This window comes from Haemophilus sp. THUN1692 (assembly GCF_059704395.1).
This window is the reverse complement of record NZ_AP046579.1, coordinates 2,122,762-2,173,791: the sequence shown is the minus strand read 5'-3', so window position 1 is coordinate 2,173,791 and position 51,030 is coordinate 2,122,762. Positions and strand designations below refer to the sequence as shown.

Annotated in this window: 39 protein-coding genes and 4 pseudogenes (1 of these 43 only partly in view); 18 read left to right on the top strand and 25 right to left on the bottom strand. The window is 38.1% G+C overall.

Annotation, left to right across the window (positions count from 1 at the left end; genetic code table 11):
* Window positions 1-97: 97 nt before the first annotated feature.
* From AC6H0A_RS11140 to AC6H0A_RS11115, 6 genes are all read left to right on the top strand, one after another.
* Entirely contained in the window at window positions 98-1,975 is a 1,878-nt protein-coding gene (locus tag AC6H0A_RS11140; protein ID WP_497512652.1) for a transferrin-binding protein-like solute binding protein, read from the top strand.
* Between the two features lie 13 nt (window positions 1,976-1,988).
* On the top strand, window positions 1,989-4,673 hold the full coding sequence (locus tag AC6H0A_RS11135) for a lactoferrin/transferrin family TonB-dependent receptor (RefSeq protein WP_497512651.1): 2,685 nt from the start codon (window positions 1,989-1,991) through the stop codon (window positions 4,671-4,673).
* 191 nt (window positions 4,674-4,864) lie between these two features.
* On the top strand, window positions 4,865-6,229 hold the full coding sequence (gene dnaA, locus AC6H0A_RS11130) for a chromosomal replication initiator protein DnaA (RefSeq protein WP_005640004.1): 1,365 nt from the start codon (window positions 4,865-4,867) through the stop codon (window positions 6,227-6,229).
* 12 nt (window positions 6,230-6,241) lie between these two features.
* On the top strand, window positions 6,242-7,342 hold the full coding sequence (dnaN, locus tag AC6H0A_RS11125; protein ID WP_005640006.1) for a DNA polymerase III subunit beta: 1,101 nt from the start codon (window positions 6,242-6,244) through the stop codon (window positions 7,340-7,342).
* Between the two features lies 1 nt (window position 7,343).
* Window positions 7,344-8,423 (top strand): DNA replication/repair protein RecF, encoded by a 1,080-nt coding sequence (gene recF / locus AC6H0A_RS11120; RefSeq protein ID WP_005640009.1) that lies wholly within the window; start codon window positions 7,344-7,346, stop codon window positions 8,421-8,423.
* A gap of 241 nt (window positions 8,424-8,664) precedes the next feature.
* Entirely contained in the window at window positions 8,665-13,644 is a 4,980-nt protein-coding gene (locus AC6H0A_RS11115) for a S6 family peptidase (protein ID WP_497512650.1), read from the top strand.
* Window positions 13,645-13,929: 285 nt separating this feature from the next.
* Here AC6H0A_RS11115 and mtr read toward each other — a convergent pair whose 3' ends face one another.
* Window positions 13,930-15,186: a tryptophan permease gene (mtr, locus tag AC6H0A_RS11110; RefSeq protein ID WP_005640016.1), complete on the bottom strand. Its 1,257-nt coding sequence runs from the start codon at window positions 15,184-15,186 to the stop codon at window positions 13,930-13,932.
* Window positions 15,187-15,306: 120 nt separating this feature from the next.
* Between mtr and AC6H0A_RS11105 the strand changes: the two genes are divergently transcribed.
* On the top strand, window positions 15,307-16,086 hold the full coding sequence (locus AC6H0A_RS11105) for a M48 family metallopeptidase (protein ID WP_005640018.1): 780 nt from the start codon (window positions 15,307-15,309) through the stop codon (window positions 16,084-16,086).
* Window positions 16,087-16,130: 44 nt separating this feature from the next.
* On the opposite strand, the pseudogene AC6H0A_RS11100 reads toward AC6H0A_RS11105, so the two are convergent.
* The 6 genes and pseudogenes from AC6H0A_RS11100 to AC6H0A_RS11075 all read right to left on the bottom strand — a co-directional run.
* A pseudogene (locus tag AC6H0A_RS11100) lies at window positions 16,131-16,271 on the bottom strand (IS3 family transposase); the annotation flags it as partial.
* Between the two features lie 847 nt (window positions 16,272-17,118).
* Complete coding sequence (locus AC6H0A_RS11095) at window positions 17,119-17,208, bottom strand: helix-turn-helix domain-containing protein (RefSeq protein WP_167351472.1); 90 nt, start codon at window positions 17,206-17,208, stop codon at window positions 17,119-17,121.
* A gap of 149 nt (window positions 17,209-17,357) precedes the next feature.
* A complete protein-coding gene (locus tag AC6H0A_RS11090; protein WP_005640020.1) occupies window positions 17,358-18,674 on the bottom strand; it encodes an MFS transporter in 1,317 nt (438 codons plus the stop codon).
* Window positions 18,675-18,729: 55 nt separating this feature from the next.
* Complete coding sequence (gene menH / locus AC6H0A_RS11085; RefSeq protein ID WP_005640022.1) at window positions 18,730-19,473, bottom strand: 2-succinyl-6-hydroxy-2,4-cyclohexadiene-1-carboxylate synthase; 744 nt, start codon at window positions 19,471-19,473, stop codon at window positions 18,730-18,732.
* A 61-nt stretch (window positions 19,474-19,534) separates the two neighbouring features.
* Window positions 19,535-21,241: a 2-succinyl-5-enolpyruvyl-6-hydroxy-3-cyclohexene-1-carboxylic-acid synthase gene (gene menD / locus AC6H0A_RS11080; RefSeq protein ID WP_179230807.1), complete on the bottom strand. Its 1,707-nt coding sequence runs from the start codon at window positions 21,239-21,241 to the stop codon at window positions 19,535-19,537.
* Window positions 21,242-21,255: 14 nt separating this feature from the next.
* Window positions 21,256-22,527: an isochorismate synthase gene (locus tag AC6H0A_RS11075; protein ID WP_179230806.1), complete on the bottom strand. Its 1,272-nt coding sequence runs from the start codon at window positions 22,525-22,527 to the stop codon at window positions 21,256-21,258.
* Between the two features lie 156 nt (window positions 22,528-22,683).
* Here AC6H0A_RS11075 and AC6H0A_RS11070 point away from each other — a divergent pair, with 156 nt between their 5' ends.
* Together AC6H0A_RS11070 and AC6H0A_RS11065 are read left to right on the top strand one after the other, a co-directional pair.
* Window positions 22,684-23,898 (top strand): pyridoxal phosphate-dependent aminotransferase, encoded by a 1,215-nt coding sequence (locus AC6H0A_RS11070; protein ID WP_179230805.1) that lies wholly within the window; start codon window positions 22,684-22,686, stop codon window positions 23,896-23,898.
* A gap of 484 nt (window positions 23,899-24,382) precedes the next feature.
* Window positions 24,383-24,646: pseudogene (locus AC6H0A_RS11065) on the top strand (transposase); the annotation flags it as partial.
* Window positions 24,647-24,694: 48 nt separating this feature from the next.
* On the opposite strand, the gene leuD reads toward AC6H0A_RS11065, so the two are convergent.
* From leuD to leuA, 4 genes are all read right to left on the bottom strand, one after another.
* The gene (leuD, locus tag AC6H0A_RS11060) at window positions 24,695-25,297 is read right to left on the bottom strand and encodes a 3-isopropylmalate dehydratase small subunit (RefSeq protein ID WP_005640032.1); all 603 of its coding nucleotides are present in this window, start codon (window positions 25,295-25,297) and stop codon (window positions 24,695-24,697) included.
* 10 nt (window positions 25,298-25,307) lie between these two features.
* Window positions 25,308-26,717 (bottom strand): 3-isopropylmalate dehydratase large subunit, encoded by a 1,410-nt coding sequence (gene leuC, locus AC6H0A_RS11055; RefSeq protein ID WP_179230804.1) that lies wholly within the window; start codon window positions 26,715-26,717, stop codon window positions 25,308-25,310.
* Window positions 26,718-26,805: 88 nt separating this feature from the next.
* Window positions 26,806-27,882: a 3-isopropylmalate dehydrogenase gene (leuB, locus tag AC6H0A_RS11050; protein WP_179230803.1), complete on the bottom strand. Its 1,077-nt coding sequence runs from the start codon at window positions 27,880-27,882 to the stop codon at window positions 26,806-26,808.
* A 179-nt stretch (window positions 27,883-28,061) separates the two neighbouring features.
* On the bottom strand, window positions 28,062-29,609 hold the full coding sequence (gene leuA, locus AC6H0A_RS11045) for a 2-isopropylmalate synthase (protein ID WP_179230802.1): 1,548 nt from the start codon (window positions 29,607-29,609) through the stop codon (window positions 28,062-28,064).
* A gap of 542 nt (window positions 29,610-30,151) precedes the next feature.
* Here leuA and dprA point away from each other — a divergent pair.
* The 5 genes from dprA (at window position 30,152) to smpB (ending at window position 34,477) form a co-directional block, all read left to right on the top strand.
* Window positions 30,152-31,273 (top strand): DNA-processing protein DprA, encoded by a 1,122-nt coding sequence (dprA, locus tag AC6H0A_RS11040; RefSeq protein WP_497512649.1) that lies wholly within the window; start codon window positions 30,152-30,154, stop codon window positions 31,271-31,273.
* Between the two features lie 52 nt (window positions 31,274-31,325).
* Entirely contained in the window at window positions 31,326-32,102 is a 777-nt protein-coding gene (yaaA, locus tag AC6H0A_RS11035) for a peroxide stress protein YaaA (protein ID WP_044232177.1), read from the top strand.
* A complete protein-coding gene (locus AC6H0A_RS11030) occupies window positions 32,095-32,676 on the top strand; it encodes an HI_0983 family protein (RefSeq protein WP_005640045.1) in 582 nt (193 codons plus the stop codon). Before yaaA ends, AC6H0A_RS11030 begins: the two co-directional genes overlap by 8 nt.
* Window positions 32,677-32,783: 107 nt before the next feature.
* Window positions 32,784-33,749, top strand: coding sequence for a 6-phosphofructokinase (gene pfkA, locus AC6H0A_RS11025; protein ID WP_046942067.1), 966 nt, complete (start codon window positions 32,784-32,786; stop codon window positions 33,747-33,749).
* A gap of 245 nt (window positions 33,750-33,994) precedes the next feature.
* Window positions 33,995-34,477 carry an SsrA-binding protein SmpB gene (gene smpB / locus AC6H0A_RS11020; RefSeq protein WP_005640049.1) on the top strand — a complete coding sequence of 161 codons (483 nt, stop codon included), beginning with the start codon at window positions 33,995-33,997 and terminating at the stop codon, window positions 34,475-34,477.
* Window positions 34,478-34,528: 51 nt separating this feature from the next.
* Here smpB and AC6H0A_RS11015 read toward each other — a convergent pair whose 3' ends face one another.
* Entirely contained in the window at window positions 34,529-35,317 is a 789-nt protein-coding gene (locus tag AC6H0A_RS11015) for an outer membrane protein assembly factor BamD (protein ID WP_005636887.1), read from the bottom strand.
* A 108-nt stretch (window positions 35,318-35,425) separates the two neighbouring features.
* Here AC6H0A_RS11015 and rluD point away from each other — a divergent pair, with 108 nt between their 5' ends.
* Together rluD and pgeF are read left to right on the top strand one after the other, a co-directional pair.
* Window positions 35,426-36,400, top strand: a complete 975-nt coding sequence (gene rluD / locus AC6H0A_RS11010; RefSeq protein WP_179230995.1) for a 23S rRNA pseudouridine(1911/1915/1917) synthase RluD — start codon at window positions 35,426-35,428, stop codon at window positions 36,398-36,400.
* 1 nt (window position 36,401) lies between these two features.
* Window positions 36,402-37,136, top strand: a complete 735-nt coding sequence (gene pgeF, locus AC6H0A_RS11005; RefSeq protein WP_005640055.1) for a peptidoglycan editing factor PgeF — start codon at window positions 36,402-36,404, stop codon at window positions 37,134-37,136.
* A gap of 41 nt (window positions 37,137-37,177) precedes the next feature.
* On the opposite strand, the gene mnmA is transcribed toward pgeF, so the two are convergent.
* The 10 genes from mnmA to AC6H0A_RS10955 all read right to left on the bottom strand — a co-directional run bounded on the left by mnmA (window position 37,178) and on the right by AC6H0A_RS10955 (window position 46,280).
* Window positions 37,178-38,329, bottom strand: a complete 1,152-nt coding sequence (mnmA, locus tag AC6H0A_RS11000; RefSeq protein WP_100199120.1) for a tRNA 2-thiouridine(34) synthase MnmA — start codon at window positions 38,327-38,329, stop codon at window positions 37,178-37,180.
* 116 nt (window positions 38,330-38,445) lie between these two features.
* Window positions 38,446-38,706 (bottom strand): (Na+)-NQR maturation NqrM, encoded by a 261-nt coding sequence (nqrM, locus tag AC6H0A_RS10995; RefSeq protein ID WP_005629187.1) that lies wholly within the window; start codon window positions 38,704-38,706, stop codon window positions 38,446-38,448.
* 2 nt (window positions 38,707-38,708) lie between these two features.
* Entirely contained in the window at window positions 38,709-39,749 is a 1,041-nt protein-coding gene (locus AC6H0A_RS10990) for an FAD:protein FMN transferase (RefSeq protein ID WP_179230996.1), read from the bottom strand.
* 143 nt (window positions 39,750-39,892) lie between these two features.
* Complete coding sequence (gene nqrF / locus AC6H0A_RS10985; RefSeq protein ID WP_179230997.1) at window positions 39,893-41,128, bottom strand: NADH:ubiquinone reductase (Na(+)-transporting) subunit F; 1,236 nt, start codon at window positions 41,126-41,128, stop codon at window positions 39,893-39,895.
* A 12-nt stretch (window positions 41,129-41,140) separates the two neighbouring features.
* Window positions 41,141-41,737: an NADH:ubiquinone reductase (Na(+)-transporting) subunit E gene (gene nqrE / locus AC6H0A_RS10980; protein WP_005631374.1), complete on the bottom strand. Its 597-nt coding sequence runs from the start codon at window positions 41,735-41,737 to the stop codon at window positions 41,141-41,143.
* 3 nt (window positions 41,738-41,740) lie between these two features.
* Window positions 41,741-42,367: an NADH:ubiquinone reductase (Na(+)-transporting) subunit D gene (gene nqrD / locus AC6H0A_RS10975; RefSeq protein WP_005629349.1), complete on the bottom strand. Its 627-nt coding sequence runs from the start codon at window positions 42,365-42,367 to the stop codon at window positions 41,741-41,743.
* Entirely contained in the window at window positions 42,367-43,101 is a 735-nt protein-coding gene (locus AC6H0A_RS10970) for a Na(+)-translocating NADH-quinone reductase subunit C (protein WP_005629176.1), read from the bottom strand. The genes nqrD and AC6H0A_RS10970 overlap by 1 nt, the downstream gene beginning before the upstream one ends.
* Window positions 43,094-44,329: an NADH:ubiquinone reductase (Na(+)-transporting) subunit B gene (locus AC6H0A_RS10965; RefSeq protein WP_005640063.1), complete on the bottom strand. Its 1,236-nt coding sequence runs from the start codon at window positions 44,327-44,329 to the stop codon at window positions 43,094-43,096. The genes AC6H0A_RS10970 and AC6H0A_RS10965 overlap by 8 nt, the downstream gene beginning before the upstream one ends.
* Window positions 44,330-44,331: 2 nt before the next feature.
* The gene (locus AC6H0A_RS10960) at window positions 44,332-45,675 is read right to left on the bottom strand and encodes a Na(+)-translocating NADH-quinone reductase subunit A (RefSeq protein ID WP_044232209.1); all 1,344 of its coding nucleotides are present in this window, start codon (window positions 45,673-45,675) and stop codon (window positions 44,332-44,334) included.
* A 293-nt stretch (window positions 45,676-45,968) separates the two neighbouring features.
* The gene (locus tag AC6H0A_RS10955) at window positions 45,969-46,280 is read right to left on the bottom strand and encodes a BolA family protein (RefSeq protein ID WP_005640067.1); all 312 of its coding nucleotides are present in this window, start codon (window positions 46,278-46,280) and stop codon (window positions 45,969-45,971) included.
* 92 nt (window positions 46,281-46,372) lie between these two features.
* On the opposite strand from AC6H0A_RS10955, the gene AC6H0A_RS10950 reads away from it, so the two are divergent.
* Window positions 46,373-46,972, top strand: a complete 600-nt coding sequence (locus tag AC6H0A_RS10950; RefSeq protein ID WP_005640069.1) for a YajG family lipoprotein — start codon at window positions 46,373-46,375, stop codon at window positions 46,970-46,972.
* A 61-nt stretch (window positions 46,973-47,033) separates the two neighbouring features.
* A pseudogene (locus AC6H0A_RS10945) lies at window positions 47,034-47,681 on the top strand (FAD-dependent oxidoreductase); the annotation flags it as partial.
* Here the strand turns inward: AC6H0A_RS10945 and AC6H0A_RS10940 are convergent.
* The 3 genes and pseudogenes from AC6H0A_RS10940 to AC6H0A_RS10930 all read right to left on the bottom strand — a co-directional run.
* Window positions 47,677-48,543: an alpha/beta hydrolase gene (locus tag AC6H0A_RS10940; protein ID WP_005640073.1), complete on the bottom strand. Its 867-nt coding sequence runs from the start codon at window positions 48,541-48,543 to the stop codon at window positions 47,677-47,679. The pseudogene AC6H0A_RS10945 and the gene AC6H0A_RS10940 overlap by 5 nt on opposite strands.
* Before the next feature lie 55 nt (window positions 48,544-48,598).
* Window positions 48,599-50,664 (bottom strand): annotated as a pseudogene (locus AC6H0A_RS10935) (TonB-dependent receptor domain-containing protein).
* A gap of 77 nt (window positions 50,665-50,741) precedes the next feature.
* A protein-coding gene (locus AC6H0A_RS10930) for a TonB-dependent siderophore receptor (RefSeq protein WP_005640083.1) crosses the window boundary here: on the bottom strand, window positions 50,742-51,030 show its final stretch. 500 nt of this gene lie beyond the right edge of the window; only the last 289 of its 789 coding nucleotides appear in the window; the start codon falls outside the window, past its right edge; the stop codon is at window positions 50,742-50,744.

The following is a 51,030-nucleotide window of genomic DNA, read 5'->3' as shown; positions in this document are numbered from 1 at the left end:
ATTTTATCCATGAACTTAAAAAATTCTAAGTTGACATTATTACAATAAAAAAATGATAATGCGAACAATTATCAATTTTATATAAGAATATAATTCTATGAAATCTGTACCTCTTATCTCTGGTGGACTTTCCCTTTTATTAAGTGCTTGTAGCGGGGGAGGTGGCTCTTTTGATGTAGATGACGTCTCTAATACCCCCTCTTCTAAACCACGTTATCAAGACGATACCTCGAATCAAAGAACAAAATCTAATTTGCAAAAGTTGTCCATTCCTTCTTTAGGAGGAGGGATGAAGTTAGTGGCTCAGAATCTTCGTGGTAATAAAGAACCTAGTCTCTTAAATGAAAATGACTATATATCATATTTTTCCTCACTTTCTACGATTAAAGATGATGTTGAAAAAGAAAATAAATACAGTACAAATCCAATTGGCTCAATTGAGGAACCTTTGGCAACACAGGCAACAGAAAATCATCATGGGCAGCGATATGTATATTCAGGGCTTTATTATATTCCATCGTGGAGTCTACAAGATTTACCAAATAACAAGTGGTATTTAGGTTTCTATGGATATGCGTATTACTTTGGTAATCAAACAGCCACTACATTACCTGTAAATGGCGTAGCAAAGTATAAAGGAACTTGGGATTTTATTACTGCAACTCAAAATGGCAAGACTTATGAATTGTTGAGAAATTCTGGCGGTCAAGCTTATTCTAGACGTAGTGCAACGCCTAGCGATATAGATTTAGAAGTTGAAAATAATGAGGGGAGAGAGAAGGGGCTAGTGAGTGAATTTAGTGCAGATTTTAGGACTAAAAAACTGACAGGAGAACTGTTTTACACCAAAAGAAAAACTAATAATCAAGAATATAAAAAGGAAAAACTCTATGATATAGATGCCAATATTTATAGTAATAGATTCAGAGGTAAAGTAAATCCTGCTCAAAAAGATTCCACAGAACATCCTTTTACTAGTGAGGGCGTATTAGAAGGTGGTTTTTATGGGCCTAAAGGTGAAGAATTAGGAGGAAAGTTTTTAGCTGGCGATAACCGAGTTTTTGGGGTATTTAGCGCTAAAGAAACTCCACAAACCCCAGAAAACAAAGCGTTATCCAGAGAAACCTTAATTGATGGCAAGCTAACTACTTTTAAAACAACTGATGCAACAGCCAATACAAAAACCAATGCAGAAAACTTTACGACGAAAGATATACCAAGTTTTGGTGAAGCTGATTATCTTTTAATTGATAATTACCCTGTTCCTCTTTTACCTGAAGAAAATACTGATGACTTCGTAACGAGTAAACATCACGATATTGGAAATAAAAGCTATAAAGTGGAAGCATGTTGCAATAATCTAAACTATGTAAAATTTGGTATGTATTATGAGGATAAACCTACCAAAGATAAAAACAACACAGATCAAACAAAACAATACCACCAGTTTTTGTTAGGACATCGTACTGCCAATGCCGAAATGCCTAAAAAAGGAAGTGCTAAATATCATGGTAGTTGGTTTGGTTATATTAGTGATGGTACGACATCTTACTCAACTACTGGAGATAAACAGCGAGATAAAAGTGGTGTTTCTGATTTTGATGTTAATTTTGACAATAAAACATTAAAAGGTGAGTTAAAACGTGCAGACACGCAAAATACCGTTTTTAACATTGATGCTACCTTTAAAAATAGTGGTAATGCCTTCACTGGTACAGCAACCGCAAAAGATTTAGTAATAGATGGTAAAAATAGTCAAACTCAAAATGCCAAAATTAATATTACAACTGACGTAAATGGGGCATTTTATGGACCTCATGCTTCTGAATTAGGAGGATACTTCACCTATAACGGAAAAAATACTACAGCTACAAATTCTGAAAATTCCTCAGTCGTATCTTCATCATCCAATTCAGAAAATGCAAGAGCGGCAGTTGTCTTTGGTGCTAAACATCAAATCGAAAAAACAAAATAGAGAGGAACTGAAAATGACTAAAAAATCCTATTTTTGCTTAAGCATGCTCTCTTGCATTTTAATTTCACACTATGTAAAAGCAGAAACTAAAAGCACAAAAGATACAGAATTAGAAACTATATCAGTCACTGCAGAAAAAATAAGAGATCGTAAAGATAATGAAGTAACAGGTCTCGGAAAAATTATCAAAACTAGCGAAAGTATTAGCCGAGAGCAAGTATTAAATATTCGAGATCTAACTCGCTATGATCCTGGCATTTCAGTTGTAGAACAAGGCCGCGGTGCAAGTTCTGGATATTCTATTCGTGGTATGGACAGAAATAGAGTTGCTTTATTAGTAGATGGTTTACCTCAAACGCAATCTTATGTTGTCCAAAGTCCGTTAGTTGCTCGTTCAGGATATTCTGGCACTGGTGCAATTAATGAAATTGAATATGAAAATGTAAAAGCCGTCGAAATAAGCAAAGGAGGCAGTTCTTCTGAGTATGGTAATGGGGCACTAGCTGGTTCTGTAACATTTCAAAGCAAATCAGCAGCCGATATCTTAGAAGGAGACAAATCATGGGGAATTCAAGCTAAAAATGCTTATTCAAGCAAAAATAAAGGCTTTACCCATTCTTTAGCTGTAGCTGGAAAACAAGGGGGATTTGAAGGGGTCGCCATTTACACTCAACGAAATTCGGAGGAAACCCAAGTCCATAAAGATGCATTAAAAGGCGTACAAAGTTATGATCGCTTAATCGCCACAACAGATACATCTTATGGATACTTTGTGATACAAGATGAGTGTCCAAATGATTATGACAGTTGTATAACTTCAGCCAAACCACCTGCGAAGTTATCCTCCCAAAGCGAAACCGTAAGCGTTTCAGATTATACGGGGGCTAACCGTATCAAACCTAATCCAATGAAATATGAAAGCCAGTCTTGGTTTTTAAGAGGAGGTTATCATTTTTCTGAACAACACTATATCGGTGGTATTTTTGAATTAACACAACAAAAATTTGATATCCGTGATATGACATTTCCCGCTTATTTAAGACCAACAGAAGAGCGTGATTTAAGCAGTCGACCTTTTTATCCCATGCAAGATTATGGTGCATACCAACATATTGGAGATGGTCGAGGCGTTAAATATGCAAGTGGTCTTTATTTTGATGAACACCATAGAAAACAGCGTGTAGGTATTGAATATATTTACGAAAATAAGAACAAAGTGGGAATCATTGACAAAGCAGTGTTAAGTGCTAATCAACAAAACATTATACTTGACAGTTATATGCAACATACGCACTGCAGTCTTTATCCTAATCCAAGTAAGAATTGCCGTCCAACACTTGATAAACCTTATTCATACTATCATTCTGATAGAAATGTTTATAAAGAAAAACATAACATGCTGCAATTAGATTTAGAGAAAAAGATTAAACTGGATTGGTTTACTCAACAAATTGCTTTCAATCTTGGTTTTGATGACTTCACTTCAATGCTTCAGCACAAAGATTATTTAACTCGACGTGTTATCGCTACGGCAGATAGTATTTCAAAGACTGGTGAAACAAGAAATGGTTTACCCTCAAAACCTTACTTATACCCGAAACCAAAAGCATATTTTGCAGGACAAGATTCTTGTGATTATCAAGGTAAGTCCTCTAATTACAGAGGCTGTAAAGTGCGGTTAATTAAAGGGAAAAATTATTATTTCGCAGCACGCAATAATATGGCATTAGGGAAATACGTTGATTTAGGAGTAGGTATTCGGTATGACGTATCTCGTACAACAGCTAATGAATCAACTATTAGTGTTGGTAAATTTAAAAATTTCTCTTGGAATACTGGTATTGTCATAAAACCAACCGAATGGCTTGATCTTTCTTATCGCCTTTCTACTGGGTTTAGAAATCCTAGTTTTGCTGAAATGTATGGATGGCGGTATGGTGGCAATAATACCGATGTTTATGTAGGTAAATTTAAACCTGAAACATCTCGTAACCAAGAGTTCGGTATCGCTCTAAAAGGGGACTTTGGTAATATTGAGATCAGTCATTTTAGTAATGCTTATCGAAATCTTATCGCCTTTGCTGAAGAACTTAATAAAAAGGGAGTTGGAAAGGGCAATTATGGATATCATAATGCACAAAATGCAAAATTAGTTGGCATAAATATAACTGCGCAATTAGATTTTAATGGTTTATGGAAACGTATTCCCTACGGTTGGTATGCAACATTTGCTTATAACCGAGTAAAAGTTAAAGATCAAAAAATCAATGCTGGTTTGGCCTCCGTAAGCAGTTATTTATTTGATGCCATTCAGCCCAGCCGTTATATCATTGGTTTAGGCTATGATCATCCAAGTAATACTTGGGGAATTAATACAATGTTTACTCAATCAAAAGCAAAATCTCAAAATGAATTGTTAGGACAACGTGCATTGGGTAACAATTCAAGGAATGTAAAATCAACAAGAAAACTTACTCGGGCATGGCATATCTTAGATGTATCGGGTTATTACATGGTGAATAAAAATATTATGCTTCGATTAGGGATATATAATTTATTCAACTATCGCTATGTTACTTGGGAAGCGGTGCGTCAAACAGCACAAGGTGCGGTCAATCAACATCAAAATGTTGGTAACTATACTCGCTACGCAGCATCAGGACGAAACTATACCTTAACATTAGAAATGAAATTCTAAATTAAAATGCGCCAGATGGACTAGACATGCTATATCTATACCTTACTGGCGCATCTTTTTCTGTTCTATAATCTGCTTAAGTGAAAAACCAAACTTGGATTTTTTAGAAGATCTTTCCACGCATTTATTGTAAAATCTCCGACAATTTTTACCGCACTTTTCTCTATTACAAAAACAACAAGGATCCTTTTGTGACTCTCTCAAATCTTTGGCAAAGTTGCCTGTTACAACTTCAAGATCAAGTTTCAGCCAGCGATCTTAGCACTTGGCTTCGTCCTTTACAGGCTGATGTGGTGGCGGATAACCACATTGTTTTATATGCTTCTAATATGTTTGTGAAAGGTTGGGTGGAAACTCATTATCTCGCACAAATCCAGCAAATTTGTCAAACACTTGCACAAAATCCTGAACTTTGCATTTCTTTAAAAGAAGGGGTCAAACCTGCACCTAAAGTAGTGGACAGTGCACCAAGTGGCAATCCTAAAACAGAAAGTGCGGTAGATTTTCAAGCTGAATCTAGTGCTTCAGTAAAATTTGAATCCCATCTCAATACTAAACACTTATTTGATAACTTTGTTGAAGGTAAATCGAACCAACTCGCACGTGCAGTCGGTCAAAAACTTGCTCAAGCACCAGGCGAACCTTCGGCCAATCCTTTCTTTTTATATGGTGGTACAGGCTTAGGGAAAACCCACTTGTTACACGCGATTGGTAACGGCATTTTAGCCAATAAACCGAATGCGCGTGTGCTTTATATTCACGCAAATAACTTTATGCAACATATGGTAAAAGCAGTACGTGATAATAAAATGGATCAGTTCAAAAAATTCTATCGTTCTCTCGACGCACTTTTAGTGGATGACATTCAATTTTTTGCAGAAAAAGAAAAAACTCAAGAAGAATTCTTCCATATATTCAATAACTTATTTGAAACTGGTCGCCAAATTATCTTAACATCAGATCGTTACCCTAAAGAAATTGAGAAAATTGAAGAACGTTTAAAATCACGTTTTGGCTGGGGCTTAACAACAGCTATTGAGCCGCCCGATCTTGAAACGCGTGTAGCGATTTTATTGAAAAAGGCGGAAGAACATAATATGAACTTGCCAGAAGAAGTTGCTTTCTTCATTGCTCAACGCTTGCGTACCAACGTGCGTGAACTCGAAGGGGCGTTAAATCGAGTGAAAGCAATGCAAGACTTCAAAGGTGGCGACATTGATATTGATTTCGTGCGTGACACCTTAAAAGATATTTTGGCTCTTCAAGAACGCTTGGTTACCATTGAAAACATTCAAAAGGTAGTGGCTGAATATTATCGAATTAAGGTTTCAGATTTAAAATCAAAAAGTCGTGCGCGCTCAGTGACTCGTCCACGCCAAATTGCAATGGCATTAGCAAAAGAATTAACAAACCGCAGTTTGCCAGAAATCGGTCGTGCCTTTGACCGTGATCACACGACCGTATTAAACGCTTGCCGCGAAGTACCAAAATTCCGCGAGCAAGATAATAGTATTCAAGAAGATTGGGCGAATTTAATTCGCACTTTATCCGCATAAAAGGAGAACGCAATGCAATTTAGTATTTCAAGAGAAAATTTATTAAAACCGTTGCAACAAGTATGTGGCGTATTGAGTAGTCGTCCAAACATTCCTGTATTAAACAATGTGTTGTTGCAAATTGAAGACAATAGATTGACTATCACAGGCACAGATTTAGAAGTTGAACTCTCTAGTCAAACTCAGCTTTCATCGTCTTCTGAAAATGGCACCTTTACGATTCCAGCAAAAAAATTCTTAGATATTTGCCGCACTTTATCTGATGATTCAGAAATCACGGTTACTTTTGAAGAAGACCGTGCATTAGTGCAGTCTGGGCGTAGCCGTTTTACACTCACAACTCAACCTGCAGAAGAATATCCCAACCTCACAGATTGGCAGTCTGAAGTGGATTTTGAACTACCGCAAAATACCTTGCGCCGTTTAATTGAAGCCACTCAATTTTCTATGGCAAACCAAGATGCCCGCTATTTCTTAAATGGCATGAAGTTTGAAACAGAAGGCAATTTATTGCGTACCGTGGCGACAGATGGTCATAGACTTGCGGTGTGTACTATCTCACTTGAACAAGAATTACAAAATCATTCTGTGATTTTACCGCGTAAAGGCGTGTTAGAACTTGTTCGTTTATTAGAAACAAGCGATGAACCAGCGCGTTTACAAATCGGTACTAACAATTTACGTATCCATTTAAAAAACATTGTATTTACATCAAAATTAATTGATGGTCGTTTTCCTGACTATCGCCGAGTGCTGCCTCGTAACACGACGAAAATTGTCGAAGGCAGCTGGGAAATTCTTAAACAAGCCTTTGTTCGCGCATCAATTTTATCGAATGAGCGCGTGCGTAGCGTGCGTTTAAACTTAAGCGAAAACCAACTAAAAATTACTGCCTCCAACACCGAACATGAAGAAGCGGAAGAAATCGTCGATGTCAATTACAATGGCGAAGAATTAGAGGTCGGCTTTAATGTCACCTATATTCTTGATGTGCTAAATGCGCTTAAATGCAATCAAGTTCGCATGCGCCTAACTGATGCTTCCTCTAGTTGCTTAATCGAAAACTGCGAAGACAGCAGTAGCGAATATGTAATTATGCCAATGCGTTTATAATATGGCGATTTCGCGCTTACTGGTCGAAAAATTTCGTAACTTAACAGCCGTGGATCTTGATTTTGATCCCGGCTTTAACTTTTTGGTCGGCAACAATGGCAGCGGGAAAACAAGCTTATTAGAAGCCATTTTTTATCTTGGTCACGGACGCTCATTCAAAAGTGCGGTAACAAATCGCATCATTTCTTACGACGAACCTCACTTTACCCTATTTGGACAAATCCAAGAAAGCCAACATCAATGGTCAGTAGGATTACAAAAACTTCGTCAAGGCAACACGTTAGTAAAAATTAACGGTGAAGATGGCAATAAAATTTCCGATCTTGCTCATCTTTTGCCAATGCAATTAATCACCCCAGAAGGGTTAACCTTACTCAATGGTGGGCCAAGTTATCGACGAGCATTTTTGGATTGGGGACTTTTTCACCATCAAACAAGTTTTTATGCTTCTTGGAGCAACCTTAATCGATTACTCAAACAAAGAAATGCAGCGCTTGCACAAAATCAGCCCTACTCCGCTATTAAAGTTTGGGATGTCGAACTTGCCAAACTCGCTCATCAAGTGAGTCAATGGCGTGCCGAATATGCAGAAGCGCTGCGCCCCGAAATCGAGCAAACTTGCCAACTATTCCTCCCTGAATTAGAAATTAATGTCAGCTTTCATCAAGGATGGGAAAAAAATACCGATTACGCTGAGATTCTTGAGCAAAATTTTGAACGAGATCGCGCCTTAAATTACACATTTTCTGGACCTCAAAAAGCTGATTTTCGTTTCAAAGCACAAGGGTTGCCAGTAGAAGATGTGCTTTCTCGTGGACAACTTAAACTTTTAATGTGCGCATTAAGACTGGCTCAAGGCGAGCATTTAATGAAAGAAAAGCAACGCCATTGTATTTTTTTGATCGATGATTTTGCATCAGAATTGGATCAATATAAGCGAGCACTGTTGGCAGAACGATTACAACAAAGCGGTTCACAAGTGTTTGTTACTGCCATTACCCAAGAACAATTAAAAGAGATGCAAGTCGAAAACAGAAAAATGTTTTCAGTCGATAATGGAATCATTAAAACGTTAGATTAGATAAAAGTGCGGTGAAAAATAATTGAATTTTTAAAAGTTAGACATAATTATCATTAGCTAGTAATTTATTAGTGAATATGATTCATTTTTTTGAACAATTTATGGTAAAAAACGCCTCTAAAATCAAACTGGCAAATTAACACCGCAACACATCTCCAAGATTTGAATCACCTCATAGCCGTAATATAAAACTGGTCCTATCAAATCTACTTTTCAAAATCAATTTATAAGGACAACCAACATGCTAAATAAAAAATTCAAACTTAATTTTATTGCCCTAACTGTCGCCTATGCACTAACCCCTTATACAGAAGCTGCATTAGTTAGAAACGATGTGGATTATCAAATATTCCGTGATTTTGCAGAAAACAAAGGAATATTCTCTGTGGGGGCAACAAATGTGCTAGTAAAAGATAAAAATAATAAAGATTTGGGCACTGCCTTACCTAACGGTATTCCGATGATTGATTTTAGCGTGGTAGATGTAGATAAACGAATTGCTACGTTGGTGAATCCACAATATGTAGTAGGTGTAAAACACGTTGGTGGTAATGTGGATGAACTTCATTTTGGGAATTTAAATGGAGAGAGAAAGTATGGAAACTCCATTCAACATCGAGATGTATCATCAGAAGAAAATAGATACTTGACAGTTAATAGAAATGATTTCCCCTCCACTCCTAGTGCAAAAGATGAGCAAAAACGTCGTGAAGATTATTATATGCCACGATTAGATAAATTTGTAACAGAGGTTATACCTGTAGAACCTTCAACTTCGAATAGCACTAAAGGCGAATATAACAATACAGAAAAATACTCATCTTTCGTTAGGATTGGAAGTGGAACACCTTTTGTCTATAAAAAGGGAGCTAATTATAGCTTAATTTTAGACCATCGTGAGGTTGGAGGTAGCGACTTAAATTTAGTTGGTGAGGCTTATAGATATGCTATTGGAGGAACACCTTATGAAGTTAATCACGAAAATGATGGACTAATTGGATTTGGAGTTGCCAATAGATATAGGGATCCTAAGACCTTATTATCACAAGATCCACTGACCAATTATGCTGTTTTAGGAGACAGCGGATCCCCACTTTTTGTTTATAACAAAGATAAAGGTAAATGGCTTTTCCTTGGAGCCTATGATTTCTGGGGGGGATATAACAAAAAATCTTGGCAAGAATGGAATATTTATAAACCTGACTTTGCTAAAACTGTTTATAGAAGAGATACTGCAGGTTCATTGACCAATCCTAATACAGAATATAATTGGAAAACTATAAATAACAAATCAAGTGTCATTTCTAATAGTTCTGAAACGTTGAATGTTGATTTATCTGATGGAAAAAATAACCCTAATCATGGCAAAAATGTTACGTTTAATGGAAGTGGAACAATTACCTTAAACAATGATATTGATCAAGGTGCTGGCGGATTATTTTTTGAAGGTGATTATGAAGTTAAAGGCACTTCAGATAATACTACTTGGAAAGGAGCTGGTGTATCTGTCGAAAAAGGAAATACCGTTGTATGGAAAGTACATAATCCTCAATATGATCGATTAGCTAAAATTGGTGAAGGTACTTTAGTTGTTCAAGGAAAAGGAGAAAACAAAGGGCAACTTAAAGTAGGGGATGGAAAAGTTATCCTAAAACAAGAGGCTGATTCATCGGGAAAAGTTAAAGCTTTCTCTATGCTTGGAATTGTAAGCGGTCGCCCAACTGTTGTTCTCACAGATGAAAAACAAGTAGCTCCTAGCTCTATTTACTTTGGATTTAGAGGGGGACGATTAGATTTAAACGGTAATTCACTTAAATTTGATCACATTAGAAATATTGATGAGGGGGCTAGGTTAGTTAATCACAATACCAGTAAATCCTCTAATGTAACTATTACTGGGGATAATTTGATTACAAATTTAAATCAAATTAATCAAATATATACGATGCAGCCACGAGATGAAGAAAACCCATTACGAGTTACTCCGGTGCCATATGGTAAACACCTCTATTATAGTAGTGAATGTAGAACATATTATGCCTTAAAAAGAGGTTCTAGTCCTCGTGCTGAAATGCCTTGTAATGGAAAAGAAAGCAATCAAGATTGGCTATATATGGGTAAAAATGAAACAGATGCCAAAATAAATGTAATGAATCATATCAACAATGAGCGAATGAATGGTTTTAATGGCTACTTTGGTGAAGATGATGGTAAAGGCACAAATGGTGAATTAAATATCACTTTTAGCGGTAAAACCGATCAAAATCGCTTTTTATTGACTGGCGGAACAAACCTTAACGGTGAATTAAAAGTTGAAAAAGGTACATTATTCCTTTCCGGCAGACCAACACCACACGCAAGAGATATTGCTAATATTTCTTCAACGGAAAAAGATCAACACTTTACTGAAAATAATGAAGTAGTGGTAGAAGATGACTGGATTGACCGCACTTTTAAAGCAACCGTAATAAAAGTGAATGGCAATGCCACCCTTTATTCAGGACGCAATGTTGCAAATATTACTTCAAATGTCACAGCCTCAGATAATGCGCAAGTGCATATTGGCTATAAAGCTGGGGATACGGTTTGTGTACGTTCTGACTATACGGGCTATGTGACTTGCCATAATGGTACTTTATCTACAAAAGCACTCAATAGTTTTAATCCAACTAATTTGCGCGGTAATGTAAATTTAACCGAAAGTGCAAGCTTTACCTTAGGCAAAGCCAATTTGCATGGCTCAATTCAGGCAGGTGGAAACAGCCAAGTACGTTTAACTGAAAATAGTAAATGGTATTTAACTGGCGATAGCAATGTTAATCACTTAAATGTAGACAATGGACATATTCGTTTAAATACAGCAGAGAATGAAAACAGTGTGAAAAAATATAACACGCTGACTGTGAATAACTTATCAGGCAATGGGCATTTCTATTACTTGACTGATCTTACTGATAAGCAAGGCGATAAAGTAGTGGTAAAAAACTCTGCTTCAGGTGATTTTAAATTAAATGTGAAAAGTAAAACAGGAGAACCTAATCACAATGAACTCACGCTTTTAGATGCTTCAAATGCTCAAAAAGATAATTTAAATGTGTCATTAGTTGGGAATACCGTTGATTTAGGTGCTTGGAAATATGAATTACGTAAAGATAATGGAATTTATCGCTTATATAATTCAGAAGTTGAAAAAAGACATCAAACCACAGAGGCTACTCAAGTAGATCATAAAAATGAAGAAACAGTTAATGTTGTTGATACTCCTCTACCCACTCCAAATTCTGCGACGACCACAAATGTAGCCCCAAAAAATCAAGATAACGATTTTAATAGAACTGACATAGGACATTCAATTGTTATTGATATACCTGAGCAAGTAATGATTACACATCAAAGCCCAGATGGGGAAATCTTAGCAGAATACGTTGTATTAAAATCCGCATTTAATAATTCACTTGATAAAAATAAAAAACCTTTTAATGGATTAATTGCGACCGAAATGAAATCCAGCGGAAAAAATGCTTATATTATTACTTACAAAAAAGTAGAGGCTGTTGAACCGCAAAATAAACCTGAAGAGACTGAAACTTCCTCTCAGTCTGAAGTAAATAAATCAGGAACAGCTCAACCTGAAAATACAGTGGCAGAAACAGTAACGCCTGAAAAACACTCTGAGGAAACCGCTCAACCAGAAGTGAGTATGACTAATAATTCTACTCAGCCTGAAACAAACAAATCAGAAAAATCTCAACCTGAAAATACGGTGGCAGAAACAGTAACGCCTGAAAAACGCCCTGAGGAAACTGCTCAACCAGAAGTGGGTGCGACTGATAATTCAACTCAGCCTGAAGCAGGCAAATCAGAAAAATCTCAACCTGAAAATACGGTGGCAGAAACAGTAACGCCTGAAAAACGCCCTGAGGAAACTGCTCAACCAGAAGTGAGTGTGACTGATAATGCTACTCAGCCTGAAGCAGGCAAATCAGAAAAAGCTCAACCTGAAAATACAGCGATAGAAACAGTAACGCCTGAAAAACGCCCTGAGGAAACCGCTCAACCAGAAGTGAGTGTGACTGATAATGCTACTCAGCCTGAAGCAGGCAAATCAGAAAAAGCTCAACCTGAAAATACAGCAGTAGAAATAGTAACGCCTGAAAAACGCCCTGAGGGAACTGCTCAACCAGAAGTGAGTACGACTGACAATTCTACTCAGCCTGAAGCAGGCAAATCAGAAAAAGCTCAACCTGAAAATATGGCGGCAGAAACGGTAACACCAGAAAAACGCCCTGAGAAAACTGCTCAACCAAAAAGCAATACTGCTAGCACAGTTCAACCTGAACTGCGAGATCTCATTAGTAAAAACACCAATTCTGTACTTTCTGACTCAATGGCAAAAGCACAATTTGTTGCATTAAATGTTGGAAAAGCGATTTCTCAACATATTAATCAACTAGAAATGAATAATGAGGGGCAATACAGCGTTTGGGTATCTAATTCTTCGATGAACGAAAATTATTCCTCAAGCCAATATCGTCGTTTTAGTTCTCAAAGTGTAAGAAACCAGTTAGGCTTAGATAAATCTGTTACAAAAAATATTCAACTAGGCGGTATATTGACTTACGTTCGGAATAGTAACAACCTTGATGAGGCAACAAGTAAAACTACTCTAGCACAAGTTAATTTCTATTCTAAATATTATGCAGATAATCATTGGTATTTGGGTATTGATTTAGGCTACGGCAAGTTCCAAAGCAACCTACAAACCAATAATAATGCTAAATTTGATCGTTATACCACACAAATAGGCCTAATAGCTGGCAAAGCGTTTAACATAGGGAATTTAGGGGTTAAACCAAGTGTAGGTATTCGTTATGGCTACTTATCAAGCTCTAATTTTGCATTAGGTCAAGATTGCATTAGAGTAAACCCTATATCCGTCAAAACAACCTTTGCTCAACTTGATTTAAGTTATACCTATAACTTAGGCGAGTTTTCCATTACACCAATTTTGTCTACTCGATATGATGTAAATCAAGGCAACGGAAAAATTAACGTAAATGAATATGATTTTGCTTACAACGTTGAAAATCAACAACAATATAATGCAGGCCTTAAATTGAAATACCATAATGTAAAATTAAGTTTAATTGGCGGATTAACAAAAGCGAAACAAGCAGAGAAACAAAAAACTGCTGAAGTAAAACTAAGTTTTAGTTTTTAATACGCCTCTTTGAATTAGCGTTATAGATGGCAAAGCCCTATGTATGATTTGCACCCCAAAAGTTGAACGAAACAATCAACTGATTAAGGTGCAAATTTTTTATGGTTAAATCCCCCGTCATTTAAACAACAAGTGATCAATTTTTGATCTTTAACACAGTAAAAATTGCTTTCAGTGTAAAATAAAAGGACTAAGCCCTGTGAGTTACAGAACTCAGTCCTTAATTTAACAATCTAACTTTTTGAGAGTTAATCAGTTATACACCTTTATTGTATCGAGTAAAACTTATCCTGTGAAATTGGCAAACCATCCTAAGTTTGCACCGACTTGTGCCACAATATTTAACACACCGAATAAGATCACAAAGCCAATCATAAAATTGCCACCGTAAACTTTATAACTCGCTAATGGAAATTTTTGGCGACTTGCTTTAGCAAGAAGTGCAGGTACGATTGCAGCCCAAATGGTTGCAGCTAACCCAGCATAACCAATGGCAATCACAAAGCCATAAGGGAATTGTAGGCTTAGCAATAATGGCGGTAAAAAAGTAACGAGTGCTGTTTTTGTTCTACCAGATAAGCTGTCGTCAAATTTAAACAGATCAGCAATATAGTCAAATAAACCTAAAGTTACGCCTAAGAATGATGTGGCAATCGCCATATAAGCAAAGAAATTTAATGCGACGGCAAGGTATTCCACTTCAATATATTTATGTAATGCCTCTAGTAATGCGGAAACATCACCGCCTTTTTCAATTACTGGAGCAAATTCGTTGCGTGGCAAATTACCTTGCACAGCAAGTTGCCATAAAATATAAATTACGAGTGCTAATCCCGTACCGATGAAGATTGATTTCATGACTCGTAGACCATCACGGTTGTAATATTTTACTAAGCTCGGCACATTTCCATGGAAACCAAAAGACACTAAGCACACTGGAAGTGCGGTGAATAAATAAGGTAAATATATTTGCTCGCCTTCAGCAACGGTATTGAATAAAACTTCTGTTTTTACAGAGCTTAATAAACCGGTAGTAGAAAGGAAAAAAGCAACTACCATCCCGACAATTAACACGGTTGTGAAACGATCCACAGCTTTGGTTGAAAGCCACACGAAGGCTGCAAGGATAAGGCAGAAAATTAAAGAGCCTGAAGTTCTTCCAATATCCACCGCACTTTCAGCAGAACTGAACGCTTGGTTGAGCAGATTTTGTGTAATGCCTCCACCTGAGGTTATGTAGGCATAAGTCAAAATATACAAGACGAAAGCAACGGAAAGGCCATTGATAATATTCCAACTTTTTCCTAATAAATCTTTAACGATGGTGTCAAAACTTGAACCTGTTGGATAATGTAGATTAGCTTCTAGGATCATTAATCCTGATGTCGTCATACAAAACCAAGTATAAATTAAAGCGAGAATCGAACCAATAAACCATACACCAGCCGTTGAAGTTGGGTTAGCCAGCATGCCTGCACCAATAGCTGTACCAGCGATGATCATCGCGCCGCCTAAGAGAGAAGGTGATCTTTGTTGTGTCATAAAATGCCTCTAAAATAAATTTGCACTATTATAGTAGTGCAAAAGGAAAGTGCAATATATTTATATCGACAAAAAATAATAAATTTATATAATCTGCTTCAGTTCAAAAAAGGATGACTTATGAAAAAACAACTTAAAAGTTTTGCTTTTGCGCTATTAGCTAGTTCACTTATAACGGCTTGTGCTGATTCGGCTTCTATAAATCGAGAGGCTGCGAGTAGTTATGCACAAGAAATGGGAAAAATTCGTACTCAGGGTGCAATTGATACTTCATCAAATACTGCAAAACGAATTCACCATGTGTTTCATAAAATGGTGAATTATGCAAACCAAGCTAATGAAACTGGACAGCAGTTTAACTGGCAAATTAATGTTATTAAGTCAAAAGAATTGAATGCTTGGGCAATGCCGGGCGGTAAAATGGCATTCTATACTGGGTTAGTTGATACCTTACAACTTAATGATAATGAGATCGCAGTTGTAATGGGGCATGAAATGGCTCATGCATTAAAAGAACATGGTAAAGCTAAAACTAACTTTGGAACCGTGAGTAATATTGTTGGAGCCATTGGAGGAACAGCATTATCTATTGCAGTTGGGACGGATGTGACAGATTTAGTTTCGCTTACTAAAGATTTTGCTTTAGACAAACCTTATTCTCGTAGTGCTGAAACTGAAGCGGATGAAGTAGGATTAATGTTAATGGCTCGTTCTGGATACAACCCACAGGTCGCGCCAGGATTGTGGCAAAAAATGGCAAAAGTGTCTGGTGGTTCTCGAGGTGCTCTTGATGTGTTAGCATCTACTCATCCTAGTGATCAGTCTCGTCAAGAAAACTTACAACGTTTATTACCTGAAGCGATGGAGCTTTATAAAGCCGCTAAAAATAAAAACGGCTAAATAAATTTAGTCAAAAAATGATCTGCCCCCAAAAATCTAGACGATTAATTCAAGGACTGACAACGATATTGTATCAGACTCAGCCCTTTTAATTTCAGTTGGATTCGACGGTGGTTATAATAGTCCAAATAATCCCTTACCGATTCAACTATCTCTTCTTTCGTTTTAAATTCCCACTTGTAAAAGCATTCCCGTTTTTAATCTCCAAAGAAACTTTCCATTGCTGCGTTATCTAAGCAATTCTCTTTTCTTGACATACTTTGAATTATACCTTTCTCGGCAAATATTCGGTGTAAGCACTCATCTCATACTGCTACCTTAGTCTGAATGTAAAATCAAGCCCTCAACCTTATTCTGGCGTTTGCTCGCCATCTTTAACATTGACTTGTGCCCAATTCAGCAAGTAACTGAGATTAAAGGCGACTATCTCATTGTTAAATAAGTCTAAAATAGGGGATAAATAGACTCCCCCTATCTTTCGCTTTAAACTCCGTGATATCTGTTACCCACTATTGATTCGGGGCAGTTGCCGTAAAATCACGCTCAAGACGATTCGGAGAAATATGGCCTATTGTTCCTCGATAGGTCGTGAATTTCTTGCGTTTTCTTGACCGCACTTGGCGTCCGAATACCAGCATTAGACGTTGGATTTTCTTGTAATTTACCGTTAGCAGGCTGGCATGAACACGTCGGTAGACATAATCAAGATGATTGGCTTTGATGCGTTTAATGGCCTTTTTCAGCTGCTCACCCTTATCTAGTTTAATCTGAAGTTTAGCAAAAAATGTACTACGCGCTAACTGTGCAAAGCCTAAAAGCCATTTTAACGGATAGCGTGTTCTTAACCTTTGGATAATTTCCTTTACTCGGCTTCGTCCTGAAATCTGAGCCTTCTCAATTCATTTAGGTAGGCTTCAAGCTGTAAAATTCTCAGGCGTAAACGCTCTTCTTCAGTTTTGGGTGGAGGTGGCATTTTTGCATATTTGGGTTTCATCGGCGGTCGTCCTGATGGTTTACGGGGAATAAGTTCTTTTATGCCACTTTTTCAAACCGTTTTAACCACGTCCCGACTAGGGCGTTGGAAGGAATATTGTAAAAACGCGCAGCTTCTCTAATACTCATTTTTCCATTCAAAATAGAGTGGAGAGCCAATTTAAATTCTATTGTGTAATGTTTACCCATAAAAAAATCTGCACCTCAATTGTTGGTTGTTGAGTCCAACTTTTAGAGTGCAGATCAAATTTTCACCGCTCTTTTTTTCTTAACTAGGATTAGATTTGTGTTAAATCTACATTTTTAGTTTCTTTTGACGCTAATAATGCCAATAGCGTCATGAGGGCATTGATTGCTAAATAAATACCTACGCCCATCACACCAAATGATGCATTAATTTTTAAAGAAATCATCGCCGCAATCGTTGCACCAATAATTGATGCTAAATTATAGGCGAGAGATGCGCCTGAATAACGCACTTCCGTTGGAAATAATTCTGGTAATAGCGCAGCCATTGGACCAAATGTCATCCCCATGATCGCCATACCAATTACTAAAAATGCAAATACGCTCATTGGGGTACCATTTTCTAAGAAGAATGGCATTGTTAAACCAAGTACACCAACAGCCACCGTCACCCAAATTAACCATTTACGGCGACCGATTTTATCGGCATAAACACCAGAAATACTGATAAAAATACCAAATACAATAGCACTAATTAATAACAAGCCAGTAAATGTATTTGCTGGGATACCTAAGCCAAGCGCATAACCTGCTTCAGAAAGCTTTGGTGCAGTTCGAGAATATGCCTGAGCAAAAGCCGTCATAATGTAAAACAGAGAATAAGTTGCCACCATGATAAATGTGCCAATAATCATTGGTTTTAAGTGTTTAGTAAAAACAACACTCACTGGCGCATTCAATTTTTTGCCTTTTTGCTCCGCTTCCACAAATACATGGCTTTCATGCAAAGTTAAGCGAACATATAAGCCGACAGCGACCAATAAAACAGAAGATACAAACGGAATACGCCATGCCCATTCCACAAGGGCATCTTGACCGAGGAAATAGCTAACTAAGAAGAATGTTGCATTCGCTACAAATAAGCCAATTGGCGCACCTAATTGAGGGAAAGTGCCGTACCATGCACGTTTGCCTTCTGGCGCATTTTCTGTGGCGACTAAAGCTGCACCACCCCATTCGCCACCGAGTCCAATACCTTGACCAACACGGCATACGCAAAGCAAAATTGGCGCCCAGATACCAATTTGAGCATAGTTAGGAAGTAAACCAATTACCACTGTTGAACCGCCCATTAAAACAAGGGAGGCAACCAAGGTTTTTTTACGACCAATTTTATCGCCAAAGTGTCCAAATAATGCAGAACCAATTGGACGTGCAAAAAATGCTAAAGCAAGCGTAGAAAGAGAAAGTAAATCATTAGAAAGCGGATCATCGCTATGGAAGAATTGCGTATTGAAAACTAATACAGCGGCAGCTGCATAGATATAATAATCAAAAAATTCGATTGCCGTACCGACCATCGAGGCTAACGCCACTTTCATCGGATTATTACGAAGTTGTGTAGACATTGTGTTTCCTTAGTAGTTTATTATAAAGAGAAAGGATTGAATCCTAGCACTTTAACTAAGGCCTAGCAATTTTTAATACATAATTTTCTATTTTTTTAGAGAAATATTTTGAATTTTCTAAATGTGAATTATGCCCAGCGGAAGGAATAGTTACTAAATCAATTTGATTTTCTTTGGCAATAGTTTGAAATTTATGATCTCGTTCGCCACAAAAATAAAAAAATGGCAAAGAACTTAACCGCACTTTTTCACTAAAATCAGATTGTTTAGATAGACTTGTCGCCAGCAACATCCTGCCAATATTTTCACCACAATTTGATTTTCGTTTTTCAACTAACTGCAGTCTTTCTTCTGCGGTCAAATGAGAAAACACGGGCTGTTGATACCAATCATTTAATACATTTCCTGGTGGTTCTTGTATAAAACGTTGCGACCAAGCAAAATCATGTTGAAAACGAGCCTGCTTTTCTTCATCAGTTTTTAAACCTAGATTCGCCCCTTCTAAAATAACGCCTTGCAAATTAAATCTTTCCACCTGAGCTTGCAGCGCATAATACAAAGCGATCCGTCCACCTAGAGAATACCCAACAAGAAAATACGGTTTATTTTTTACCGCACTTTTAATTTGCTGAGCCAAATACTCCGCCGTTTCTTCAAAATTTGTGACTTCAATGTCTTTAGCTTGCCCGTGAAAAGGTAAATCTAGCGCAATACAATTAAAGTACGGTAGATTTTCAATGACTTTTTGCCAATCGTTTTTTGTACCAAGAAGTCCGTGAAGAAAAATGATGTTTATCATTGAAGGGATTATTGATAGAAAATAATAAAATATGGCGGACTAAAGCCCGCCTACATAATACTTAAGCACCAATCACAGCGTGACTAATTTGCTCGATTAAGCGTTTATACAAACTACTACCATCACTCGGACTCGTTTTAATTTCAATTAACGTTGCCTTGCGACGACTATAAGCCTGTTTAACAACGGAATTAAGATCCGCCCAAGTATAAGGATGAGCGTATTTGAGATCGAACATTGCCGCGATTTGAGAAAAATCACCATTATGCGGTAATCGATAGAACTGATCTTTGATTTGTTCATCCACAGGTAACATATCAAAAATCGCACCGCCATTATTATTGATCACAAAGATTACCGTTGGTTGCGTAACATTTTTGAATAATGCGAAAGAATTCAAATCATATAAAGTGGACGTATCGCCAATCACTGCAACAACAGGTTTATTTGAACCGATACCAATTCCCGCAGCCGTAGCCAACAAACCATCAATTCCACTTGCGCCACGATTGGTATAAACGGGATAACTTTCTGGTAATTGCGTTAGCGCATCAACCAGACGAACAAGTAAACTATTACCTAAAAATAAAACACCGTTATAAGGTAAAAGTGTTGGTAAACGTAATGCAAGCGAGGCTTCCGTTAAATTTCCGCCTACTTGCTGTTCAATAAAGGTCGCACAGAATTTAGATAAAGCTAACGGCTCAAGCAACCAAGGCTTTTGGCGTAAAGGAGGATGCGCACGCAACCAATGATATGCTTTTGCATTAAATCTGGTAAGCGAATGATGATAAGGATCTAATGCTTTACCGCTTTGTTCAACCAACCAAAATTCACCTTTAAACGCCTGTAAGAATTGATTAATTCGTTTACTAATAAAACGTGCACCAAATTGAATCACAATATCAGCTTGCAAAAGTTTTTCACGAACAGTTTGGTTTGCGAGCCAAATATCTTCATAAGGCGTAGTTGGAACAACACCAGATTGAATATCCGTTAGTAATATCCAACCCATAGCGCTTGCCCAAGAATTAATGCCCATCGCTTGTTCTGCAGGTAATTGACCAACCACAACGACACCACGTTTGGTACGCCAATGATCCCAATTTTCATGCATTAATACTTCATTCTGTTGCACTTCCACATTCATCCAAGGCTTGGTTTGAATTAACCAGCGTTGTAACGGCTGCAGCCAAGGGTGAGAATCTACAGCCTCATCAGTTGCATCATAAAGCGGCTCGGCAAATGGTACATTAATATGAACAACGCCACCTTGTTGTTTTTGTTGAAAGGCAGCCTGTTCAAGTAGAGAAATCAACCATTGCGCAGAATAATCAGCATTCGGTTTAGGTAAATTAACATTTGCAACCGGATACTGACCAAACATATTTTGCTGCAAAATAGCCTGATTTGCGCCGCACTCCCAAAGTTCTGGTGGACGATCGGCAGTTAAAACAAATAAATTAACACTGGTTTGGCGTGCTTCAATAATTGCGGGATAAAGGTTTGCAGTCGCCGTGCCTGATGTAACAATAATTGCAATAGGTGATTGAGTTGCCTTAGCAATACCCAAGGCAAAAAAACCTAAACCACGTTCATCAAAATGAGTATGACAATTGACTGAACCCGCATTTTGCAAACGTACGGCTTCAAGAGTTAAAGGTGTCGAACGCGAACCTGGCGCGATACAAACGTGAGAAACGCCTTGGCGCACCAAGGTTTCTAAAATCACTTTCGACCAACAACGATTAAACACGCTTACCGACATTTTTTTCTCCGTTATCATTTTTCTTCTGCAAACAAGGAAATCAACCCTGCCGCTTTACGTTCAATTTCTTTCCATTCTTCCAATGGCTGCGAGCCCGCCACAATGCCCGCACCAGCAAATACACGAATCCGATGACCTTCAATAAAGGCAGAACGAATCGCCACACAAAACTCTGAACATGCATCGCTCATCACGCCCAATGTTCCTGCATACCAGCCACGATCAAAGATTTCGATTTCTGACAAAATCATTTTGGCTTGTTGCTGTGGCAAACCAGATACCGCAGCTGTAGGATGAATCGCTTTTAATATATTTACATCTGCATAATGTGCGGTCAAATTTGCACGAATTTTACGAATCAAATGTTGTACTTTGCGTAACGGTTTCAATTCCACATTGCTTACATCAAAACTTTCTACTTGATTACGTAAATTCTGCGAAATATCTTCTACGACCAACCAATTTTCTTTTAAATTTTTCTCGTCATTTAATAACCAATTGGCTTGAGATTTAGTTTCTTCCTCACTTTCAGAAACCGATGCTGTCCCAGCCAAAGCCTCTGTTAGTAACAAATTATACTCACGAGCAAATAGGCGTTCTGGTGTAGAACCAACAAAAACCGAATGAGGATTTTCAGCCCACAAAAAATGATAACAACCTTGATTTTGTTTTTCGCTTTCTGCTAAAAAATCGTACGCATTAATCGCTTGCTTTAAATGAAAAGTGGTTTCATTGGCTAATACAATTTTTGTCAGCTCTCCACTTTTAATTTCTACTAAAGCCTGATTTACCCAATCACACCAAGTCCTCTCGTTAGCTCTAGGCTCTGTATGCAAAGGAATCTGTTTTGGCAAAGCAGAAAGTGCGGTGAAATTTTCAAAAGTTTTGAGGTGGGCTAAAGTATCATTCACACTTTGCTCATCTTTCACAAAAAATGATACCAATGCACCTTTCTCATCCTGTTCAACAAGAATTTTTGGCAATACAAATTGTGCTATACCTTGAAATTGCAAACCACCTACCAGTGGAAAACCACTTTCTTCAATAAACTCTTGCGCTAAATTTAACTGTGAAAATGACCGCTCTTCACCAAGAGCGGCTAATGCTTTTGCTTCATCACGAAAATGTAAATAAAATTGTGGATACGCAGATTGACCTTTCAGCCAAGCCAACAAATCAACCTTGTCCAGTTTCACCTGAAAACGGACAAGTTCACTCGTTGATTGCTGTAAATATGCGTGAATTTGCGATTTTAACTCGCCTATTGCCTGCGCTAAATAACTCATTAGATTTTGTTTTAAATACACAAAAAATTAGCCGTATTCTACCGCAGATTGTTAATGACAAAAAATTTTTTTACAAAATCTTTTCAATATTGAAAATTCAGCGTAAATTAACCGCACTTTTCTCGAAAAATTTATTAGAAACAAAAGGATTTCACTATGCGATTATTCCCAAAATCCGACAAATTAGAACACGTATGTTATGACATTCGCGGGCCAGTGCACAAAGAAGCACTACGCTTAGAAGAAGAAGGTAATAAAATTTTAAAACTAAATATCGGTAATCCCGCACCTTTCGGTTTTGAAGCACCAGATGAAATTTTAGTTGACGTATTGCGTAATTTGCCGTCAGCTCAAGGATACTGTGATTCAAAAGGTTTATATTCTGCTCGTAAAGCAATTGTTCAATATTACCAATCAAAAGGGATTCATGGCGCGACCGTCAATGATGTATATATTGGTAACGGCGTATCTGAGCTTATCACAATGGCCATGCAAGCATTACTCAATGATGGTGATGAAGTACTCGTGCCGATGCCTGATTATCCGCTTTGGACTGCTGCGGTAACACTTTCTGGTGGCAAGGCTGTTCATTACCTTTGTGATGAAGAAGCAAATTGGTTTCCCGCTATTGATGATATTAAAGACAAGGTGAATGCGAAGACTAAAGCGATTGTCATCATCAACCCAAACAACCCAACTGGCGCGGTGTACAGCAAAGAATTATTGCAAGAAATTGTGGAAATCGCTCGCCAAAATAATTTGATTATCTTCGCAGACGAAATCTACGACAAAATTTTATATGACGGAGCAGTACATCATCATATTGCCGCACTTGCTCCTGATTTATTAACTGTTACGTTAAACGGTTTATCAAAAGCTTATCGAGTTGCAGGCTTCCGCCAAGGTTGGATGATTTTAAACGGCCCAAAACATAATGCGAAAGGTTATATTGAAGGCTTGGATATGCTGGCATCAATGCGTTTATGCGCTAACGTACCAATGCAACATGCAATTCAAACCGCACTTGGTGGCTATCAAAGTATTAATGAGTTTATTTTGCCAGGAGGCCGATTACTTGAGCAACGTAATAAAGCCTACGATCTCATCACTCAAATTCCAGGTATTACTTGCGTGAAACCAATGGGGGCGATGTATATGTTCCCGAAAATTGATGTGAAAAAATTCAATATTCACAGTGATGAAAAAATGGTGCTGGATTTACTCCGCCAAGAAAAAGTACTACTTGTGCACGGTAAAGGATTTAATTGGCATTCACCGGATCACTTCCGTGTAGTGACCCTTCCTTATGTGAATCAGCTTGAAGAAGCCATTACAAAATTAGCAAGATTTTTGTCGGATTACCGTCAATAATGTATTCTTTGACAAAAGAATAAATAGGACTAAATAATCTGCCCCTAAAGTTGGACTAAATAACCAACTCACTAAGGTGCAGATTTTTTATTAACTAAATACCTTATCTTTCAAACAACAAGTGAGGAATTTTTATCTTCAATATAGTAAAAATTGTTTTCTCATCCAAACATATTTTCAATCTCTCGAACAAACATTAAATCGTCTAATTCTCCTTTATGTCCAATATATTTATCATACGTTGGACTTTCTTATGATTAATGTTGAGGAGGACTTAGTGCGATAATCGTAACATTCATGATTATCACAATAATCCGTATAATTTGTTGTGATATCGTCTTATCTTTATTGATTTGTTCTTTCAAATGATAAAAGAAAATACTGAATAATCCCCCCATTAAATCAAGCAGTATCTGAAGTGAAAAGCCATTGTGCAATAATTGGACCAGATTTTATTGCACTGTAGCGCGACCAAAGAAGGTAATATCAAATGAGAGGTTATCAATAAATCCTATTTAAAAACGGTATTCAACAAAGTATGTCGAGAAAAAGAAATTGTTTAGATAATGCGGTGACGGAGAGCTTCTTTAGGCAGTAAAAAAGAAGACTACAATGGAAAACAATTTGATACTTTTGATCAACTAGAAAAATAATTCATAAGTGCATTCATTATTACAATCATGAGTGTACTCAGTGTAAACTAAAAGGACTAAGCCCCATGGAGTATAGAACTCAGTCCTTGATTTAACAGTCTAACTTTTAGGATTAGATAAAAAACACCTAACTTTTATCTTTTTTAGCGCAAGAACGCTGGAATGTTTTTCTCGTATTCTGAGATTTTATCTTCATGCTGAAGGGTTAAACCGATATTATCCAGGCCGTTTAACAAACAATGACGGCGGAATTCATCCAGTTCAAAGTGATAGGCTTTGTCACCTACGGTTACGGTCATCGCTTCTAAATCCACATGGATTTGTTTGCCTTCATTTGCCCACACCCATTGGAAGATTTCTTCTACTTCTGCTTCGCTTAAACGAATCGGTAACATGTGGTTATTTAAGCTGTTGTTGTAGAAAATATCTGCAAAACTTGGTGCGATCATCACTTTGAAACCGTAATCGGCTAATGCCCAAGGTGCGTGTTCACGAGACGAACCACAGCCGAGGTTTTTACGCGCTAATAAAATGGCCGCGCCTTGATATTGTGGATAATTCAATACGAAATCTGGATTTGGCTTGGTGCCTTCCACATCCAAATAACGCCATTCATGGAATAAGTGTTTGCCGAAACCTACGCGGGTAATCGCTTGTAAGAATTGTTTTGGAATAATCGCATCCGTGTCCACGTTTGCCGCATCCAATGGCACTACTAAGCCTGAAAGTTGTTTAAATCCTGCCATTTTCTGCTCCTTAGTTTAATGTTACGTCACGAATATCAACGAATTTACCGAACATTCCCGCTGCGGCAGCCATGGCAGGGCTCACCAAGTGAGTGCGACCATTACGGCCTTGGCGACCTTCAAAGTTACGGTTTGATGTAGAAGCACAGCGTTCCCATTCGCCTAAACGGTCATCGTTCATTCCTAAGCACATTGAACAGCCAGGATTACGCCATTCCGCACCTGCTGCAATAAAGATTTTATCCAAGCCTTCTTTTTCCGCTTGTTCTTTGACTAAACCAGAACCCGGCACCACTAAAATTCGTTTTACATTATCGGCTTTTTTGCGACCTTTCATGACGGCCGCCGCTGCGCGTAAATCTTCAATGCGAGAGTTAGTGCAAGATCCGATAAATACTTGATCAACTTTAACTTCTTTTAAATTAGTGCCAGCTTCTAAGCCAATATAATGTAAGGCTTTTTCCGCCGAAGCACGCTGTACAGGATCTGCCATTTCTTGCGGATTTGGTACGGTTTCATTCACAGAAATCACTTGCCCCGGGTTTGTCCCCCAAGTGACTTGTGGTGCGATGTCTTTTGCTTCTAGCGTTACCACGGTGTCAAATTTTGCATCATCATCGGATTTTAAGGTTTTCCAATAAGCAACTGCATCATCCCAATCTTTACCTTTCGGTGCATGCGGACGACCTTTTAAGTATTCGAAAGTAGTTTCATCCGGTGCGATTAAACCTGCTTTGGCGCCCATTTCAATCGCCATATTACAAACGGTCATACGACCTTCCATAGAAAGGTCACGAATCGCTTCACCACAGAATTCCACCACATGGCCTGTACCGCCCGCCATAGTGGTTTTACCGATAATAGCAAGAATGATATCTTTTGCGGTAATGCCTGGCGCCACTTTGCCACGCACTTCTATTTTCATACTTTTTGCGCGAGCTTGTTTTAAGGTTTGTGTCGCCAACACGTGTTCGACTTCAGATGTACCAATACCAAATGCCAAAGCACCGAACGCGCCGTGAGTGGCAGTATGGGAGTCACCACAAACGATCGTCATGCCTGGTAAAGTTAAGCCTTGTTCAGGCCCCATCACATGTACAATTCCCTGCTCTTTCGTTGTCATATCAAATAATTTGATACCCGTCGCTTTGGTATTTTTATCAAGTTCTAACACTTGAATTTTAGCTTGACCTTCAAGTTTGTTCACGTCGCGTACTTGAGTAGAAATGCTGTGATCCATGGTACCGAAAGTTTTATTCACTTGGCGCACTTGGCGCCCCGCAACACGTAAACCATCAAAGGCTTGCGGACTAGTCACTTCATGGATTAAATGACGGTTGATATACAAAATCGGCGTTTCGCCCTCTGCTTCATACACAATGTGCGAATCAAATAATTTTTCGTAAAGTGTTTTTGCCATAATATTTCTCAATTCGTTAGAGGCTTTTGTTAGGGTAAGTGCGGTTAAAATCCGAGGTATTTTTGAACCGCACTTTCATTGTTTTTTATTAGATTGCGTCAGCAATCAATGTGCCCATTTCCGCAGTTGAAACAGGCGTAGAATCATCGGCTAAATCACCCGTACGGTGACCATTTGCTAAGATTTGCTGTACCGCACTTTCAATGGAATCCGCTGCTTCATTTAAGTTGAAACTGTAACGTAACATCATTGCCGCAGAAAGAATTTGTGCGATTGGATTAGCAATGCCTTTGCCTGCGATATCTGGAGCGGAACCGCCAGCCGGTTCATATAGGCAGAAACCTTCTTCGTTTAAGCTAGCGGATGGCAACATCCCCATAGAACCCGTGATCATCGCTGCTTCATCAGAAATAATATCGCCAAAAATGTTAGAGCAGAGTAGCACATCGAAAGACTCAGGCGCTTTGATTAACTGCATGGTCGCGTTGTCGATATAGATATGCTCTAAGGTGACTTCTGGATATTCTTTTGCAATTTCTGTCACGGTTTCACGCCATAAAATAGAAGACTGTAATACGTTCGCTTTATCCACAGAAGTGACTTTTTTATTACGCTTCATTGCTGCCTCAAAAGCGGCTCTAGCAATACGCTCGATTTCATATTTGTAATACACTTCCGTATCAAATGCTTTGGTTTGTGCGCCTTCGCCCTCACGGCCTTTAGGCTGACCGAAATAAATTCCGCCTGTTAATTCACGAACCACCACCATATCAAAACCTTTCGCAGCAATATCAGCACATAATGGACAGAATTTTTCGAGTCCTTTATAAAGGGTAGCAGGGCGGAGATTACAGAATAATTTGAAATGTTTACGCAATGGTAATAATGCACCGCGTTCTGGTTGTTGATCAGGTGGTAAATTTGTCCATTTAGGGCCACCAACAGAACCAAACAAAATCGCGTCAGCTTCATCACAGCCTTTTAAAGTTTCTGTTGGTAATGGGCAACCACAATGATCAATGGCTGCACCACCTACATAAAACTCGTTGAAGTTAAGTTTAAAACCAAATTTTTCTTGAACTTTGTTTAATACCTTAATCGCTTCCGCCATTACTTCAGGGCCAATACCATCGCCTGGTAATACAGCTACATTGTATGATTGCATATTATTTTTCCTATTTCTTTCACACTAAAGTGCGGTTAATTTTCTTCATATTTTCTCCTCTCTTTTATAAAGAGGAGTTTGGGGGGAGATTTTAACGATATAAAATTCACCACTGAGGTTGATGTTACTTCTGCCAAATCTCCCCTAACCCCTCTTTGCTAAAGAGGGGGACTAATCAATTAATGATGTTTATGGCTTTTAATATCGGCGACTTTATGAGCACGATAAATAGTATTAATCGCATGAACTAAAGCAAGCGCGGAAGATTCAACGATGTCTGTTGCTAAACCAACACCGTGGAATTTACGCCCTTCGTGTTCAACCACAATATCCACTTGCCCTAATGCTTCAGCGCCCTCGCCTTTAGCGGTTAAGTTATAGTGAGACATTTTGATTTCTAAGCCAGTTAAATTTAAGATGGCGTTGTAAACCGCATCGACTGGGCCGTTACCTCCAATTGAAGAGGTACTTAATTTTTCGCCATCTAATTTCAATTGAACAAAAGCGGTTGCTGGATATTCTTTCGTTGAATGCGCTGAAAGTTTATCTAATACCAAACGATCTTCATCCCCTTGTTGCATATCAATAAACGCCAATGCTTCCAAGTCATAATCGAATACCTGACCTTTTTTATCCGCCAATTTTAAGAACGCATCATACAATTTGTCCAAATCATAATCTTGTTCATTGTAGCCCATATCCGTCATATGACCTTTCACCGCCGCGCGACCAGAACGTGCGGTTAAGTTTAATTTCTCTTTCTTCAAGCCAATGGTTTCCGGCGACATGATTTCGTAGGTATTTTTGTTTTTCAACATACCATCTTGGTGAATACCAGAAGAGTGAGCAAAAGCATTTGAACCCACAATCGCTTTATTTGGTTGAATTGGCATATTACAAAGTTGGCTCACCATTTGGCTGACACGGTGAATTTCTTGCGTGTTGATGCGAGTATCTACACCCATAAATTCTTGGCGAACTTTCATTGCCATCACCACTTCTTCCAAGGCGGTATTGCCTGCGCGCTCGCCGATACCGTTGATAGTACATTCAATTTGACGCGCACCATTTTGTACTGCAGTTAAAGAATTAGCGGTTGCCATACCTAAGTCATTATGGCAATGCACAGAAATCACAGCTTTATCGATATTTGGCACGCGATTGCGCACTTGAGCAATAATGTTGCCGTATTCATTTGGTAAGCAAAAACCTACTGTATCGGGAATATTTACTGTAGTTGCACCCGCATCGATTGCCGCTTCAACAATACGACAGATATTATCAATACCTGTACGGCCGGCATCTTCGCAAGAGAACTCAACATCATCCGTATAATTACGTGCGCGTTTCACTGCTGCAACAGCCATTTCTACCACATCATCAAAAGAACGTTTTAATTTCGCTTCAACGTGCAATGCGGAACTTGCAATAAAAGTATGAATACGGAATGCCTCAGCAACTTTCAATGCCTCGTATGCGGCATCAATGTCTTTATCTACTGCTCGAGATAACGCGGCAACACGAGAATTTTTGATATAACGCGCAATGGTTTGAACAGACTCAAAATCTCCTTGAGAAGAAACGGGGAACCCCACTTCCATTACATCCACACCTAAACGTTCAAGTGCTAAAGCAATCTGTAATTTCTCTTTTACCGTCAAACTTGCTTTTAATGCCTGTTCCCCATCACGCAAGGTAGTATCAAAAATAATAACGCGATCTGTCATAACAATGTCCTTACTAAAAGTCCTTCTGAAATCACTCCGAAAGTGCGGCGCATTTTCCTGTATTTTTTAGACAAAAAACCCGCAGCTTATAAAGTGCGGGTTTAAAATTGGGCATTTACATCTGATGTTTTTCATCCACAACTTAGCCGCACACAAAATGTGAGAGCAGCAGGTTGAGAGATAAAGAAACAATACGAGACATAAATAAAAATCCTTCTGTGTAAAACGCTTTTCATATTACGAATAAAAAACTGGCTGTCAAACTATTTTTTAGCGTTTTATATCAAAAAAATTTATTTCAACACAACATAAAATATACATTTAACTAATAAATTAAAGATAAAAAGAATATTCAACCAAGTCTATTACAATCAGCAAATTTTTATTATTTAATTTTTTACATTTTCAAAATAACAAAAATTTTGCAATTTTTTACTCATCAAAAAGAATTTTTGCGATCTATATCGCAAAATGCTTTCAAGTTAATCGTTTCTTTCACTCGTATTTTCCATACTAAATTTTCAAATCAAAAAGGAAAAAGCATGCACGATATTACTTACACGCTACTCCGCCTAATGCAAGTCCCTAAACTTGGCGGAGTGGGCATTGATAAAATTTTATCCAATATTACGCTAGATGAGTTACTTAATTATGATGATGTTGCTTTTCGACAAATGGGATGGGGAGCCATTCAAATTCGTCGTTGGTTCAAGCCTGAAACAAAATTTATTGAGCCAGCGCTAGAGTGGTCACAAAAAGAGGGAAATCATTTGGTGAATTATTTTTCCCCTTTTTACCCCTTTCTATTGAAACAGATAGCGAGCTTTCCCCCTCTGCTATTTGTAAAAGGAAATTTGACCGCACTTTCACAACGTCAAATTGCCATAGTGGGAAGTCGCTACTGCACAGCTTATGGTGAATATTGGGCTAAATATTTTGCTACGGAACTTTCATTGGCTGGCTTTACGATTACTAGTGGACTTGCGTTGGGAATAGATGGGCATTGCCATCAAGCGGTTGTTGATATTCAAGGACCAACCATTGCAGTTTTAGGAAGCGGATTAGAACAAATTTATCCCGTAAAGCACCGAAAACTTTCAGAACTCATTTTGCAAAATAACGGTACATTAGTTTCTGAGTTTTTACCAAACCAAGCACCAATTGCGACAAACTTCCCTCGTCGTAATAGGATTATTAGCGGGCTTTCGGTCGGGACATTAGTAGTTGAAGCCACAGAAAAAAGCGGCTCTCTGATTACCGCTCGGTATGCATTGGAACAAAATCGAGAGGTTTTTGCTGTGCCAGGCAATATTCAAAGTGAATTTAGCCAAGGTTGTAATCGTCTCATTAAACAAGGCGCAATATTGGTGGAAAATGCAAAGGATATTTTGGAAACTCTCTACCAACATTCTATCCATAGCCAAACTGAAATCGATTTTGACCAGATTGCAGTGCCTAATTACACGCCCCCCCCCGATCCTCACCGATTAGTAGAAGCACCAAGTCACCCGAAACTTTACTCGCGTATCGGTTACACTCCCGTGAGCATTGATGATTTAGCTGAAGAATTTAACTTGAGTGTCGATGTTTTACTTGTTCAGTTGCTCGATCTTGAATTGCAAGATCTCATCATGAGTGAAAATGGGCTATATAAACGCGTTTAGTGTAAATTTTTATGCTAATATACGCCCATTCTTTTTTCATAAAAGGACGATTATGTTAGCCATTATCTCCCCTGCGAAAACCCTTGACTTTGAAAGTGCGGTAAAAAATTTTCCTGTTTCTCAACCGCACTTTACTGATTACAGCGAACAACTTATTGAGGTTTGTCGTAAACTTTCTCCACAAGATCTTTCATCACTTATGTCTATCAGCGATAAGTTAGCTGGGCTTAATGTTGCACGCTTTTCTGAATGGACAAAAATTCACAATGAAAATAATTCCCGCGCTGCATTATTTGCATTTAAAGGCGATGTTTATACTGGTTTAAATGCTGATTCACTTTCTGAGGATGATGTCCTTTTTGCGCAATCCCATTTACGTATGCTTTCTGGGCTTTATGGGCTTTTAAAACCACTTGATTTAATGCAACCTTACCGATTAGAAATGGGCACAAAATTAGCTAATCCAAAAGGAAAAGATCTGTATGCCTTTTGGGGAAATGTGATCACTCAAGCGGTTCAACAAGCTATAGATGAACAAGGTGATAATATTCTGATAAATTTAGCCTCGGATGAATATTATAAATCAGTTAAAGAAAACCAACTTAAAGCCAAGATAATCAAGCCAGTTTTCTTAGATAATAAAAATGGCAAATACAAAGTAATTAGTTTTTATGCTAAAAAAGCGCGAGGCTTGATGTGTCGCTATATTATTCAACATCGTTTAACTGAAATTGAACAATTAAAAGAATTTGATTTAGGTGGTTATTGGTTTGATTCAGCATCCTCCACTGAAACCGAATTTGTATTTAAGCGAGATATTAATGAATAAAATTTTTGTTATTTTGACCGCACTTATACTCTCTGGCTGTGCAACTAAGCTGACGCAATTAAATGTGCCTACGCAGTTAGAGCACAACGGTAAAAATTATGCCCTTACTGGCAGCCAAGATTTAGAAACCATTGCTCGCTATGTTTATATAGCTAAGCCAGATACGCTAGAAAATTGGCAATCTGAAATTGAAATTCTCTTTGATCGCAATCAACCAGCGCGCTCAATTAAAGAGCGGATCGCATTGAGAGAACGTATTTATCGTAATACAGGCGTAAAAGATTTCCATTTCGATGCTATTCCAGAAAATTCAACCAATCCAAATGAATTAAATGGATATGTCATCTATTCGCCAACGAAAGAAAATCCATCTTGGCAAATCAATGTGATGAAAGGACGACAATTACCACAATGTGGCTTTGTTCAGTATCAATATTCGCAAAAAGTACAACAACCAACACTTTCTAAACATTTATCCATCGATAAAGTGCAACAACATTTGCAAAAATACGTTGTGGATATAGAAAGAAAGCATTTACAAGATTTGAAGTGGCAACTGTTCTGTCAAAAATAATGTAAAAAATTATGCCGGATCAAAATCTCATCAAATTTTGCTAGAGCGGATACCTCTAATGATGTAATCTTATACCAGTTTCCAATTACGGTTAAAAGTAGGTAAATATGATTAAAAAAATTGCAGTTTTAACAAGTGGTGGCGATGCGCCAGGTATGAATGCAGCAATTCGTGGCGTAGTACGTTCAGCACTTGCAGAAGGCCTAGAAGTGTTTGGTATCTATGATGGTTACCAAGGCTTATACAACAATAAAATCAAACAACTAAACCGCTACAGCGTATCTGATGTGATTAATCGCGGCGGTACTTTCTTAGGTTCTGCACGCTTTCCTGAATTTAAAGATCCAAATGTTCGTGCGAAATGCGCAGAAATTTTACGTTCTCACGGCATTGATGCACTTGTGGTTATCGGTGGTGACGGTTCTTACATGGGTGCAAAATTGTTAACCGAAGAACATGGTTTCCCTTGTGTTGGCTTACCTGGCACTATTGATAATGATGTTGCAGGTACTGACTATACCATCGGCTATCAAACTGCATTACAAACTGCAGTAGATGCAATCGACCGTTTACGCGATACATCAAGCTCACACCAACGTATTTCTATCGTTGAAATTATGGGGCGCCATTGTAGTGACTTAACGATTTCTGCAGGCATCGCTGGCGGTTGTGAATATATCGTCGCATCAGAAATTGAATTTAATCGCGAAGAATTAATTCAGCAAATTGAACGGAGTATTATTCGTGGTAAACGCCATGCAATTATTGCAATCACAGAACTTTTAACCGATGTTCATTCTCTCGCGAAAGAAATTGAAGCTCGCGTTGGGCACGAAACTCGTGCAACTGTTTTAGGGCATATTCAACGTGGCGGTTCTCCTTGTGCTTTTGACCGTATTCTTGCTTCACGTATGGGCGCATACGCGGTAGATTTATTGCTACAAGGTAAAGGTGGCTACTGCGTAGGCATCCAAAATGAACAACTTGTTCACCATGATATTATTGATGCAATTAATAATATGCATCGTGAATTTAAAGGTGATTGGCTTAAAGTGGCAAAACGTTTGGAATAATCGTTTATTCACTTTATATAAATCACCAAAACTTAATTCATCTTTTTTATCTCACTTAAACAGACACAGCAATGTGTCTGTTTTTTCTTACAAAAGTGCGGTGATTTTTTCTTGAATTTTCTATAAATCATTTCACTTTTAAAGTTTAAAAATACACGCGACTGCCAGTTATCCCTAGATGATCTTTTTTGCTATAAAAATAGATATCCGATAAAATGCGCCAAGCAAAATAAGGTATAAAAATTATGACAAAGAAAAAAGTAAAACCAGGATCAAATACTATCGCACTGAATAAACGTGCGAAACATGATTATTTTATAGAAGATGAAATTGAAGCAGGTCTTGAACTACAAGGCTGGGAAGTCAAATCAATGCGCGCAGGCAAGGCAAACATTAGTGATAGTTATGTCATTTTCAAAAATGGCGAAGCCTTTTTATTCGGTGCAAGCATTCAGCCATTAAATGTTGCATCAACGCATATTGTTTGTGATCCAACTCGCACTCGTAAGTTATTATTAAATAAACGCGAATTAGCATCCCTATTTGGCAAAGCAAACCGAGACGGTTTTACCATCGTAGCGCTTTCTCTTTATTGGAAAAGTGCATGGGCAAAAGTCAAAATTGGTTTAGCCAAAGGTAAAAAACAACATGATAAACGCGATGATATTAAAGAGCGTGAATGGAAAGTAACAAAAGATCGCATTATGAAAAATGCACATCGAGGATAATATATAGCAAAAAGCCCGAAATTATTCGGGCTTTTTATTCATATCTTGTGGTTATTTAGCAGTCGGAACTTTTAATTCTGGCTCATCTGGTTTTTCAATTGGCGCAAAGGTTTTATCTTTATTCGCATCAATAATTTTTTGGGTATCATTGGCTAATGCTGTTAAACCCATTTTTTCATAAGCTTCTTTCATCAAAGACAAACCTTCATAAGTTGCTTTAGCATCAGGATATTGTTTCAACATTCCAACTACACGGTTTGACACTGCAACCCAAGCATCACGTTTTGCATAGAATTTTGCGATATCTAACTCATGACGAGCAAGCGCATCTTTAATATAAGCCATACGCGCTAAAGCATCTTGAGCATAAGGGCTATTAGGGAATACACGAACTAAATTTTGGAAATTAGAAAAAGCGGTACGCATAGAAGTAGTTTCGCGTGTCGCACGATCAATCCCAAAGAAATCTTGAATGAAATTGTCACCTGTTGCGGCATTGGTTAACCCCGCCATATAGACTGCATAGTCTTGGTTAGGACTTTGTGGAAATTGATGTAAAAAGCTATCTACCGTCAATAATACTTGCGTATAATCTTGCGCTTTATAGTTTGCATAAATTAAATCTAGCATCGCCTGTTCTTGATAAATACTACCAGGGAAACGTTCAGTCGCCGCTTTTAAATAACGAATAGCTTCAGAATAGCCGCCTTCTTGTAATGATGTAACACCTTTAGTGTACAACTCATTTACTGATGCTTGCTCCACATCTTTTGAACCACTTGAACATCCAACAACCAATGCTGCCACGGCAAGCAATGCCAAAGATTTTATTTTACGCATTGTTTTTTTCCTTAATTTTTACGAAAACCAATAAATAAGATACAATTGTCCGCTATTGTATAGAACATTAATCAATAAGCCAACTTTTAAAATTTTTGAGAGCTATTTATGCCACAAATTACCCTTTCCGCTGAAGTGCAGTCAGAACAAATGGGACAGCGTTTAGACCAAACACTTGCAGAGTTGTTCCCTGAATATTCTCGCTCCCGATTAAAAACATGGATTGAAGCCGATCTCGTAAAACTTAATGATCGTATTACCAATATTCCGCGTGAGAAAGTGCTCGGAGGAGAAAAAATAGAAATCACCGTAGAAGTGGAAGATGAGACACGTTTTGAACCAGAAAATATTCCATTGAATATCGTGTATGAAGATGACGACATTATTGTGATTAATAAACCCAAAGATCTTGTCGTACACCCTGGTGCTGGCAATCCAAATGGAACTGTGCTCAATGCGCTACTCTATCATTATCCGCCTATTGCAGAAGTACCGAGAGCAGGAATTGTGCATCGATTAGATAAAGATACGACAGGTCTAATGATTGTCGCAAAAACTATTCCAGCACAAACCAAGTTAGTACGTAACTTACAAAAACGCAAAATTACGCGTGAATATGAAGCGGTCGCTTCAGGCATTATGACCAAAGGTGGTACAGTAGATCAACCTATGGCTCGTCATGCAACCAAACGTACTTTAATGGCTGTTCATCCAATGGGAAAACCAGCTGTCACCCATTATCGTATTATGGAAAATTACCGTAACTACACCCGTTTACGTTTACGTTTAGAAACGGGGCGTACACACCAAATCCGTGTTCATATGGCACATATTGCCCATCCATTGCTAGGCGATCAAACCTATGGCGGACGCCCTCGTCCGCCTAAAAATGCTAGTGAAGACTTTATGGAAGTATTGCGTAATTTCAAACGCCAAGCTTTACATGCGGTCATGTTACGCTTAGCTCATCCAATTACAGGTGAAATGATGGAATGGTATGCCCCATTACCTGATGACTTTGTTGAATTGCTTAATGCACTCAAAGCTGACTATCTCGAACATCAAGATGAGTTAGATTATTAATATGCAAGCGATTAACCCCAATTGGAACGTACCAAAGAATATTCATGCCTTTACCACTACTCGTGAAGGGGGCGTGAGCTTGACGCCTTATTTTAGTTTCAACTTAGGCAATCATGTCGGTGATAACAAAAGTGCGGTAAAAACTAACCGCACCTTATTAGTAGAAAAATTTGGTTTGCCACAAACACCTATATTTCTAACTCAAACACACAGTACTCGAGTCATTCAATTACCTTATTCAGGACAAAATCTTGAAGCGGATGCAGTTTATACAAATGTTCCTCATCAAGTTTGTGCTGTTATGACTGCAGACTGTTTGCCGGTTCTATTCACCACAACATCTGGCAATGAAGTAGCTGCCGCACATGCTGGCTGGCGTGGTTTATGCGATGGCGTATTAGAAGAAACTGTCAAATGCTTTCAGGCTAAACCTGAAGATATTGTCGCGTGGTTTGGCCCTGCAATTGGCCCAACAGCATTTCAAGTTGGAATTGATGTTGTAAAACAATTTGTTGCAATAGATGAAAAAGCCAAACTCGCCTTTCAACCTGATGAAATAGAAGAAGGTAAATATCTAGGTAATCTTTATCAAATCGCAACTCAGCGATTAAATAATCTCGGCATTACGCAGATTTATGGGGGAAATCACTGTACATTCAATGAAAAAGAATTGTTCTTTTCTTATCGCCGTGACAACCAAACGGGCCGAATGGCAAGTGTCATTTGGTTTGAATAAATAGTCTAAAAGCGCAAAAATGCGCTTTTAGTATTTTTATTTTATATTCTTTCTTCAATAATCCCACCGCCCAAACAAACCTCACCAAGGTAAAATACGGCAGATTGTCCTGGTGTGACGGCTGATTGAGGTTCATCGAAAATCACTCGAATAGTTTCATCATCAATAGGTTCAATCACACAAGGAATATCTTGTTGGCGATAACGTGTTTTCACCGTGCAACGTAATAACTCTCGAATTGGTTTGCGATCAACCCAATGTAATTGGCTAGCAATCAGACCTTTTGAAAATAAACGAGGATGATCGTGCCCCTGAGCGACAATAAGTTCATTATTTTCCACATCCTTATCTACCACATACCAAGCCTCATCACCCGCATTTTTTAAACCTCCAATGCCTAATCCTTTACGCTGTCCCAACGTGTGATACATCAAGCCATCATGGCGACCAATAATTTCACCATCAACAGTACGAATATCACCAGGTTGAGCCGGTAAGTAACGCGCTAAGAAATCCTTAAATTTACGCTCACCAATAAAACAAATACCGGTAGAGTCTTTTTTCTTTGCCGTAATTAAGCCAAGATCTTCAGCAATAGCGCGAACAATCGGCTTCTCAATTTCACCAATGGGGAATAAACTTTGCCCTACTTGTTTATGGCTTAAGGTATAAAGAAAATAACTTTGATCTTTATTGGCATCTAGACCACGTAATAATTTTGCATTTTCATCATCACCAGCTCTACGTACATAATGCCCTGTTGCAATATAATGGGCACCAAGATCTTCAGCTGCATATTCTAAAAACGCTTTAAATTTAATTTCTTTATTACACAAAATATCTGGGTTCGGCGTGCGCCCTGCTTTATATTCAGTTAAAAAATGTTCAAAGACATTATCCCAATATTCTGCCGCAAAATTAATTTTATGTAGCTTGATACCCAATTTATCACATACTGCTTGAGCATCTGCAAGATCAGCTGCTGCAGTACAGTAATCCGTATCATCATCCTCTTCCCAGTTCTTCATAAACAGGCCTTCCACCTGATAGCCTTGCTGTTGAAGAATAAAAGCTGACACAGAAGAATCCACGCCTCCAGACATACCACAAATCACTTTTTTGGTAGTATTTCTCGCAAGCTGTTCTTGTGTAAGTTGAGGAAAGTGTTGATTATAAGTATTTGAAATTAACATAGTTCTCCCGTAACTTCGGTTAAGGCGAAGCACATTGGTAATTGAATGAGAAAACGGCAAAATAATTTTGCCGTTAATTTTATTTTGCACATAAAGTGCGGTCATTTTTGAGCAAGTTATTTCACTTCATAAAATTGCGAGTCATCATCTTTTTTTGCGAATTTTTGCTCATATTCAGCTTTCGCTTGTTCATCGCCCGCATCTAATTTTGATTGAAGCGTGTCACACGGTTTATCACAATCGCAAGCTTTGGCAATACCAAGGGTAGATAAACCACCGCAGCTGCCTTTTAAACTTTGTTTTTTGATAATAAATCCGATAGACATCAACAATATAATTGCGACGAAAGCGATTAAAGTAAAAAATAAAGTTTGCATAACTATTCTTTTGTTTCTGTTAATTTTTTGAAAGCAGAGGATGATTTTGTGATAAAACCATTATCTGTTTTAATGATTAAGTAAACGGCAAGATTATTTTTCTCAGCCACTTCTAACGCCTTGTCTTCACCCAGCACAAATAAACCTGTTGATAGGCCATCTGCAGTCATTGAGGTTGGAGCAAGCACCGTAATTGAGGCTAAATGATGCTGAATTGGGTAACCTGTTTTCGGATCAATTTCATGAGCAAAGCGTTTACCATTTTCTTCAAAGTAAATACGATAATCGCCAGAACTTGCCATTCCCATATTGTCTAATCCAATGACAGCTTCAACTGCTCTTTCACCTGTTGTAGTTGGTTTTTCAATTGCGATCTGCCAAGGTTTGCCTTCAATATTTTTTCCTTTCGCACGAATTTCACCGCCGATTTCAACCATGTAATTTTGAGCATTTAATTGTTCTAACTTCTCAGCGACCTGATCAACGCCAAAGCCTTTAGCAATCGAGGATAAATCGACATAAACTTGAGGAAGTGCTTTGCTTAATGTCGGTTTTGCACCACTCATATCAAGGGCAATTTTATCAATGCCAACCCACGCTTGGCGTTCAGCTAATTGTTCTGGAGTAGGTTGTTTTTCTGGACGTTCTTCCGGGCCAAATCCCCATAAATTAACGACAGGGCCAACAGTTACATCCAATGCCCCTTCAGTCACTTTGTTTAAACGAATCGCTTCGACCAATACTTTGGCAAAATCCGCTGAAATCTCAATCGGTGTGTTCACTTGGGTATTTTGATTGAAACGGCTCAATTCCGAATCTTTTTTGTAAGTGGACATTTTCGCGTTCACATCTTTTAAGATTGCTTCAATTTCTTCATGCGTCTTTTCAGATGTTGCTTTCATTGAGCCTTCATCAAGATATTTAACATGATAAGTCGTTCCCATTGTTTTACCACTTAATGAGATAACTTTTGTTTCTTTTTGACAGGCTGCAAGACTTAATGCCATTGCTACAGCCATAATACCTCTTATTAATTTTTTCATCTGGATTTCCTACATCTGTGAATTACTGGCAAACTTGACAAAACTTACCTGTAATCATAGAAATTTTCTAAAAACACCTTAAATTTTGACCGCACTTCATCACAAAGTGCGGTCAGTTTTTATGATGAATTGATTAACTAAAATCAGCCACCAAAGTCATCTAATAAAATGTTTTCATCTTCAACGCCAAGATCTTTCAACATTTTAATTACAGCTGCATTCATCACTGGAGGTCCACACATATAGTATTCACAATCCTCTGGTGCTTCATGATTTTTCAAGTAGTTTTCATAAAGTACATTGTGAATAAAGCCTGTATAGCCAGTCCAATTATCTTCAGGCAATGCGTCCGATAATGCAACATGCCATACAAAGTTTGGATTTTCAGCTTGTAATTGGTCAAAGTCTTCTTGATAGAAGATTTCACGTTTAGAACGTGCACCATACCAGAATGACATTTTACGTTTAGAGTGAAGACGTTTTAATTGGTCAAAAATATGAGAACGCATTGGCGCCATACCCGCACCACCACCGATAAATACCATTTCTGCATCAGTTTCTTTCGCAAAGAATTCACCAAATGGGCCAGAAATAGTCACTTTATCACCTGCTTTTAATGACCAAATGTATGAAGACATTTGACCTGGAGGTGCATCAGGTTGACGTGGCGGAGGCGTTGCAATACGCACGTTAAGCATAATGATGCCTTTCTCTTTAGGGTATGAAGCCATTGAGTAAGCACGGATAATATGCTCGTCCACTTTAGACACGTAACGCCATAAATCATATTTATCCCAGTCTTCGTGGTATTCTTCTGGAATATCAAAATCTTTATAGTAAACCGTATGTGGATCAGCTTCGATTTGGATATAACCACCCGCACGGAAAGGAACTTCTTCACCTTCAGGAATAGCCAATTTAAGCTCTTTGATAAAGGTTGCTTTGTTATCGTTAGAAATAACAGTACATTCCCATTTTTTCACGCCGAAGATTTCTTCTGGAAGTTCAACTTCCATATTACCTTTCACATTAACTTGACAAGCTAGACGATAACCTTCTTTTGCTTCACGTTTGTTGATGTGAGAAAGTTCGGTTGGGAGGATTTCTCCGCCACCATTTTTCACTTTAACAATACATTGACCACAAGAGCCACCACCGCCACAAGCAGAAGATACAAAAATACCTTTACTTGCTAAAGCACCTAATAATTTGCCACCTGCAGGTAATGTGATCGCTTTTTCAGGATCGTCATTAATACCGATAGTAATATCACCAGAATCGACTAATTTTGATTTCGCAAATAAGATGATCGCCACTAACACTAATACAATAACTGTAAATGCGGCAATACCGAGTGCAAGAATTACTGAATCGCTCATTGATTACACTCCTTATAATTGAATACCAGAGAAAGACATAAAGCCTAACGCCATTAAACCAACAGAGATAAAGGTAATACCTAAACCTTTTAATCCTGCAGGAATATCAGCATATTTCATTTTCTCAGTTAAGCCAGCAAGTGCCACAATCGCCAACATCCAACCTAAACCTGAGCCAAAACCGTACACGATAGATTCAGGGAAATTGTAATCACGTTGAACCATGAAAGATACCCCACCAAAAATCGCACAGTTTACTGCGATTAACGGTAAGAAAATCCCTAATGCGTTATAAAGAGATGGCATAAATTTATCTAATACCATTTCAAGAATTTGCACTAAACCAGCAATAACCCCGATGAAGGTAATGAAATTCAAGAATGATAAGTCCACACCTTCAATTAAAGCATTTTCTTTTAGTACATTGGCATAAATTAATTGGTTTACTGGCACTGCGATACCAAGAACGAAAGTTACCGCAATACCAAGACCAAACGCAGTTGATACCTTTTTAGATACTGCTAAGAAAGTACACATTCCTAAGAAGAAGGAAAGTGCCATATTTTCAATGAAGACTGCCTTAACGAATAGGCTAATATAATGTTCCATTGATTACTTCTCCTGTTGCTCTGGTTTCCAAGTTCTTAATCCCCAGATAACAAATCCGATGATAAAGAATGCACTTGGTGCAAGTAGGAATAAACCATTTGCTTGGTACCAACCACCATTCTGAATGGTTTCAAAAATAGTCATACCAAATAATTTACCTGAACCGATAAGTTCACGGAAAAATGCTACGATAATTAACATCGCACCATAACCTAAACCATTACCGATACCATCTACAAAGCTTTCAACGGGAGGCGACTTCATCGCAAACGCTTCAGCACGTCCCATTACGATACAGTTAGTGATAATCAAGCCAACGAATACCGAAAGTTGTTTAGATAAACCATAAGCGTAGGCTTTTAATATTTGGTCAACAACGATTACAAGTGATGCAATAATTGCAAGTTGCACAATAATACGAATACTGTTTGGAATGTAATTGCGAATCAAAGAAACAAAGAAACTTGATAACCCAGTTACCAAACTCACCGCAATCGCCATTACAACAGCAGTTTCTAATTTTGTTGTTACCGCTAATGCAGAACAAATACCCAAAATTTGTAATGCAATCGGGTTGTTCTTAACAACCGGAGCTAACAACAGATCTTTATAATTTGCTTTTTCAGACATTAGTTTGCTCCCGCATGAAGTTTTTCAAGATATGGACCAAAACCGTTCGCACTAAACCAATAATCAAACGTACCTTGTACGCCGTTACCAGTTAAAGTCGCGCCTGATAAACCATCAATACTATGCTCATCTTGTGGAGCTTGCCCTTTCACGATGTGAATTGCAGGTTGATGTTGTTCATCAAACAATTTTTTACCTTTAAATAAACTTGCCCAGTTTGGATTTTCAATCTCACCACCCAATCCTGGTGTTTCACCATGTTGGTAGTAAGTGATTCCATTAATAGTATTACCATCTGGTTGAACAGATACTAAACCATACATCACTGACCACAAGCCAGTTCCATAAATTGGTAAAATAACTTGTTGAGTTTTACCTTGTTCATCTTTTACAAGATAAACTTCAGTCGTTTTGCTACGAGAACGAATACGTGCTTTATCCGCATCAGCAGGAATTGCTTGTTGGCTATCATCTGCTTGTTGTGTGTATTCACCCGTTGCTAAATCAACGAAGCGGGGCTCGATAAATTTTGCATAAGTTTCTTTTACATTAGTATTTTCTTGTAAAAGACCAGCTACATTTAAGATATTTTTTTGTTTATCGAGTAACTTTTGTTCTTCTTGTGCAGGCTTTAACATTACTGCGGAACCAGCAACAATAATGGAACAAACTAAACTCAGTAGCAATACGACAAGAATTGTGCCGCCTACGCTGTCTTTATTAAACTTAGCCATTTGTTCTTGCTCTCCGACGTTTGATATTTGCTTGAACAACGATGTAGTCGAAAATCGGTGCAAATAAGTTTGCAAATAAAATCGCTAACATCATTCCTTCTGGATAAGCTGGGTTTACAGTACGAATTAATACAGCCATCACACCAATTAATGCACCGTACCACCACTTACCTGCACTGGTAAAGGATGCTGAAACAGGGTCTGTTGCCATAAATACCATACCTAATGCAAATCCACCTAAAACAAGGTGCCAATGCCAAGGCATTGAGAACATTGGGTTAGTATCAGAACCAACTAAATTGAATAGAGTTGAAGTTGCAATCATACCAATCATCACACCAGCAATGATGCGCCATGCAGCAATACGAGTGAACACAATCACTGCGCCGCCGATTAAAATTGCAAGCGTAGAAACTTCGCCCATTGAACCAGGTAAGTTACCAACAAAAGCATCCATCCAAGTGATTGGAGCACCAGTGGCTGTATGTTGTAATGCTCCCTGACCACCTTGTGACCATTGTGAAAGTGCGGTTGCACCAGAGAAACCATCAGCAGCAGTCCAAACAGTATCACCTGAAATTTGAGCTGGATAGGCGAAGAACAAGAAAGCTCGGCCTGCAAGTGCAGGGTTCATGAAGTTACGACCAACGCCACCAAAAATTTCTTTTGCAACAACGATACCAAAAGTAATACCTAATGCGGCTTGCCATAATGGCAATGTTGGTGGAACGATTAACGCAAATAAAATGGTTGAAACGAACATCCCTTCATTTACTTCATGACCACGCACGACTGAGAACAACAATTCCCAAATTGTACAAACGGTGAACACCACTAAGTAAATTGGTAAAAAGAAAATTGCACCCAGCGCCATTTTTGAGCCCCAAGTTGCATTGGCAGTTAAATCTAAACCTAATGAACTTGCAAGTGCATAGTGCCAATCGTTAGCAATTAGTTGATCTAAATTGCCTAATTGATTTAAGGCTGGAATCGCTTGGTTACCCACATTGTACATACCGTAGAAAATCGCAGGGAACAACGCAAGGAAAACCGTAATCATCATACGTTTTGAGTCTAACGCATCACGAACGTGAGTGTTTTTGTGCGTTACTGTACCTGGTGTATAAAGCAAGGTATAAATCGATTCAAAGATCGGATAAAGCTTGCTGTATTTACCACCTGGTAAAAACGCGGGTTCCATTTTTTCAAAAAGATTTTTTAAACCCATTTTTAACCTTCCTTCTCAATCTTATCTAATACTTGACGCAAGATTGAACCGTATTCATATTTGCCCGGGCAAACGAAAGAACATAACGCTAAGTCTTCTTCATCTAATTCAAGACAACCTAACGCTTGTGCGCCATCGGTATCGCCCACGATTAAATCACGTAATAATAATGTCGGTAAAATACCCAACGGCATAACACGCTCATAGCTACCAATTGGAACCATTGCACGCTCACCACCGTTTTCTGCGGTAGTAAAATTGAATAATTTCTTACCGAAGTGACCTAACACTGTACGAGTAATTGAATATTTATTTGATTGCGGTGTAATCCAGCCAAGGAATTCTTTCTCATTACCTTCAGCGATTACCGAGACTTGCAATGCATAACGACTTAAATAATCATGAGCACCTTTTGCAGTTTGTCCACAAAGCACTGAACCAGAAATTACGCGATTTTCACCCGCACTTAATTCATTTTGGGTTAATTGAGAGAGATTAGCACCAATTACAGTGCGAATTAAACGAGGTTCTTTCACTTGCGGACCAGCAAGAGAAATAACACGTTCAACATAAAGCTCACCCGTTGTAAATAATTTACCCACTGCGATCACATCTTGATAATTGATGTGCCATACAGTTTTATTTACACCAACAGGATCAATAAAATGAATATGAGTACCAACAAGACCTGCAGGGTGAACTCCACCAAAATCATGAATCTGTAAATTTTCAAGATCAACAGTTGGGATATTGGTATCACCTGCTTTACACAAATGTAACGGTTTTGAAGGGAATAAACGACTTAATACTGTTAAACCATTCGTGAAATCTTGCCAAAATTCTTTTAGCACGATTGCAGGATCTGCGGCTAATGGATTGGTATCCATTGCATTCACGAAAATTGAGGACGACTCACTATCAATCGCAGGCACTTTGCTAAATGGACGAGTACGTAATGCAGTCCATAAACCTGATTCAACAAGGTTTTGTTTTACTTGTTCAGAAGAAAGCGTATTCAATTGTTCTGCACTATATTTTGCGAAAGTGATTTGCTCATTTCCTTCCACATTAATTACGACAGATTGTAATACGCGTTTCTCACCACGATTGATTACAGTGATAGTACCACTTGCAGGGGCTGTAAAAATCACACCTGGATTTTTCTTGTCTTCAAAAAGCACTTGGCCTTTCTTTACAACATCGCCTTCGCGCACCTTCATCGAAGGACGCATCCCCACATACTCCTCACCTAGAATCGCAACTTGATTCACAACATTTCCGTTGTGGATTACTTGTGCCGGTTTTCCCGCAATTGGGAGATCCAAGCCTTTCTTAATTGTAATCATACTGTTTGCACTACTTTTCAAGGTTAAAAATACAATTGCAAATAAACAAGTTAAATGCAATCTCGTGTTTGAGCGTGACAAAACACCTTTAGAAAGACATCAATGCCACAAAAATAAAAAACTCAAATCGGTTAACTTCACGATAAACATGTTTATCGAGAAATTGAATTTGGATAAAATTAAGCGCCTTATTCTAGCGAAAATCTGCTTTTTTCGCTACTTAAACGCCTACTTTTTTGTAAAAACCTTTTGCGGTATATCAAAAAAATGTTACATCTTCATAACATAAAAAATTAATGTCCAACGCCTGCGCATTTCGTTGAAGCGGGGATTTTCTCATTTAACTCGCCCCATTCCTCTACGGTAAACAAGTGCAATGCTAACGCATGAACACCGCTATTAAGCTCATCTGCAAGCAATTGATAAACACGTTGATGACGCTGCACTTTACGCATTTCTTCAAAAACATTACTCACAATCACACATTTAAAATGAGATTCCGCACCACGACCAGAACTATGTAAGTGGCTTTCATTTTCTACACTAAAAAAGTGCGGTTGAAATTCTAGTTGAATTTTTTGTTCGATAGTTTGTTGAACAGACATCATAAATCTCCACAAAATCACAATGAAACGCTATACATTAGCAATGAAGTTTGCAAGAATAACACAGTTTTAACTGGCTCATTGGGGAAATTATGACATTATCAAACAAAATCAAAACATTATCAGCAGTAACTATTGCAGCCACTACGCTGTTCCTTGCTGGCTGCCAAGCACAATCAAATACATTAACGTTCACTCCACCAGCACCGAATGCCACAATGAACATTAATCAAAATGCAATTGTATATGTAACAACGAAAGATAGCCGCACAACGCGAGATATCGCGAGCTATACCAAACGTGGAGAACTCATTAAATTAAATTCATCACCAAGTGTTACACAATTATTCCAACAAGTGATGCAACAAAATCTTATTAGTAAAGGTTTCAGAATTGGGCAATCCAATGGATCAAATGCATGGGTAACTGTGGATGTCCGTGAATTTGCTACGCAAGTAGAACAAGGTAATCTTCGTTATAAACTTAATACAAAAATTCAAGCAACTGTTTATGTTCAAGGCGCGAAAGGCTCATATAACAAAGCATTTAATGCTACTCGTTCACAAGAAGGCGCATTAAACGCGGATAATGACGAAATTCAAAAAGTTCTATCTCAAACATTTAACGATATTGTGAATAACATTTATCAAGATCAAGAAGTATCCGCTGCGATTAACCAATATGCGAATTAATCGCATAGCTAATTAGATATCTCTTAAATGAGGAAGGTTAATATAACCTTCCTCATTTTTTATATTAGCGAAAAATAACATTGATGTAATTAACGGTTTCGGAAAATTTGTAGATTCCCATACCATTGAAGTAACACTTGCTGATTGCACAAAAGAACAAGTAACTGTAGATCATATTTTAATCGCAACAGGTGGTCTCCTATATCGTCCAAACATTAAGAACAAGAATACGGCATTAATTCAGATAGGTTCTTCGCATTAACAGAATTACCAAAGCGCGCCGCTGTTATCGGCGCAGGCTATATTACCGTTGAACTTTCTGGTGTATTAAACATCCTAGGTGTGGAAACCCATTTATTAGTGCGTCGCCATGCGCCAATGCGTAATCAAGATCCATTAATCGTAGAAACATTAGTGGAAGTGCTTACGCAAGATGGAATTCAATTACATACCAATTCCACACCATCTGAAATTGTTAAAAATGCAGATGGTTCTCTTACAGTAAAATGTGATGGTCAATCTGATATTACTGTAGACTATGTTATTTGGGCTACAGGTCGTGTTCCTGCGACAGATAAATTTGGCTTAGAAAATGCTGACGTAGAAACGAATGAACGCGGCTATGTCAATAGTAGACAAATATCAAAATACTAATGTGAAAGGCATTTATGCGGTAGGCTATATTATCAAAATCGGCCTTATTTTTACCTATCATTTTGCATAAAATCTAAAGAATACTTTACTGCGTCAATAAGCGAATCCCCGTGATTTTTGTTCGGAATCCATTTAAATGTTGCATGATTGCCTTGAGCTTGTAATTTTTCCGCTAATCGTTGAGCATTAAATGGTCGCATCTTCTTTCGTTGCTCAATGCGTTGTTGCTGCTCCTCTGTAATTTTAGGATCTTGTTCCGGATATTCTTCATATTCGCCTAAAGTGATTAAAATATGCTTAGGATGAGATGCAATCCAAGATTCATTTTTAGACAAAAACGCACCGTTTCCCCACCAAAGTGATGGACTCGCCAAGGTGTAATATTGGAATAAATCAGGCTGATGAAACAGCACGTAAAGACCAAACAATCCCCCAAAGGAATGCCCAAAGAAATATTGCTTTTCAGGATTAATGTTGTAATTTTTCTCAATACTCGGTTTAATTTTAGTTTGGATAAAACGTAAAAAATCTCCCGCGCCACCACCTTGCTTAAACTTATCACCTTGTGCTGGAAATGTGTAATCTCTTTGACGCTCTTCAATGGCATAGGCTTTTTCTGAAACATAACCAATACCTACAATCAACGGTAAAGGTAAATTAGCATTCACTGCATTTACCGCTAAAGGAAATTGCGCATTGCCATCAAGTGTATAAAACACTGATAAATTGTGCATCCGTCTCTTCGGCTCGGCGATAAATAAACGATAACGTTTATTCTCAAACACTAAATCTTGTTGATGAATGTGATAAAGTGCGGTTATTTTCGGATTTATTTTAGAAATAAAAAAATCAGGTGCTGCCATGGCTATATTGATCGCCCCTAAATAGAAAAAAAGAATTTTAAATAAAGTACTCATAAGAAAAAGAAAGCTACATTTAGACGGTGCTAAATGTAGCTTATTTTCGTGTTAATTAGAATGTAACATTCAGATTCGTCCAAAAACGTCGGCCTTCTTCAACCGTCCAGCTTCCCCCATTCGTATTCACGCGTTCACCAATTTCATTGCCAATATTAAGCACTGCTAAGCTTAAGGATACATTAGGGTTAAATTTGTAAGTTGTCCCTAAATCCACTGTGGTGTAAGCTGCGCGGGTTCGATAGTGATTTTTGCTATCGCCATTACGTGGGTTCGCCCATATTTGTTTACCTTTATAAGCAATACGTGTATAAGCACTCAAGGCATCATTCATTTGCCAGTTTAATTTAGCACTCGCTGCATGTTTTGGTGTATTATCAAGCGGTAAGCCACGTAGGCTCATTTTAGATACAGAAATATCTTCATCAGATTGGCGTTTAGAGTGTTGATATGTGTAACTCATATCAACATTCCAATGTTCATTAAATGGAATATGAGTGGCAATTTCAGTGCCTTTAATATTCGCACGTCCAACATTAGCATACTCATAAAGTTTTGCCTTCATAACTGGATCAGTTAAACTGGTATAATGGCTCGTTAATTTATTTTTAAAATCCGTATTAAATAAGGTAATGCTCGCGTTATAACCATTATTATTGGTATAAACTAACGCAATTTCTTCGTTCACACTGGTTTCCGGTTTTAAATCTTTATTACCATAAATAACCCCTGCGCCAGCCTCTGTGGACGTCACATAACTTTCACTGATTTCACGAATACTTGGTGCTTTAAAAGCTTTACTTACACCACCTTTTAACGAGAAATTATCATTGATATGATAAACAGCATAAACTCTTGGGCTCCAATGCGAACCATATTTTTCATGATGATCAAGACGAGATCCCAGCGTGAATAAAAGGTCTTTGCCAATATCAATGCAATCTTCTAAGAAAAGTGCGGATTGTTTTACGCTATTTTTACTACTTTCAAATACGGCTCTTGAGGCTTTATGACCATTTGGTAAAGTTTTTGTTAAAACACGTGTTACCGAGTCATCTTGTAATTTAGCTTGTTGAACCTGTCCGCCAAATACAAAGAAATGATTGGATAAAGGCAGCATAAATTTTGCATCAAAGACATTATTTTTGATTTCTGGTTTACGGGTATTCATCACCCCATTAACACTGACTTCGCGTTTTGCAATTTCTTGTGAAAAACTTAATTCTGATGTTATCACATCCCAATCAGCTTGATGTGTGACAGACCAATGATTACGGCTTGCACGAGTAGAATTTAGATTATTAGGCGTGACTGTTGTTCCACGTGTTGTGGTCAAATCAATGGTTTTCCCCAATGTTTCATCTTTTTCTAAACGATGGCGCCCTGCCTCAAAAATAAAGGTTTGTTTATCAACCGGCGTAAAAGTCAATTTCGCATTCAAATTTTGATCTTTATTTTTATTCGATGCGCCAATCAAGTTATCTTCTTGACGATAGTTACCCCCACCATAAACCTGAAGACCTAATATATCCTTAACAAGTGGGCCTGACACAAAGAAATCCCCCTGATAACCATCACCAAAGTCTGACTTATCATGTACGGTAAATCCTGTCGAAACAGATCCTGTCCATTCTTTTGTTGCATTTTTTGTGATGATATTTACCACGCCCCCATTGCGTCCGAGCCGTAGAGCGATGACATTGGTCCACGAACAACCTCAATTCGTTCAATTGCACTAACAGGCGGAATAAATCCTCTTTCAAATCCACCATTACCATTTGGGCGGGATTCACGCGTATTTTGACGACGACCATCCATCATAATTAAAGTGTAGTCCGCCGGTAAGCCGCGAATAGAAATATCGGTTCGGTTTGCATTATTCACTCCGGGAATATCTTGCAACGCGTTCTCTAAACGATTAGAAGGATGCGATCTTAATTGCGCTTGATTCACCACGCTAATACTTGCCAGCGCATCACGTAATTCTTGCGTCGTACCAGAGGCCGTAACCACAATCGAATCAAGGGTTTCAGTATTTTGCTCCGTAGCTGCTGCATTGGTTGCAAGGGCAGCAAGAATTGACAGACTTAAAAGTGAAAGTTTTATTTTGAATGAGTTCATAGTTTGTCCTTAAATTTGTGATGATTAATGTTCAAAAATAATGGGAAAATCGACCGCACTTTTGCGACCGATTTTGCCTAGAATGTCCAATCGAATTTCATCATAACTGTGCGTGGGCGACCATAGAAATTGTTCATCCCACGAGTACGGTTGTAATTGTTCTCGAAATAGATTTTATCCGTTAAGTTCGTCCCAATTAGGCTTAACTTAGCGTGCGGATTAAATTCATATTGAATATTCGCATCCCAAAGAGCATAACCAGCTTGATGGATGCCATATAAACTGCTTGTTGGGCTTTGTGCAGAAACACCACCACCGATAGTTAATTTTGTATTTGGGATATGATAAGAAGTCGCCAAGCGGAAC

Excerpts from the sequence above, each read along its gene's own strand:
- AC6H0A_RS11140 (WP_497512652.1), top strand. The coding sequence starts at position 98 with ATGAAATCTGTACCTCTTATCTCTGGTGGACTTTCCCTTTTATTAAGT.
- AC6H0A_RS11135 (WP_497512651.1), top strand. The coding sequence starts at position 1,989 with ATGACTAAAAAATCCTATTTTTGCTTAAGCATGCTCTCTTGCATTTTA.
- dnaN (WP_005640006.1), top strand. The coding sequence starts at position 6,242 with ATGCAATTTAGTATTTCAAGAGAAAATTTATTAAAACCGTTGCAACAA.
- recF (WP_005640009.1), top strand. The coding sequence starts at position 7,344 with ATGGCGATTTCGCGCTTACTGGTCGAAAAATTTCGTAACTTAACAGCC.
- AC6H0A_RS11115 (WP_497512650.1), top strand. The coding sequence starts at position 8,665 with ATGCTAAATAAAAAATTCAAACTTAATTTTATTGCCCTAACTGTCGCC.
- mtr (WP_005640016.1), bottom strand. The coding sequence starts at position 15,186 with ATGACACAACAAAGATCACCTTCTCTCTTAGGCGGCGCGATGATCATC.
- AC6H0A_RS11105 (WP_005640018.1), top strand. The coding sequence starts at position 15,307 with ATGAAAAAACAACTTAAAAGTTTTGCTTTTGCGCTATTAGCTAGTTCA.
- AC6H0A_RS11095 (WP_167351472.1), bottom strand. The coding sequence starts at position 17,208 with ATGAGTATTAGAGAAGCTGCGCGTTTTTACAATATTCCTTCCAACGCC.
- AC6H0A_RS11090 (WP_005640020.1), bottom strand. The coding sequence starts at position 18,674 with ATGTCTACACAACTTCGTAATAATCCGATGAAAGTGGCGTTAGCCTCG.
- menH (WP_005640022.1), bottom strand. The coding sequence starts at position 19,473 with ATGATAAACATCATTTTTCTTCACGGACTTCTTGGTACAAAAAACGAT.
- menD (WP_179230807.1), bottom strand. The coding sequence starts at position 21,241 with ATGTCGGTAAGCGTGTTTAATCGTTGTTGGTCGAAAGTGATTTTAGAA.
- AC6H0A_RS11075 (WP_179230806.1), bottom strand. The coding sequence starts at position 22,527 with ATGAGTTATTTAGCGCAGGCAATAGGCGAGTTAAAATCGCAAATTCAC.
- AC6H0A_RS11070 (WP_179230805.1), top strand. The coding sequence starts at position 22,684 with ATGCGATTATTCCCAAAATCCGACAAATTAGAACACGTATGTTATGAC.
- leuD (WP_005640032.1), bottom strand. The coding sequence starts at position 25,297 with ATGGCAGGATTTAAACAACTTTCAGGCTTAGTAGTGCCATTGGATGCG.
- leuC (WP_179230804.1), bottom strand. The coding sequence starts at position 26,717 with ATGGCAAAAACACTTTACGAAAAATTATTTGATTCGCACATTGTGTAT.
- leuB (WP_179230803.1), bottom strand. The coding sequence starts at position 27,882 with ATGCAATCATACAATGTAGCTGTATTACCAGGCGATGGTATTGGCCCT.
- leuA (WP_179230802.1), bottom strand. The coding sequence starts at position 29,609 with ATGACAGATCGCGTTATTATTTTTGATACTACCTTGCGTGATGGGGAA.
- dprA (WP_497512649.1), top strand. The coding sequence starts at position 30,152 with ATGCACGATATTACTTACACGCTACTCCGCCTAATGCAAGTCCCTAAA.
- yaaA (WP_044232177.1), top strand. The coding sequence starts at position 31,326 with ATGTTAGCCATTATCTCCCCTGCGAAAACCCTTGACTTTGAAAGTGCG.
- AC6H0A_RS11030 (WP_005640045.1), top strand. The coding sequence starts at position 32,095 with ATGAATAAAATTTTTGTTATTTTGACCGCACTTATACTCTCTGGCTGT.
- pfkA (WP_046942067.1), top strand. The coding sequence starts at position 32,784 with ATGATTAAAAAAATTGCAGTTTTAACAAGTGGTGGCGATGCGCCAGGT.
- smpB (WP_005640049.1), top strand. The coding sequence starts at position 33,995 with ATGACAAAGAAAAAAGTAAAACCAGGATCAAATACTATCGCACTGAAT.
- AC6H0A_RS11015 (WP_005636887.1), bottom strand. The coding sequence starts at position 35,317 with ATGCGTAAAATAAAATCTTTGGCATTGCTTGCCGTGGCAGCATTGGTT.
- rluD (WP_179230995.1), top strand. The coding sequence starts at position 35,426 with ATGCCACAAATTACCCTTTCCGCTGAAGTGCAGTCAGAACAAATGGGA.
- pgeF (WP_005640055.1), top strand. The coding sequence starts at position 36,402 with ATGCAAGCGATTAACCCCAATTGGAACGTACCAAAGAATATTCATGCC.
- mnmA (WP_100199120.1), bottom strand. The coding sequence starts at position 38,329 with ATGTTAATTTCAAATACTTATAATCAACACTTTCCTCAACTTACACAA.
- nqrM (WP_005629187.1), bottom strand. The coding sequence starts at position 38,706 with ATGCAAACTTTATTTTTTACTTTAATCGCTTTCGTCGCAATTATATTG.
- AC6H0A_RS10990 (WP_179230996.1), bottom strand. The coding sequence starts at position 39,749 with ATGAAAAAATTAATAAGAGGTATTATGGCTGTAGCAATGGCATTAAGT.
- nqrF (WP_179230997.1), bottom strand. The coding sequence starts at position 41,128 with ATGAGCGATTCAGTAATTCTTGCACTCGGTATTGCCGCATTTACAGTT.
- nqrE (WP_005631374.1), bottom strand. The coding sequence starts at position 41,737 with ATGGAACATTATATTAGCCTATTCGTTAAGGCAGTCTTCATTGAAAAT.
- nqrD (WP_005629349.1), bottom strand. The coding sequence starts at position 42,367 with ATGTCTGAAAAAGCAAATTATAAAGATCTGTTGTTAGCTCCGGTTGTT.
- AC6H0A_RS10970 (WP_005629176.1), bottom strand. The coding sequence starts at position 43,101 with ATGGCTAAGTTTAATAAAGACAGCGTAGGCGGCACAATTCTTGTCGTA.
- AC6H0A_RS10965 (WP_005640063.1), bottom strand. The coding sequence starts at position 44,329 with ATGGGTTTAAAAAATCTTTTTGAAAAAATGGAACCCGCGTTTTTACCA.
- AC6H0A_RS10960 (WP_044232209.1), bottom strand. The coding sequence starts at position 45,675 with ATGATTACAATTAAGAAAGGCTTGGATCTCCCAATTGCGGGAAAACCG.
- AC6H0A_RS10955 (WP_005640067.1), bottom strand. The coding sequence starts at position 46,280 with ATGTCTGTTCAACAAACTATCGAACAAAAAATTCAACTAGAATTTCAA.
- AC6H0A_RS10950 (WP_005640069.1), top strand. The coding sequence starts at position 46,373 with ATGACATTATCAAACAAAATCAAAACATTATCAGCAGTAACTATTGCA.
- AC6H0A_RS10940 (WP_005640073.1), bottom strand. The coding sequence starts at position 48,543 with ATGAGTACTTTATTTAAAATTCTTTTTTTCTATTTAGGGGCGATCAAT.